This is a genomic window from Bacillus sp. A015, from assembly GCF_053851875.1.
Genome location: NZ_JBSPZB010000002.1, coordinates 1 through 57,671, shown reverse-complemented (window position 1 = coordinate 57,671; position 57,671 = coordinate 1). Strand labels below are relative to the sequence as shown.

Genomic DNA, 57,671 nt, shown 5'->3' with positions numbered 1-57,671 from the left:
GACAAAGACCGCTGGACGAAAAAAGAAGGGAAGTAGAGACGATGACGAACCAAACCATCAAAGTAGTAATCGCTGGAGCAAGAGGAAGAATGGGGATAGAGGCTGTCAAGCTGGCAGAAGAAACAAGCCATTTTGAGCTAGTGGCAGCACTTGATCACGCGCACGAAGGAAAAAAGTTATCTGACGTGATTCATACGGCATCTGATGCGCCAATTTATACAGATATTGATGTGTGTCTTTCAGAGACAGCACCTGATGTATTAATTGATCTGACGACACCAGAAATCGGGAAAGTACATACAAAAAAAGCACTTGAACATGGCGTGCGTCCAGTCGTAGGCACAACTGGTTTTTCAGAAGCTGACCTGAAAGAGCTTCAGCAATTAACAGAAGAAAAGGGCATAGGCTGTATTATTGCGCCCAACTTTGCTGTCGGTGCCGTTTTAATGATGAAGTTTGCCAAAATGGCAGCGAATTACTTTCCTGACGTTGAAATCATTGAGCTTCATCATGATAAAAAATTGGATGCCCCGAGCGGTACTGGGTTAAAAACGGCTGAAATGATTGCAGAAGTAAGAGAAAGCAAAAAGCAGGGACATCCAGAAGAAAAAGAATTAATTGAAGGCGCACGAGGAGCAGATTATGATGGCATCCGTCTGCACAGTGTAAGGCTTCCAGGTATGATTGCACATCAAGAAGTGCTGTTTGGGATGGACGGACAGACTTTGACCATTCGTCACGATTCTTATAACCGTGCATCATTTATGTCAGGTGTGAAGCTTTCAGTAGAACAGGTCATGCACATTGATCAACTTGTCTATGGCTTAGAAAATATCATCGACTAATAAGGAGTGAATTCCTGATGAACATTGCTTTAATCGCTCACGATAAGAAAAAAAGTGACATGATTCAGTTCGTCATTGCGTACTGTGATATTTTGGAAGATCATACACTTTATGCAACAGGGACAACAGGTTTGAGAGTGAAAGAAGCGACGGGGCTTCCCATTCATCGTTTCCAATCAGGACCACTTGGAGGAGATCAGCAGATTGGTGCCTTGATTGCTGATAATGCAATGGATCTTGTGCTCTTTTTTAGAGACCCGCTAACTGCGCAGCCGCATGAACCGGATGTATCTGCACTTATACGGCTTTGCGATGTGTATGCCATTCCATTAGCCACCAATATGGGTACAGCGGAAATTTTAGTCAGGAATTTAAATAAAGGTACGTTTGACTTTCGAGATGTAGCAAAAAACGGAGGAACAAATGAAACGACTTGATATCCTTGCATTCGGTGCCCATAGCGATGATGTTGAAATCGGAATGGGCGGAACGATTGCAAAATACGTAAAAAAAGGGGCGCGTGTCGGAATTTGCGACTTGACCCAGGCTGAATTATCATCGAATGGAACGGTAGAGAGCCGCAAAGAAGAGGCAAAAGCAGCCGCCGCCATTTTAGGCGTGGCGACTCGAATTCAGCTCACGCTGCCAGATAGAGGGCTCTACCTGAATGACGAAGCGATGAAGGAAATTGCGGGCGTCATTCGAACATACAAACCAACACTTATTTTTGCTCCGCACTACCAAGATCGACATCCTGATCATGGTCATGCGGGTTTACTTGTAGAAGAGGCGGCTTTTTCTGCAGGTATACATAAATTTGAAGATTCATACAAGCAGCCAGCACATAAAATAAGCCAGATGTATTATTACATGATTAACGGCCATCATCGTCCAGATTTTGTGATCGATATTTCTAGTGAGATGCACCAAAAAATCGATAGCTTACATGCGTATCAAAGCCAATTTGTCAAATCGCCAAATTCAGTGGAGACACCTCTTGTGAATGGTTATATTGATTTTGTCAAAATGAGAGAGTCTATGTATGGAAGGGAAGTCAATAAAGCTTATGCAGAAGGGTTTTTGACAAAGAAACCACTTTTGATGGATGATGACTTACTTGGGGGGTAATTATGAAAAAACTGAAGATCGGAATCACTTGTTACCCAAGTGTTGGCGGTTCGGGCATTATTGCCACAGAGCTTGGAAAACGTTTAGCTGAAAAAGGGCACGATGTTCATTTCATTACCTCAAGCATTCCGTTTAGACTCAATAAAGTGTATCCGAATATTTATTTTCATGAGGTGGATGTCAATCAATATGCTGTTTTTCAATATCCACCTTATGACCTTGCACTAGCAAGTAAATTGGCGGAAGTCGCAAAACGAGAGAAGCTCGATATTATTCACGCGCATTATGCGGTCCCGCACGCCGTCTGTGCGTTCTTAGCCCAGCAAATGACGGGACACACAGTGAAAGTCGTTACCACGCTTCACGGGACAGATATTACGGTTTTAGGCTATGATCCATCATTAAAGGAAGTGATTCGGTTTGCCATCGAATCATCGGATCGCGTAACAGCTGTGTCGCATTCATTAGCTGCACAGACGTATGATCTGATTAAACCGGATAAAAAAATCGATACGATCCATAATTTCGTCGATGAGCGTGTGTATTTGCGTGAAGATCACGAAGTGCTGAAGAAACATTATGGTCTCATGCAGGACGAAAAGGTCATCATCCATGTATCGAACTTCCGAAAGGTAAAGCGTGTGCATGATGTGATTCATGTCTTTAAAAAGATTTCTGACCAGGTGGATGCAAAGCTGCTGCTTATTGGCGATGGTCCTGAAAAGTCGGTCGTATGCGAACTCGTGAAAAAGCTGGGACTAACTGACCGCGTGTTGTTTTTAGGAAAGCAAGAGAAGGTAGAGGAGCTTTATTCAATTAGTGATTTGAAGCTGCTGCTTTCTGAGAAGGAGAGCTTTGGGCTTGTCCTTCTTGAAGCAATGGCCTGCGGTGTCCCTTGTATAGCCACAGATGTTGGCGGAATTCCAGAGGTCATTGCACATGGAGAGACAGGATTTCTTGTCCCGCTCGGCGATATAGACGGAGCAGCAAATCATGCGGTGTCGTTACTCAAAGACAAAGCGCTCCATGAGCAAGTGTCAATGGCAGCCCAGTCTAGTGTTCAGACCAATTTCTCTTCTGAAAAAATTGTGAGAGAATATGAAGCGCTTTACCTAGAATTGATCGAAGGTGATGATGAAGATGAATGAACCATTCACACATGCGATCCCTATTTTACATACACTGCACGAACATGGTTATCAGGCTTACTTTGTCGGCGGAGCGGTGAGAGATGTTCTTTTAGGTCGAGAAATCGGGGATATCGATATTGCGACAGATGCAACGCCTGATACGGTGGAGTCTTTATTTGAAAAAACAGTTGATGTTGGCAAGGAGCACGGCACAGTTATTGTTTTACATGATGGGGTCAGCTATGAGGTCACTACGTTTCGAACTGAATCAGAATATGAAGATTTTCGCAGACCTAAAGAAGTGGAGTTTATCACATCATTGAAGGAAGATCTTTTAAGAAGAGATTTAACGATCAACGCGATGGCCATGGATATAAATGGCGAGATCATTGACCATGTAGGGGGTAAACAGGATATTGAGCGGAAACGAATTCAAACCGTTGGCGATCCGGCTTGCCGCTTTGAAGAAGATGCGCTACGCATGATGAGAGCCGTCCGTTTTTTAAGCCAGCTCGGTTTTGAGCTCGCTGCTGAGACGGCTGATGCGATGAAAAAAGATAAGCATCTGCTTGCTAACATATCTGTTGAGCGCAAAAAGATTGAAATGGAGAAACTTTTAAAAGGGCGCTATTGTGAGCAGGCCATCAAGGCTCTCATTTCAACCAAATTGTATGAAGAATTGCCAGGCCTCCAAAAGGATAGGCTCAATGAATCTTTCCAAGCATTCCCGTATTATTTACTGGATGGACTAGAAGAGGTATGGGGCGCTTTCATTCATTTGCTTCGTCTAGATGAGACGGAGGCTGTGTCCCTCTTAAAAGAATGGAAGCTGTCAACGAAGCTTTTGAAAGAGTCGATTGCCATTAGCAAATATGTCGATTGTGACTGGGATGCGGAGAAGATGTTTGAAGCTGGTGAACATGTGCTATTATCTAGTTTGAAAATCACGCAGTTAAAACATGAGCGCCGCATTTTCTTTGACGAGCTGGAGGCGGCGAAGCATTCATACGATGCGCTGCCTATTAAAAAGCTCCAAGACCTTGCTGTTTCAGGAAAAGATTTAATGGCCTTTCGGCAGAAGGCATCAGGTAAATGGATTGCGGAAGAGCTTCATGTCGTGAAAAAAGCGGTTCTGCAAAACCGTTTGGAAAACCGAAAAGAAGCCATAGAGGAGTGGCTCATAGCATGCGATCAGCAATTAGAAAACGATTAATTGAACTATTTACAACATCTGATCAAGATTTTGTCTCGAGTCAGCAAATATGTGATGAGCTTGGCTGCTCCCGAACGGCTGTATGGAAGCATATAGAGGATTTGCGAAAAGAGGGCTATGAGGTAGAAGCCGTCAGGAGAAAAGGATACCGCCTGCTTCGTAAACCGGACAAAATTAGTGAGGATGAAATTCTTTTTGGTCTGGAAACAGAGGGTTTTGGCAGGCACATTTACTTTCAAGAAGAAGTCGCTTCAACTCAGCTGATTGCCCATGACCTTGTAAATGAAGGAGCGCCCCACGGCACGCTTGTTGTCAGTGATCATCAGACAAGCGGAAAAGGGCGCCTTCAAAGAATGTGGCATTCACCAAATGGGACAGGCATTTGGATGAGTTTGATCATCCGGCCTGAAATTCCGCTGCACAAAACGCCGCAAATGACGCTTTTAGCATCTGTAGCCATCACAGAAGCAATCGCACATCAAACAGGACTCAGTCCATCAATTAAATGGCCAAATGATATTCTGTTAAACGGAAAAAAAGTTGTTGGCATTCTAACTGAATTAAAAGCAGAAGCTGACCAGGTTCACGCGGTGATTATTGGTCCAGGCATTAATGTGAACCAAACAGCTGATGACTTTCCTGATGAATTAAAGGATATCGCCACAAGTTTGCGAATGGAACTGAATGAAAAAGTAGATCGAGCTGCACTGATTCAAAACATCATGTCCACCTTTGAAAAAAGGTATGACGATTATATGAAGCATGGATTTGCCCCGATCAAACAATTATGGGAATCGTTTGCGATGACCATCGGTAAACGTATTGTCGCACGCACCGTCAATGGGCAATATAATGGAACGGCACTCGGAATCAATGATGAAGGTGTCTTATTACTGGAAACGACGGACGGTATCCAAAAAATCTATTCCGCAGACATAGAGATGTAGTCAACTTAAGTGGAACACCCGGTACATTTTTGATATACTTCGTGTGGGCAGTATCTGTAAAAGAACTGTACCTGTTAGGAAGAAAAATTTGATCAATTTCTGCCTTGATCCTAAGGGACTTGGACAGAGGGATGATTCGCCGCGCATGAGAGAAAAGAACATGTGATGCGAGGCAAGCCATCTCCTCTCCAGAATGAGGAGGAACAAATGAAGACAAAACTAGATTTTTTCAAAATGAAAGAACAAAACGAACCTATTGTGATGCTGACAGCATACGACTATCCAGCTGCAAAACAAGCGGAAAAAGCGGAAGTCGACATGATCTTAGTTGGTGACTCACTTGGGATGGTTGTACTTGGTCTTGATTCCACAGTACAAGTCACGATGGATGATATGATCCATCACACAAAAGCAGTCAAAAGAGGCGCAAAAGACACATTTATTGTGACCGATATGCCATTTATGTCTTATCATTATTCATTAGAAGAAACGATGAAGAATGCAGCACGGATGATGCAAGAAAGCGGTACTGATGCCTTAAAGCTAGAAGGCGGAGATGGTGTGTTTGAATCCATTCAGGCTTTAACAAGAGGCGGAATTCCTGTTGTCAGTCATTTAGGCCTCACACCTCAATCAGTTGGTGTGCTTGGCGGGTATAAAGTACAGGGGAAAGACCACGAGAGTGCTCAAAAATTGATTGAAGATAGCCTGAAATGTGAGGAAGCAGGTGCAATTGCACTTGTGCTAGAATGCGTACCTGGTGAATTGACAAAACGCATTAGCGACATGCTGAAGATCCCTGTCATTGGAATTGGTGCAGGAGCTGAGGCAGACGGACAAGTTCTCGTTTACCATGATGTGGTAGGATACGGGGTGTCTAGAACACCTAAATTTGTGAAACAATACGCGCAAATTGATGCTGTACTAGAAGAAGCGCTCATTCAATATACGAAAGAAGTAAAAGCACGTACATTTCCAGAGGACACGCACACATTTCATATCAAAGAAGAAGTCCTTGATGGTTTATATGGGGGAATCAAAAAATGAACGTTGTCACCCATATTCATGAGCTAAAAGAACTGATCAAGCAGCATCAAGAAAAGCAGTATTCCATTGGCTTTGTACCAACGATGGGCTTCCTTCATGAAGGGCATCTGACTTTGGCAAAAGAGGCAAGAGTTCAAAATGACATCGTGGTGATGAGCATTTTTGTCAATCCTTTGCAATTTGGACCGAACGAAGACTTTGAATCGTATCCAAGGGATATCAAAAGAGATCAGCGCCTTGCAGAAGAAGCAGGAGTGGATATTTTATTTACACCTGATGTGAAGGAAATGTATCAAAATGAACCATCAATTACGATGACGGTTCAAAAACGGACAGATGTCTTATGCGGGAAGAAACGCCCAGGGCATTTTGACGGCGTTGTCACTGTGCTCACAAAGCTATTTCATCTTGTTTCACCAACAAATGTATACTTTGGTCTAAAGGATGCACAGCAAGTCGCTGTGATCGATGCGATGATCAAGGATTTCTTCTTCGATCTTCACCTTGTGTCTGTTCCAACGGTTCGAGAAGAAGACGGTTTAGCAAAAAGCTCAAGGAATGTCTATTTGTCTGAAACAGAAAGACAAGAAGCACCCGCTCTATACCGGGCATTAAAAAAAGGACAGGCAGCTGTTGAAAAAGGTGAACGTGATTTACATCGTATGTATCAGATGGTTGAAGAGATGCTTCTTCAAACAAGTGGAGAAATTGATTATATTGAGATCTACTCATATCCAGAACTAGAACCACTTGAACAACTAGCAGGTAAGGTCATTATTGCGATTGCAGTGAAATTCTCACGCGCAAGACTGATTGATAATGTGATTTTCCATGTTCCTGAAAGCGGTGAAAAACATGTATAGAACCTTTATGACCTCTAAACTCCATAAAGCGACTGTGACAGAAGCAAACTTACATTATGTAGGCAGTATTACAATCGATGAAGATTTACTTGATGCGGCAGGCATGATGGCAAATGAGAAAGTGCAAATTGTCAATAATCACAATGGAGCGAGACTTGAAACATATATTATTCCTGGTGAAAGAAAAAGCGGTGTCATCTGTCTAAATGGTGCGGCAGCGAGATTGGTTCAGCCAGGGGATGAAGTCATCATTATCGCTTATGGGATGTTGTCAGATGAAGAAGCAAAGACACATACACCCAAAGTGGTCGTGTTAAATAAACAAAATCAAATTGAACAAATGATTGGGCAAGAGCCTGCGAGAACGATTTTATAACGCACGCTACACGGAAACAGGACAGTTTCATGAAAAGAAGCTGTTCTGTTTCAGTGATATTGCCCAGAGCGTGTTTCACTTCGAGTGGAACGAGGAATTGAGGTGTCCATTTTATGACCGATCAAAGGTTTGTTGTCGTTGATATTGAAACCACCGGGAATTCACCAAAGAAGGGTGATAAAATCATTCAAATGGCTGCGGTGGTCATTGAAAATGGACAAATTGTCGAACGGTATTCAAAATATGTGAACCCAGGGAAGGCGATCCCCGGATTTATTGAACAGCTGACAGGCATTCAGCAGCACATGGTTGACGATGCGGTGTTTTTTGAGGATATTGCCCAAGAGGTGTATGACCTCATACATGGCGCTTATTTTGTTGCGCACAATGTTCATTTTGACTTGAACTTTTTAAATGATGAACTAAAAGCATGCGGAAAAAATGAGCTGGATGTGCTAGCGATTGATACGGTTGAGATTTCTAGAATTCTTTATCCTGAGCTTGAAGGTTACAAGTTAACTGAATTAAGTGAAGAGCTCATGCTTCCACATGACCACCCGCACCGAGCGGATAGTGATGCGGAAGTTACTGCCATGTTATTTTTAACCTTGTTACACCAATTAAAACATACACCGCCAAATGTGTTAAAGCAGCTGCGCAGATTATCCTCATATCTTTTAAGTGATATTGGACTTTTAATTAAGCAGCTTGAAACGAGTCATTCTAGTCAGGAAGATTCTTTGGTGGAAGTCGGTTCTTTTGCTGTAAAAGATGTGACCAATCGCACAAATGATACGACACATTCAGTAGGCGCAGACGACGAAAAGCTGTTTGAGGAGATAAAAGAGAAGCTTCCGCAAACGTTAGAAGGCTATGAAGTAAGAGAAGGCCAGCTCACGATGATGAATAAAGTCAGAGACGTGTTTTATGAAAGGGCCTACGCTTTAATTGAAGCGGCACCAGGAATCGGGAAAACACTAGCTTACCTCATTCCAGCTGCTTTAGAGGCAAAGAAATCAGGAAAACCTGTCATTATTAGTACATATTCCATTCTTTTGCAGCAGCAAATGCTTCAGCGTGATGTGCCGCTTTTAAATCAATTGCTCCCATTTGAGCCAGCTGCCTGTGTATTCAAAGGACGAGCACATTATATTTGTTTAGATAAGTTTGAGCATGTACTCCATGAGGAAGATGATAACTATGATGTTGTTTTAACAAAAGCGCAAATATTAATGTGGCTCCTTGTAACAGAGACGGGTGATTTATCTGAACTGAATTTACCGTCAGGTGCTGCAAACATAAAAGATCGAATTTCCTGTGTGCACATGCCGTTTACATCGAAAAAGCGTCGCTTTAAAGAATATTGCTTTTATGAACGCGCCAAAAGAAGAGCAAAAACAGCTGATTTAATTTTAACGAATCACCGCCTGCTCTTATCACAAACCGAGGCATCGTCTATCTTTCAGCATGCAGACGTCTATGTGATTGACGAAGCCCATCAATTTGAGAAAACAGCCAATGAAACACTAGGGGACAATGCGTCTTATATCCAGCTTCATGCGAAATTAACGCAGCTTGGCTCCTTACAAGGCGGACTGTTAAAGAAACTGAAAAAGAGATTTCACGGTGCAGGTTTATCAACAGATACCTTTATCGAAATGGATGAATATCTCAATCAGCTTCAAATGGAAAGTGACGCTTTCTTTAGCACAGTGCATTCTTTTGTCAAAAGGACAAAACCAAAAGCAGACATCAATCGTCTCATTTATAGAGTACGTCATCATTCAAAGCATGCTCAGTGGAAACGGATTAAAGAGACAGCGAGTAAGCTTTGTTCCTTGTTAATTGCTTGTGAGAAGCTGTATGAGCAGCAAAAAAACGAGCTTCTTCAAAAAAGTGATCAGCTGACAGAACACTTTGCCTTTGAAGCAGAGGAATACGATCAAGTCATGTCGTTTATGCATACATTTTGCAGTACGCTGTACCGGTTTATTTTTGAACCGAAAAACGATGAAACGGTTTGGATTGAGATTGATGCAAAGGGTGCCAAAAATGCTGTCTTTATGCATGCACAGCCGCTAGATACAGGGGAGCTTTTGGCTGATCGATTTTTTATGAACAAAAAAAGTGTGGTCCTCACATCAGGAACACTCACAGTCAACCATCGCTTTGATTATTGCTTAGAGCGATTTGGCCTGCAAGATTTTTACCCGCACCTTGTCCAAATTGATTCACCTTTTGAACTTGAAAAACAGCTCAAGGTTGTTGTACCGGCTGACATGCCGCCAATTACAAACCGTGATGAACGAGACTATGTGAAGCAGGCGGCAGGATATATTAAAATCATGGAAAAGCAGCATGAAGCGAAAATATTGGTCTTATTTAATTCACATGAAATGTTAAAAGCAGTGTATGAAGAGCTGAAAACAGGAGGCATGCAATCTGCCCTGTTTGCTCAAGGTCTGACAGGTGGAAGCCCTGTGAAATTGACGAAAATGTTCAAATTAGCAAAGCAAGCGGTTTTACTTGGTACGGGTAGTTTTTGGGAAGGAGTCGATTTTCCAGGTTCTGAGCTGACGACTGTCATTATGGCACGTCTTCCTTTCCGGCCGCCTGATTCACCGCTCATTGAAGCAAAATGCGATGCCGCTAAAAAACAAGGGAAGAATCCGTTTAAAGCCGTTGCTCTCCCAGAAGCTGTCTTAACCTTCAAGCAAGGCGCAGGACGCTTGCTTCGCTCTGAAAAGGACATAGGTACATTGCTGATCTTAGACCGCCGAGTGAAAACCGCTTCATATGGAAAACTCTTTTTAGAATCACTTCCTCATGCGCCTGTCCATGAGATGTCAAAGGAATCACTTGCGGCGTATATAGAGAAGCTAAACAACGAAAAGCCGCTGTCATAAGCGGCCCAGCGTGTAGACAAACCCTCGCATTCTTTGTCAGTCCTGCGTTCCGGTGCTCACGAATGTCAAATTCGCTCCGCGCCAGTACTCGTCCTTCCTAGACTGCAAAGGTTTTCAATCACGCTGAAAAGAAGACAAAGGGCTAAAATAAAGTTCATTTTAGCCCTTTGTCAACAATCTGAGCCGCTGTCATAAGCGGCCTTTAGCTGGTGTGGGTTTGGAGTAAATTTATCGTAACGGCTTTTTGTGTTCCGTTGTAAAAATAGTATCGGTTCCCGCGCAGAAAAGTATGACTAACAATATTTACGTACCGAGGAGGAATTAGAAGTGGAAAGTAAAATAGAGGTACTTTCAACTGTTCACATTAAGCATTCAGAAGACCTATATAAAATCGTTGATTTGTTGAACAGAACGCTGAAAAGAGAAGATCTGATGTTTGGGTTAGCATTAGATCAAGAAGATCAAAATCAAGCGATATTTACAATATATCGCACATAGGGGAAGCTTGACATGAAAAGAATAGTCTGGATTATTTCGTCCGCTGCGGCTCTCGTTTTACTTATTGGCATCATCAGTTTTGCATGGATTTATCAGATTGCCATGGGGCAAAAAGAACAAGGTCATGAGGCAGCGATTGAACGAGCAAAAGAACAAGCAAAAATAGTACAAGTCGAGCAAGTGGAAACCTTTGTAGGGAAAGAAAAACAATTTATTGTTGAAGGGAAAAACAAACAAAATGAAACGACCTATGTTTGGGTACCTGCCAGCAAAAAAGAAAAAGTGATCGAAAAAAAAGCAAAAGAAGGCATTACCTCAAACCAAGCAGTACAGGCCGTTCAAAAGGAGAACACCGTTTCTAAGGTAAAGGACGTCAAATTAGCAAGAGAAGGTGACGTACTCCTTTGGGAAGTGACGTACTTAAATGAGAACAACCAATATAGCTTCAGCTATGTCGATTTTACAACAGGACGAGTGGAAAAAAATTTAACGCCGTAGTTTCTCCTGTCTTGCGTTGACCATGCTGATTTAGAACGGTTATAATAAAATGTATGAAAAAAGAATCACACCTATTAAAAAGGTGAGTTTCTTTCTGGCTTTGGAGGGAAATATGTTGAAAACAACTATTAATCAAGTGTTCAAACATGTCGATGAAGAAGTAACAATCGGCGCATGGATTGCCAATAAACGTTCAAGCGGAAAAATTGCATTCTTGCAGCTGCGTGACGGGACAGGCTTTATTCAAGGAGTCGTTGTAAAAGCAGAAGTGGAAGAGGATGTCTTTAAGCTTGCGAAATCAGTTACACAAGAAACATCTGTCTATGTGACAGGACAAGTGACAAAAGACGAGCGTTCACCACTTGGTTTTGAATTACAAGTCAAATCCATTGAAGTGATTCACGAAGCAACTGATTACCCAATTACACCAAAAGAGCATGGGACAGAATTCTTAATGGATCACCGTCATTTATGGCTTCGTTCAAAAAAACAGCATGCCATTATGAAAATCCGTAACGAAATTATTCGTGCTACATATGAGTTTTTCCATCAAGAAGGCTTCGTGAAAGTGGATCCGCCCATTTTAACAGGAAGTGCACCTGAAGGAACAACTGAGCTGTTTGCTACTCAATATTTTGATGAAGATGCGTACCTTTCTCAAAGTGGACAGCTTTACATGGAAGCTGCTGCGATGGCACTCGGAAAAGTCTTCTCATTTGGCCCAACATTTAGAGCTGAAAAATCTAAAACAAAACGCCATTTAATCGAGTTTTGGATGATCGAGCCTGAGATGGCTTTTGTAGAATTTAATGAAAACCTTGAGTATCAAGAAAATTATGTGTCTCACGTTGTTCAAAGTGTACTCGAAAACTGTAAAGTGGAGCTGCACACACTTGGCCGTGATACAGCTAAATTAGAAAATATCAAAGCACCGTTCCCGCGCATCACTTATGATGAAGCGGTCAAATTCTTACAGGATAAAGGATTTGATGATATTGAATGGGGAGATGACTTCGGAGCGCCTCATGAAACAGCAATCGCCGAAAGCTATGATAAACCAGTGTTTATCACTCATTACCCAACTTCATTAAAACCGTTTTATATGCAGCCAGCACCAGACCGTGATGATGTAGTCCTTTGTGCAGACTTAATTGCACCAGAAGGCTACGGAGAGATTATCGGCGGCTCTGAGCGTGTTCATGATCTTGAGCTGCTTGAAGCAAGACTAAAAGAACACGGGTTAGATCAAGGAACTTACAAATGGTACACAGAATTAAGACAATACGGTTCTGTCCCGCATTCAGGTTTTGGTCTTGGACTTGAACGAACAGTTGCTTGGATTAGCGGAGCGCCGCATGTGCGTGAAACCATTCCATTCCCAAGATTATTAAACCGTTTATATCCTTAAGACGTAAAGCCTCCAACATATGGAGGCTTCAGCGTGTAGACAAACCCTCGCATTCTTTGTCAGTCCTGCGTGCCGGTGCTCACGAATGTCAAATTCGCTCCGCTCCAGTACTCGTCCTTCCTAGACTGCAAAGGTTTTCTATCACGCTGAAAAGAAGACAAAGAGCTAAAATAAAGATCATTTTAGCCCTTTGTCAACAATCTAAAGCCTCCAACATATGGAGGCTTTTTCAAACGTCTTTTCCGAGGGCACGTGATTAAAACGTGATATACTTAAAGTGAAGAGGTGTATCCGATGAATAGGCAGCAATTTATTAATATGCAGCAAATGGGTTCGACAAGTTTGCCTAATTTGCTGATTGCTCATTATGAGCAGTTAGGACTGAATGAATCACAAATGATGGTGATGCTAAAGATTAAAATGAATGAAGAACAAGGCGTTTTCTTTCAAACATTTGAAGAGCTTTCTCAGGGCATGACCATTTCTGCTGAAGAGTGTGCGTATATGGTGCAGCATTTAATCCAAAAGGGGTTTATTTCGATTCAGCCGTTTGAAGACAGGTCAGGTATTCAGCATGACCGGTACTCAGTAGAGCCTTTATGGGGCGTGCTGTATGACTTTTTAGAAGCAAAACAGGCGAAAGAAGCACAAAAGAATCATGTGCAGGCTGAAAAGTCTTTATATGCACTATTTGAAGATGAATTCGGCAGACCGCTGTCTCCTCTTGAAGGAGAAACACTCTCTATCTGGATGGATCAAGACCATCATGATGCGGCGATGATTCGTTTAGCACTTAGAGAAGCGGTTTTATCAGGGAAATTAAATTTCCGTTATATCGATCGAATTTTATTTGAGTGGAAAAAGAAAGGGCTGAAAACAGCGGAAGAAGCGAAAGAGCATAGCCAGCATTTCCGTTCACAGCAAAAAGCCACACCTTCAAAAGAAGAGACTTCATCTTATAAACGACAAGTTCCTTTTTATAATTGGCTGGAACAATAACCAATAAAGGAGAAGGCATGTTATCAAAAAAACAAATTAATGAGTGTTTAGATATTATAGGAGATATGTTTCCAGAGGCTGAGTGTGAGCTTGTTCATTCAAATCCGTTTGAACTTGTGATCGCTGTCGCACTCTCCGCTCAATGTACAGACGTACTTGTGAACAAAGTGACCAAAAATTTATTTCAAAAATATAAAACACCAGAAGACTATTTAAGTGTACCGCTTGAAGAATTGCAGCAAGATATTCGCTCAATTGGCCTTTATCGGAATAAGGCGAAAAATATTCAAAAGTTGAGCAAAATGCTGATTGAAGAATATGACGGTGAAGTGCCAAAGGACCGGGACGAGCTTGTCAAGCTTCCTGGGGTCGGCCGAAAAACAGCAAATGTCGTCGTATCTGTCGCTTTTGGAGTGCCGGCCATTGCTGTAGACACACATGTAGAACGAGTCAGCAAGCGCTTAGGAATCTGCCGCTGGAAGGATTCTGTTCTTGAAGTAGAGCAAACCTTAATGAAAAAGGTGCCAAAAGAAGATTGGTCTGTGACGCATCACCGCCTGATCTTTTTTGGCAGGTATCATTGCAAGGCGCAGCGGCCGCAGTGCGAGTCCTGTCCGCTTCTTGATATGTGTAGAGAAGGGCAGAAAAGGCTGAAAAAAGGACTGGTGAAGCTGGCATGAGCGGATCAGCTGTATTCACCTCATATGTCGAAAAGCTAAAAGAGAAAAAGATAGAGATAAAAGGGGAAAGAATGGATATACTTAGAGCCAATCCACTCGCATTTGACCTCTCTTTAGAGCCTTTAACAGGCGAGCTTCCGTGGCAGAAAACAGAAGAATTTGTTCCTGTGATGTTCGAACTGTGGAATGAATTAAAAGAAAAAATGCTTCCTCGTTTTCAAACAAGAAAATCCCGCTGTGAAGAGGATGATATGCTGCAAGGAATCGTCAGTATGGTTGCGATGTTTTACTGGATCAAAGGGGAGAGGCTTCAAACGCTCGAATGGGAAGACATCAAACAAGAGACATTTCCTGTTGCTCCTATTAATTGGACGGAACGATTAGAGTTCATTTTGTTGAAGCCTACTCAATATCACTGCTTTATTCAACTAGATGAGCTGTATACAGAACTAAAAAAACAGTATGGAAAATACGAAGCACTCAAAAAGTTAAGACAACAACGTTAAAGAAGCACTTGCCTCATATGGCAAGTGCTTTTTCGTTATTCGTCTTCTTTTCTAGAAGTAGAATTTGACTGGGTATTTGAGCTTTGAGAATGGGTTTTCTCGTCATCTTTCTTTTTATCTTTATTGGCATCATTCTGTGAGCTGCTGTTCCCATTTGTACTGTCTGAGCCATCATTGGAACCGTTATTGCCGTTTTCCGTATTTCCGCCTTGATCTTGATCTTTTTTATCATCTGGCTTCTGCTCATCAGTGCCTGGGTTTTGATTTTTGTTATCGTCAGTCTGATCTGTCTGTTCATCACCAGGCTGCTGCGGCTCTTCTTCTTTGTTCTCATCATCCGCTTTTTCTTCCTCATCTTCGTCATCTTTAATGGTGAGGAAGGTAGAAGCCGCTTTACTTGTGACATCCTCTACAGTCGCTGTCACTTGGAACTTATATGTGGAGCCAGGCTTCACACCAGAGATGACCGCTTCTTTAGCAGAACTGTTTTGAATTTCTTTATAGCCGCCGTCATCGACAGCCTGCTTCACATTAAATGTGGCATCTGCGTCGTCATCATAGCCCCAAGTCAGTGTGATGGATTTTTTCTCCTCATCATACACCGCTTTTAAGTCAGATGGTTTATCGGCTTCTTTTTTCTCATATGTGTCAGACACTTTTGTTGGAACAGTTCCTTTCACGAAGTATTCTGTTGTCTTCTTGTCACTTGGTGTATTTGGTCCGGCTAATTTTGCTGGATCTGATCCTTTTTCAATGGTCGCTTCAACAACGCTGTCTGGTTTTTCAAATGAGCCGCTTCCATCATCAATTTGAGAAATTAATCGCTGGAAGACGATTTTGGCAACGCGCTGCTCATAATTTGTGAGCCACATTTTGCCGTCCGCATCTTTTGAGTTACCGATTCCGGTCCAAACAGCTGCTGTGTATTGCGGCGTATAACCGACAAACCACGAATCTTTCGCACCGCCAGAAGGGATATTGTATTTATTCATATCATCTTGTGTAAAGTTGGTTGTACCTGTTTTACCAGCTACTTGAACGTTCGGTACTTGTGCAAGTGTACCTGTTCCAGATTGTACAGCTGTTTTCAGCATATCAGTGATCATAAATGCTGTGTAATCACTCATTGCCGCTTTAGAATCTGGCGTAAGGTCAAGCTTTGTTCCGTCATTAAATTCAACAGACGTGACAGCGTGCGGTTCATTATAGTACCCGTTATTACCGAATGCACTAAATGCACCAGCCATCTTTAGGGAAGAGACACCTTCGTCAAATCCACCGATTGAGTAGGACTCTGGAATATCAGACGGTAAGTCCATGCCTAAATGATTGGCGAATTGAACAGCATTATCTGTGCCTGCTTCTTGGAATGCTTTTAGGGCAGGGATGTTTCGTGATTGTGCCAAAGCACTTCTCATCGACATTTTCCCTAAATGTTTTTTGTCAAAGTTATTAATCGGTGTACCGTTTGAGTACGTATACGGTGCATCATCAATTTGCTGATACGTTGACCATTTTTTGTTTTCAATGACTGGACCGTAATCTAAAATCGGTTTGATTGTTGAACCTGGCTGGCGTTTTGCATCAGTCGCATAGTTAAAGCCGCCGGCTGGTACATCACGTCCACCGCCAATGGCGCGAATTTCACCATTTTTCGTATCAAGCAGGGTGACACCCGCCTGCATGCCTTTCGTAAATCCAGCAGCATCTCCATTGATGATATCATCTAGGTGATCCTGTGCTTTTCGATCAAGTGATGTATAGATTTTTAATCCATCTGTTGATACATCAACTTTGGCTTTTTTCTGTACTTCTTCCATGACTTCTTCAATGTAAGCAGAGTACTTACTTGAGTTTTGGCTCTTATATTTATCAGCTGAGACGACGGTCTTGCTGACAGGGGTTGCTTTTGCATCCTCATAGTCTTTCTCTGAAATGTAGCCTTGTTTTTTCATGAGGCCTAAAACGATATTACGGCGTTTTTCCGCTGCCTCAGGATTTTTCACTGGGTTATAGGCAGAAGGACTCTGCGGCATACCTGCAAGTGTGGCAGCCTGTGCAACGGTTAGTTTATTTAAATCTGTGACACCGAAAAATTGTTCAGCCGCTTTTCCAACGCCATAAGCCTGAGGCGTGAAGAAAATACGGTTTAAATACATTTCTAAAATTTCATCTTTAGAATATTTTTGCTCAAGCTGAATCGAGAGCCATACTTCTTGTACTTTCCGTTTTAACGTCTTCTGATTGTTAAGAAGGGTGTTTTTCACAACCTGCTGTGTAATCGTACTTCCACCCTCAGCTCCAAAGCCGTCCTCGACGTTTGCGACAAGGGCACCGCCAATACGGATTGGATCAATCCCGTGGTGTTTATAAAAACGTGCATCTTCAGTCGCAATAAACGCTTCTTTTACCACATCGGGTATATCTTTAATCGAGACATACGTTCTTTTTTCCGCACCAACTTCTGCAAACACTTTTTTGTCTTTATCATAAAGTTTTGAAGAATACGGTGTTTTGAGCTTACTATCATCAATAGAAGGAGCGCTTGATGCAAAAACGGCAAAAGTTGTGATTACGGCAACTAAACAAAGAAGACCGATCACGAGTAAAGATAAAAATATTTTTTTAAATAGACCTGCTTTCTTTTTGCCTTTTTTGTTCTTTTGCTTCTTATTGTTTTCTTGACTTGCTTTACGTCGCTGTTCACGACTTGTAAATTGATCAGACATCACATCTCAACCTTTCGTGTTAAACCTTTTTCGAACGTAAATATTGCTCACTTTCATCCGAAAAATGAAGTGTCTCCACTACTTTAATATAATCAATTCTTGGCGAATATCCAAGTGTCATTAAGTGGCCAGCTTCCATTAATTCCTCTTTGCTAATGGATTTACGGCCATTTTGCTTCTGGCGTTCCCAAAAGAAGAAGAGGTCAGAAGCGGACAAATAATAAACGGAGCCAAATGCGGATATAATAACAAAACAAATACCGCCTTGCTTTTCAACCTGTTTCATATGCTCAATTTGATGCTCGTGGAAATTTTTGAGCGGAAACGAGGTTGCGCTTTTGGTTTCTTTTGCTTCAAAGTCGATATAGCGCCCTTTATACACCCCGTTATAGTCTGTTGTGGATGATTGTTTAAAGTAGGCTTCTTTGATGACAGCAGCGCTTCTTTTCGGATAATCCACATTTACAATTTGAACTGGGGTAGGCTTTTTATGAATGACTGCGATCCCGTTGACCAAATAGTACTGGTTGGTTTCATTTAAGTCAGCTTCAAGCGTCATCCCGCGATTACTATAAGAGGATTCGCCGCTAATTCTTTTTTTTGTCCCAATTTGTTGAATGGGCTGATACGATTTTCCGTTTGGATACCGAATCATCAAGTTTCAGCCTCCTTTTAATGCATTTTGTATTGGAGAGATCACCATGTTGTCACAAGAAGAGCACATCATTACTCAGCATATTTTACGAGAAACGAAAGCGAAAAATAAGGACAACCTGACGAGGACAAATGCTTACAAGCGCTTTTATGACCGCCATCCAGAAATGAAATGGTCACTGCTTGCTTCCTTTGTATCGAGAAATGCTGGTTGGTCCATGACGGATTTAAAGGGCGAGCTCTTTCATCCAGGTTTAACTGATCAGCAGGGACACCTTTTTTTCACAGCATATGAAAGAGCGAATTGGCTGATCTTTTCAGATGCTTACCCGCAGCTTCTCTTGTATGAATGGTCAAAGCGTTGCAGCAAACCTTTATTTCATCTGTTGCCATATTTTTGCGTGTCTCGTTTTATGAGCGCTGAGTGGGAACGTTTTTGGCTAAAGCGTGACACAGAGCGCCTGCTTTATGCACTCATCATAAATGAACAATATACTATACAATCTCCTATTATACAAAATCCTCTTCTGAAAAAGAATGTTTTTCACTCGATTCAATATCTTTTCAGCGAGTGGGGACATTTTCAAACCGTCGTTTTTCCAACGGTGGACGGGCATTTGTACGGGTTAACCATACGAAAGTTTTCCCATGTAAAGGAGCGCATTACATTAGGAAAAAAACTAGCGAAACTATTATTTCGAGCCGATTTATTTTCGGATTTTTATCATTTTTTGCATACCGTTCCTCATACGGGGTCCCGGTTTGATTTTGAACCGTTTTTAGGGATCGCTAGAAGGTCAACACCTTTTCTTCGAACGGTTTATCCGGTGATGACACATTCATTAGACGATCAACGGGAAGATTGGTTTCAAAGGAAATTGAATCCAGCCTTATTCGATGCAGAACCGTTACCAAAACAAATCGAGCTGACCGACTGGTATTTCCATAAAAAAAGGCAGCTTCGTTTTCTTTTCTCATTAGAGCACTATTTTCTGCATAAATAAAAAGCAGGGGGTACCTGCTTTTTTACGTGGATGGACGATTAGGGCCGCCGAGCTTTTTATCAAGCTGATCTGTACTGTTTTCTTTCCCTTTCGGCTTTTGCTCTTTTGGTGCTGGCTGCTTTTTCATGAAATCTACCTCCTTTGTCCTTAGAATTTACAGAATGGGACGCAATCATACAAAGAAGGACAAGCACATGTCGAAAATGAAGAAATAGCGCTCATCTTCACTTAGATTGGCGATTTGCTTCTAGTTTTGTCATGTGTGAAGGAGGGTGTGAAAGAAAAGAGAATGTAACGAGAGACGATAAAGGAGGAATCTGATGATGAGCGAATTTGTATCAAAAGAATCCATTATGCAGTTGTTAGAGGAAATCGAGCGAAAGATTGATGCAGTGGAAGCTGAGCTGTCTCATGCTGTCCAGCAAACAACATATGCAGTCAAAGAGGAGCAAGAACAAATTATTGACCGGCTTGAATCAGAAGTGAAGGATTGTGAATGTAAGATTCATGAAGCAGAGTATAAACTGACGGCAAGACCGGTATATCACGCTGGATAGCTTTCATATTTGAGCAATAAGGAAACGTTTGATAGGATGTTCATAGAGGTGAACACTTTGGATAATCAAACATTACTTGAACATACACAAGAACTGAGAATATGGATCGAAGAAGCATATGAGCAGTACCAAAAGGGAAAGGCTGAAGAGGAATATCCATCATATGACTTTTACAAGGACATTCAGCCGGCCGTTGTCAAATTTGACAAGCAAATGGAAGAGTGGCTCACCGCTGCCATCTCGTTTATTCATCAGGCCAAACCTAGATACTTACATCAAGAACAGCTTGAAGCCGTAAAAGAAAATGGAAAAGAGGTTGTCCTGCAATCTTATTTTGGCAAACAGCACGCACCCCGTGTGAAAAATTTAGTTGAGTCAGTAATTTACACACTGAACCTTTTAATAGAAGAAATCAAAAAGCGCAGCTGAAACATCTGCGTTTTTCTTATGGCTGCTTTAGGCACACCTTCTGTTTTTGATCATACTATATGAGTGACATCAATATGTTTTGAGAGCGAGAGGAGCGAGATATATGTTCCCTTATTCAAACCAGCAGCCATATGAATTCAATCAATTCCAGCAAGGTCCTTTACCGTATTCAGACATGCAGCAGCCTCCGCAGCCTCCAGAATATTTCATGCCTCCATATCAAACTGGAATGAGCCAGGCGTCATCTGCTGCCAATCAACCGCCTTTTGGATACCAAGAGAATTTTCCGCCTTTTCAGCAGCCAGAAGCAATCAATCAGCCGCAGATGCAGCAGTCAGGCATGATGCCCATGCAGCAGCCTGTGAATCCTTATCCTTTGCCAAAACCGCAAAAACAGCAATCATCTCAATTTAAAAGTGTGCTGTCACAGTTCAAAAAGACGAATGGGGAATATGACTTTAACAAATTGTTTGATACAGCTGGGCAAATGATGAGTACGATGAATCAAATGGGGTCATTGGCGAAAGGATTTACAAGCATTTTTAAAGCATAGCAAAACCCAATAGAAGCATCTATTGGGTTGTTTGCTTTGGTGCGGTCACGCGAAGTGATTGATCTTTCCACACACTCTTCATGTTTGTTTCATCTATTTTTGCAGGCATTAAAATGGTTTTGGTAAAGCTAGAAAAGGAGGAAGTCGTGTCCGTTTTGATTTTCTCCTGTACCGATAAGTGTAAATATTGGGCTTTGACTTCTAGCGCAATGTCACCTTCGACAAAATGGTCTGGAAATTGGATCTCAATATACACAAATTGATCATCTTCTGTCACATCTGTAGTAATCGATGCAAGTGAATGGGATGTGGTCATGAGCGCCTCCGCACTATTTAAAATTTCGTGAAACGGGGAGGATGCAAAAAATTGTTCAATTGCTTCATACAGAATATCCTCGTTTGCCAACAATTCATGTTTTTTTTCGTCTTCTTGTTTCATTTAAATCACCTCTCATCTACAGCCTATGCAAAAAGGGCTCAGGCGGTTATCAATTGATGAGAGGAAAAAATTATGATTAAATAGTGTTGAATGAAGCAAGGTGTATGAGCGTAAAGTTTCATACGCTGAATAGATCTAGGAGCAAAGCTTGAAGGGAGCAAATTGACATTGCTGAAAAAATTATTCGGTTTCGGGAAAAACCAAAATGATGTAAAGGAAGAAGTCATTTATTCTCCAGCTGATGGAGAGTTAATGGATATGACTGATGTACCAGATCCCGTCTTTTCTCAAAAGATGATGGGAGACGGCGTAGCAGTCAAACCAAAAAGTGGCACCATTGTGTCACCAGTAGAGGGTGAAATCATTCAGCTCTTCCATACAAAACATGCAATTGGAATTCGAACACTCTCAGGGCTTGAGCTTCTGATTCATATCGGACTTGAAACAGTTGGGTTAAATGGTGAAGGTTTTGAAGCACACATTAAAGAAGGGGATAAAGTGAAGACCGGTGATCCTCTCATTACATGTGATTTAGAACTCATTGAAGAGAAAGCAGCAAGCACAGTGACACCCATTGTGATCATGAATGGTGATCTGATCGAACGACTTGATAAAGAACCAAAGGGATCTGTGGAAAAACAGACCTCTAGGCTCTTTACGGTTAAAGTGAAATAATCATGCAACACAAAAAAACTACCCTCACATGATAGGGTAGTCAGGCTGTCGAGAAAATCTCGACAGTTTTTTTGAAGGTCTAGATACACCGTATATTGAATGTAACGAAAGCGAAAAACACCATATATCGTTTCGTGAACAGTTAAAAAGACAAAAATGAGGGCTTTGTTGACACCTTGTCTTGAAAACCCCCACTTTCTCTTTAATCTGACTACCCTCACATGATAGGGTAGTTTTTTTGATGAAATTAATCCTCCATCGGAACCCAGCCTTGACTCGCTTCCATGACAGACCACAATCCCTCTGGAATCAGGTACTTGTCTTTTTGGCTGCGTTTAATGACGGTTTCAATCTCGCTTTCTCGGCCTTCTTTCATCTTCTTTGCCCAATCAGGATCAACGATTAGCTCTCGTGCGACAGCGATCAGCGGAATCCCTTGATTGTAGGCACTCAATGCATCGTCGGCTGTAATGACGCTGCCAACACCGATTAGTGGAAGGGTATCACCGCAGCGCTCTTTTAATAGCTCCATACGTGTCTTGTTAGAATCTGCGCCTCGTCTTGCTTTAGAGTCAATCTCCATTAAAGAGATATGCAAATAATCGAGTTTTTTTGTTTTGAGAACATCAACTAACGTAAATGTCTCTGTCATTGTTAAACCAGGTGTTTCTGGTTCTTCAGGGGATAGTCGATATCCAAAGATAAATGGTTTTGTCACGTGCTCCTTGATCGCCTCTTTGACTGCATCCACAACGGCGATAGGGAATGCTAGACGTTTTTCTTCACTTCCTCCCCATTGATCTGTACGCTGATTGCTATGCGGGGAGTAGAATTGCTGTAATAAATACCCGTTTGCTCCGTGGATTTCCACGCCGTCGAACCCTGCTTGAATCGCTCGTCTTGTTGCTTCTTTAAATGAGTCGATAATATGAGTCATTTCCTCTTCTTTTAAAGCGCGTGCAATTTGTTTTCCATCTTTGAACACATCACTAGGCGCAACGACGTCACCATTTGGAACTAGATGAGGGAGGGCCTGTGAGCCGCCGTGATGAATTTGAATGATGGCTTTTGTTCCTTTTGCCTGGATCGCAGAAGCTAGTTTTTTCAGACCAGGTATATCTTCATCTCTTGCGATAGAAGGCTGTCCTTCAAAGGCCTTTCCATCTGGAGTAACGTTCGCACATGCTGTGATGACCATGCCCATTTCATTTGATCTAGCTGTAATGAAATCAATTTCTTCCTTTGAGATGGTGCCATCCTCGTGAGAACCGAAGTGTGTCATTGGAGCAACGACCAACCGGCCGTCAATAGAGGCACCTCCTGGGAATGTAAATGGTTCAAATAAAGGCTTAAATTCGTTTTTCAATCTCATCCTCTTCTTCCTTGATAAAATCATTTCACTATAGAAGTGTAATAGATACTGTTACAACACATCAAAATATCTGCTCACGAGCGGTGTATCAAAAAATTGCCGCCTAGTCATGCAAACAAATATTCGGTACACTATGAATGAGAGGTGATGCGATATGAAAAAGAAAACAATGAACGAACTCATAGAAGAATTAAAGAAAGACGAACAGGTAGAACATTGGCATGAAATTGAAGCGAAGCCTGCACAGACCTCTCCGGTTCCTGAAAGAGTGAACGACAGGCTGAAAAAGGCGCTTGAGAAACGAGGCGTGAACGAACTATACATTCATCAAAAGGAAGCCTTTGAACGTGTGATGGACGCGGAGCATGTGGTCACTGTCACACCAACAGCTTCAGGTAAAACGCTTTGCTACAATCTGCCTGTCCTTCAGTCGATCGCAGAAGACCAGACCAATCGCTCTCTTTATTTATTCCCAACAAAAGCGCTCGCGCAGGATCAAAAAAGTGAATTAAACGAAATCATCCACGAGATGGATATTCCGATTCATAGTGAAACATATGACGGGGACACCTCCCCAGCTATTCGCCAGCGCGTCAGGCAGGCAGGACATATTGTCATCACAAATCCGGATATGCTGCATTCAGCCATTTTGCCTCACCATACGAAATGGGTCAGTTTGTTTGAGAATTTGAAGTATATTGTGATTGATGAGCTTCATACATATCGAGGCGTGTTTGGCAGTCATGTCGCCAATGTGATTCGCAGGTTGAAGCGAATTTGTGCATTTTACGGAAGTGATCCGATCTTTATTTGTACATCCGCAACGATTGCGAATCCGAAAGAGCTTGCAGAGCAGCTGACCGGGAGCAAAGTGCACCTCATTGAACAAAACGGAGCGCCTAGCGGTAAAAAGAATTTTGTGTTTTACAACCCGCCAGTCGTCAATAAACCATTAAACATTAGACAAAGTGCGGCCACTGTTGTCAATCAACTGGCTAAAACATTTTTAAAAGAAAAAATCCAAACGATCGTCTTTGCTAGAAGCAGAGTGAGAGTGGAAGTGATTTTAAGTCATATTCAAGAGCTAGTGAAAAAAGAGATTGGTCCGAAATCAATTCGTGGTTATCGCGGGGGCTATTTGCCAAAAGAGCGGCGTGTGATTGAAAAGGGGTTAAGAGATGGAGATATACTAGGCGTCGTCAGCACGAACGCACTAGAATTAGGGGTTGATATTGGCCAGTTAAAGGTATGTATCATGACGGGGTATCCTGGTAGTGTAGCAAGTACGTGGCAGCAGGCAGGCCGTGCTGGAAGGCGTCACGAGGAAGCACTCATTATCATGGTGGCTAGCTCATCACCCCTTGACCAATATATCGTCAGACACCCTGAATATTTCTTTAACAGACCGCCTGAAGCAGCCAGAATTAATCCTGAAAACCTCATTATTTTAGTCGACCATCTCAAATGTGCTTCCTACGAGCTCCCGTTTCGAGAGGATGAACAGTTTGGCGACATGGATGTAGAAGAAATCTTGCAATACTTACATGAGGAAGGGGTTCTTCATTTTAGCGGGAACCGGTATTATTGGTCAGATCAATCGTTCCCAGCGCATGGCATCAGCCTGCGGTCTGCAAGCCAGGAAAATGTGGTCATTGTGGATCAATCAGATGTAGCGAATGTTCGGATTATTGGTGAGATGGATCGATTCAGTGCGATGACGTTACTTCATGATGAAGCGATTTATTTACATGAAGGCGTTCAGTATCAAGTGGAAAAGCTAGATTACGAGCATCTGAAGGCTTATGTGAAACAGGTAGATACAGAATACTATACAGATGCGAATTTAGCTGTTCAATTGAAGGTGCTTGAAATCGATCAGACGACTGAGAAGGAAGCCGTATCTGTTCACTACGGTGATGTGACCGTAAACGCAATGCCGACGATTTTCAAAAAAATCCGGTTATCGACTGGTGAAAATATCGGCTCCGGCCCGATTCACTTGCCGGAAGAAGAAATTCATACGAGTGCCGCTTGGTTTGAATTACATGAAGCAGAACGTCGATTTGAAGAGAAAACACTTGAGCAGCTGCTGCTTGGCATCGCAAATGTTCTTCAGCATATTGTACCCGCTTTTGTGATGTGTGACCGCTCAGATATTCATGTCGTTTCTCAAATTAAAGCAGCTCATACCGGAAAGCCGACTGTCTTTTTATATGACCATTATCCTGGCGGAATCGGCTTAAGCAAGGAAGTTCAAGCTCGTTTCGATGAAATTGCCCGTGCGGCCATTCAGCTGATTGAGCGCTGCCGCTGTGAGAATGGCTGTCCATCCTGTATTGGCATGGAAATGAAAGAGATCAATGGAAAAAGCAGCATCGTTGAATTGATGTCGGTATTTTAAGGAAAAGGAGGGAGACACCTTCTCATGTCTTTAAAAGGGAAATTAAACAGAATGAAAAAGCACCTTTCGCACAATCAGACAGATGAAAAGCGGCAGGAAACAAAAGAAGAACAAACTCAACCTGTGACAGCAGAAAATATCCCATTTTTAAAAGAGTGGGAGCAATTGGGTGCAGCTCCTTACTACTTTGAGGACTCTTTCTGTCTGATTCGAGAAGTCACCTATCAATTAGGTGATCAGCATGGACTGTATTCGTTTGCAGAACTGCCGAAGATCGTCGATGCTTGGAACGAAAGTGAGATCCAGCATTCTCTTTCTGCAAAAGGGTACAAGCCGCACGAGCTGTTTTTCTTTGATACAGAAACAACAGGATTATCTGGCGGGACGGGAAATATGATCTTTTTGCTAGGACATGCGCGGGTTTTTACAGACAAAGTGGTGGTGAAACAGCATCTGCTCACCAATCCAGGAAATGAAGCAGCGCTGTACAAAAGCTTTCTTAATGAAGTGGACGTAGAATCCCTTGTTACATATAATGGAAAATCATTCGATTGGCCGCAAGTGAAAACGAGACATACGTTATTACGCGATCAAATACCTGCACTTCCGGAATTTGGCCATTTTGATCTTCTGCACGGATCTAGACGATTGTGGAAGCACAAATATGAACGGATGGCTCTTTCTGTTGTAGAAAAGGAAGAACTGCACGTCCACCGAGAGGGTGACACGCCAGGGTTCTTGGCACCGATGATCTATTTTCATTTTCTAAAGGAACAAAACCCGAAGCTGATTGAAGGGATCTTGACTCATAATGAACTAGACGTCTTATCGTTAATCAGCCTATACATTCATCTATCCAAAAAAATATTATCTGTGGATGCGGTGAAGGAAAACGATGAGAAATACGCACTTGCTAAATGGCATCTTGCTCATCGTGATGTACAGGAAGCAACGAAGCATTTGCGAGAATTAACGGATGCTGAGTTTGAGCATGCGAATCAAGCGGCTTATGATCTCTCCTTACAATACAAACGATTAAACCAGTGGGATGAAGCTATCCGTATATGGAAAGATCTATTTGAATCAAACGATGTCCATTTAGCATTAAAAGCGGGCATAGAGCTTGCGAAGTATGAAGAGCATCGTCAAAAAAATGCGACGTCAGCTCTTTCGATCACTCAATCATTATTATCTCTCCCGTCTTTAAGTGAACGCGACATGGAAGCACTTGAAAAGCGCAAAAAGCGGCTCTTAAGGAAAGCTGGGCAATGAAAATTATTGCCTGGGAAAGCGCAAGAAATGACAACGTTCGGCTCTCGGTCGAAAATAAAAATTGTTTAGCACTTTTATTGTAGTAAAGTCACGAATCCTGTAAAATAACGTTAGATATTGAATGAGGAGCGTAGAGCATGTATAAGGGTCTTTTTTACTTGTTTTTTCTTGTTGTCATTTTGGTCGCTTTTGTGTTTTCGAATTATAAAGATGTTTTTCTTGCAAACTTTTAAAATAGGTTAATGCATTAGTACATGTACACCTCTTCATTCATACATTGTTAATGTAAGAAATCCAAGGAGAGGGGAATGCTACATGTACCATCATCATCATTGCAAGCCGAATGTTACACAGCCAATTGTTCATCCGACGAATCATTGCTGTACACACAGCGAGTCAACAACAATTGTCCCGCACATCCATCCGCAGCATGTGACGAATGTTCACCATCAAAACTTCCAACATGTTCACTACTTCCCGCATACGTTTTCTCAGGTGGACCCGGCAACACATCAACACTTTAACTGCGGTGGACCTTGCTGTAACAGATAACGTGAAATGGGACTTTTATAAGTCCCTTTTTTTAAAAGCAGGTGAAAAAATGAAAATTATTGCTGTCACAGGGTACAAGCCATTCGAACTTGGGATATTCAAACAAGACGAGCCTGCACTTCAATACATAAAAGCGGAGCTTCAAAAAAGGCTGACAGCCCTTATCGAAGAGGGGCTGGAATGGGTTCTCATATCGGGTCAGCTAGGTGCTGAAATCTGGACAGCCGAAGTGGTGTTAGAGCTTCAAGAGGAGTATCCAGCTTTAAAACTTGCTGTCATTACGCCATTTTATGAACAAGAAGAGCGCTGGAATGAACAAAATAAAGAGTTGTATGAAGGGATTCTAGCACAAGCAGATTTTGTAGAAAGTGTCACGCATAGACCGTATGAAAGTCCGGCACAATTTAAACAAAAGAACCGCTTTTTTATTGAAAAAACAGATGGTCTTCTCGTCCTATATGATCCCGAGCATGAGGGCTCTCCAAAGTATATGATCAGAGAAGCTGAAACCTATACCGATTACCCAATTATGTATATCACAATGGATGATCTAAGAGCACAGGTTGAGGCGGAAGATCCGTTTTTTGACTAAAAGCAAGAGAAAATTTGACAACGTCACGTATTTCTGAAAAAATATACTATGAATTCACGATATGAGGTGAAAAAGATGCTTGCTGATAAAGTAAAGCTTTCTGCGAAAGAAATTTTAGAAAAAGAATTTAAAACAGGTGTCAGAGGGTATAAACAAGAAGAAGTCGATAAATTTTTAGATATGGTCATTAAAGACTATGAGACATTCAACCAAGAAATCGAAAAGCTTCAACAAGAAAACCTCCACTTGTCAAAACAGCTTGAAGAAGCAGTTGAACAAGGAAAAAGACAGCCTGCACAGTCCAATACAACGAACTTTGATATTTTAAAAAGACTATCTAATCTTGAGAAACACGTTTTTGGCAGTAAACTTTATGATTGAGTCATGCCGAAAAAGCTTGTGTCAGATGACATTGTCGTTTATAATAACACTTATTGATTAACGTTCGGGTAATCGCTGTAATGCTTTTAGGCATTGCAGAGGAAAGTCCATGCTCGCACGGTGCTGAGATGCCCGTAGTGTTCGTGCCTGGCGAAAAAATAAGCCAGGGCAGCCTGGGAAAGGCTGACGGCAGGAAAAATGCCTACGTCCTTTTAGGATATGGCAAAGTATCCTTGAAAGTGCCACAGTGACGAAGTCTCACTAGAAATGGTGAGAGTGGAACGCGGTAAACCCCTCGAGCGAGAAACCCAAACTTGGTAGGGGAACTTTCTCAAAGGAACCAAACGGAGAGAAGGACAGAGAATTCTGTAGATAGATGATTACCACCTGAGTACGAGGCATTTGCCGTTTGCAGTACGATGGAACAAAACATGGCTTACAGAACGTTATATCCGTTATTTTAAACATGATGAAAACAAAGCTCTCCTATTTCTACATATGGAGAGCTTTTATCTTGAATAAATAAAAGGACGAGAAAACAGGTGATACACAAATGAAAACTTATACACTCATCGCGACAGCTCCAATGGGGATTGAAGCGGTTGTTGCAAAAGAAGTAAGAGACCTTGGCTATGAGTGCACTGTAGATAACGGGAAAGTCATTTTCCAAGGGGATGCCCTTGCGATTTGCCGTGCAAACCTTTGGCTGCGTACAGCAGACCGGATAAAGGTACAAGTTGCTGAATTTTCAGCAAAAACATTTGATGAGCTTTTTGAACAGACAAAAGCGATTGACTGGGCCGCTTTTTTGCCGAAAAATAGTACGTTCCCTGTCATCGGTAAATCAGTCAAATCACAGCTTGCAAGTGTGCCCGATTGTCAGCGCATCGTCAAAAAGGCCATCGCGCAAAAGCTTAGATCATCTTACAACATTCAGTCTGAATGGCTTGAAGAGACGGGTCCTGAATATAAAATCGAGATTGCGCTTTTAAAAGATAAAGCAGTGCTGACCCTTGATACATCTGGTGTCGGCCTTCATAAACGGGGGTACCGTGTGGATCAAGGCGGGGCACCTATTAAAGAAACTCTTGCTGCCGCGCTCGTGTTATTAACGAACTGGACACCTGACCGCCCGTTTGCTGATCCTTTTTGCGGATCAGGCACAATTGCTATTGAAGCAGCTATGATAGGACAAAACATCGCCCCAGGATTTAACCGGGAATTTGCATCTGAATCATGGGAATGGATCGGTGAGGACGTATGGAACAAAGCGCGCCTAGAAGTGGAAGAAAAAGCGAACTATGATCAGCCGCTTCACATTATTGCGAGCGATATCGATCATCGCATGGTAGACATTGCAAAAATGAATGCAGAAGAAGCTGGACTAAGTGAACTGATTCAATTTAAGCAAATGCAGGTAAAAGACTTCCAAACAAAAGAAGAGTATGGTGTGATTGTCGGAAATCCGCCCTACGGAGAACGACTCAGTGATAAACCAGCTGTTGAAAAAATGTATCAAGGGATGGGTGAAGCATTCAAGAACCTAGACACTTGGTCCATTTACATCTTAACGTCACATGAAAAGTTCGAAGAGTGCTTCGGAAGAAAAGCAACGAAAAAGAGAAAGCTGTTTAATGGATTTATTAAAACAGACTATTATCAATATTGGGGGAAACGCCCTCCTAGAAAGCAGACAACTGAATCATAAAAAATGGTCACGCCTAAAGAAGGTGTGACTTTTTTATTGCGGAAAGGTATAAAGCTTCACGAGACGGAATAAACTGAACTTGATTTTAAAAAAAGAGGTGTCTCCATGATTCATTATGATCAATTTCAGTTAATCCAAAAAGCACTCGCTTCGACTGCTCAAGAAATAGAAGGGCATGAAACTGGACAATCTGCTCAGCTTGCGGCAGCCATCCAAGATTTAGCGCTTGCTCAGGCCTACATAGAACGTTCAGAGCATGCATTTTTAATGAAGGAAAGCTATCAACATCGCTTGCGTTCATAAAAAAGATTGTCATTCCCCAGCATAAATGTTACTATTGAATGTCTGAATGATTCAAAAGTTGGGGGTTGAAGCAGGTGACAGCATCTCGTTTGCCTTTTTCATTATCAAAAGAACACAATTTTTACGAAGAACTGGGCAACTGGATTGGTGATGTGTTTTATGACATTTTGCCAGAAAAGGGCTTTGATCTTCGAGATGAACAAATATTTATGGCTTTTCAGTTAGAAAGAGCTTTTAAAGAAAAAAGTGTGATGTTTGCCGAAGCTGGGGTAGGCACAGGCAAAACAATCGTCTATCTATTATTTGCCGTCACATATGCAAGATATACAGGGAAACCTGCGATTATTGCATGTGCAGACGAAACGTTAATTGAACAGCTGATCAAACAAGAAGGTGATATCTATAAAATTGCCAATCACCTTGATATACAAATAGATGCGAGATTAAGTAAATCGCATGATCAATATTTATGCTTGAAAAAACTAGAGAAAACCATGCAGCGTGAAGATGATGAGAAGTGGCTCGATATTTATGAATCGCTTCCTTCATTTGTTCATGAATCACATGGCATGCAGACCTTTTATCCGTACGGCGATCGTAAAGAGTATCCAGAACTTTCAAATGATGAATGGTCACGCATTGGCTATGACTCTTTTCAGGACTGCTTGACGTGCGACATGCGTCATCGCTGCGGCTTGAATTTATCAAGAGATCATTACCGGAAAGCGGCAGACCTGATCATCTGCTCACACGACTTTTACATGGAGCATGTGTGGACAAAGGAATCTCGCAAACGTGAGGGCCAGCTTCCGCTGCTTCCTGAACATAGCTCCGTTGTATTTGATGAAGGTCATCTTCTTGAGTTTGCCGCACAAAAAGCTTTGACGTACCGAGTGAAGCAATCAACACTTGAGACATTTTTGGAGCGTCTTTTGCAAAACGACATTCGTGAAGAATTTGCAGAACTTGTTGAAGATGCATTAGCAACAAACGATGAGTTCTTCTATCTTTTAAAAACAAATGCCAAAGAAGTCAAAGGCTCGCATCGACTTGAATTTGGGCGCGTGGATGAGGTGAAGCGTTCAGCAAGTGAATTGTGTGATTTACTTGAAAAAATCGGAGAAGCGCTCGTGTTTGAATCCGAGATGTATACAATTGATCAATACGAATTGTCTGTTGTGGAAGAGTACATTGAACAAATGGCGTATTCTCTGTCACTTTATCAAAAAAATGCCATTAGCTGGCTTGAAAAACAGGAATTAGATACGACATTTGTCGTGATGCCAAAGACGGTCGCAGAGGTGCTTGGCGAAAAAGTATTCTCGCAAAAAAGACCATATATTTTCTCTTCAGCGACATTGTCTGAAAACCAATCATTTGATTATTTAGCTGAGAGTCTTGGGATAAAAGACTACTTATCAATGAGTGTGGCTTCTCCGTATGATTACGATGAGCAAATGCAGATTTATTTCCACGGGATTCAGCAGCCGGTCCTAGAGCCAGAGGCAAAAGGACAGCAAGTGATCACTCACCTGAAAGAAAATGGAGGCCGATCTCTGATTCTATTCCCTTCATTTGATGAACTCCATGTATTTAGAAAGTACCTTGAGGCATCAAATGAATCACTGCCTTTCCAAGTGTATTTTGAGGGAGACGAGGAAATCAGCACCATCGTTCAAAAGTTCCAAGCAGATGAGACATCAGTGTTATGCTCCGTTCATCTGTGGGAAGGGCTGGATATTCCAGGTCAATCCCTAACGAATGTGGTCATTTGGGGACTCCCTTATCCGCCGCATGATCCAGTATTTGAGGCAAAACGGAATGAAGCAAAGGATGCATATGCTGAAGTGGACCTTCCATATATGCTGCTTCGCTTACGACAAGGCATTGGGAGACTGATTCGGACAAGCCAAGATGCAGGAAGCATTCATATATACTTTGATCGCAAGGAAGATAAAGAGCTTCAAAGTAAAATTGAATCCGTCCTGCCAGTGAAGCCAGTCATCACTTCATCATAGGGACGAACGACGAAAAGAGGAGGATACCAATTGTGTATCCTCCTTTTTCATTGACAAACGAACATTCATTGAAGTAGCCTTGAAACGTACATACATATTTTATTGATTGGGGGAACGAACGCATGAATCTTGAATCAAAAGAGAAAGCGTTTTATCAATTATTAGGAAAAATCGCCCATTATACAGAGGCGCTCCATTTACTTTATTGGGACTCTAGAACACAGGCGCCTAAAAAAAGCGCTGATTTTAGAGCTGAAACCATCGGTCAATTATCAAGTGATATTTTTAATATGAAAACTTCTGATGAAATGAGAGATCTTCTTGACGCATTAAATAAAAATCGAGAGGAGCTGTCAATAGATACACAGAAGGCGCTCGAATTATCGCAAAAAGAGTATGATGAAAACAGCAAAATTCCAAAAGAAGAATTTAAAGAATATTCCATTTTACAATCCAAAGCAGAGCATGTCTGGGTAGAGGCAAGGGAGAAATCAGATTTTTCACTCTTTGCACCTTACTTAAAACAGCTCATTGACTTTAACAAGCGTTTTATTCAGTATTGGGGCGTGAAAAAAACGCCATATGATGTGCTGCTCAATAACTATGAACCAGATATGACCGTTGAACAGCTCGATCAAAAATTTGGCGCACTTCGTGACGCCATCGTTCCTCTCGTGAAAAAAATTGAAGCCTCTCCAAATAAACCGGATACTTCATTTTTATCGAAAAGCTTCCCGATCGACAAGCAAAAAGAGCTAAGCCTCTTTTTCTTAAAAGAGTTAGGGTATGACTTTGATGCAGGGCGTCTTGATACAACGGTTCATCCGTTTGCTGTGACATTAAGCAGAGGGGATGTTCGTGTGACGACCCGCTATGATGAGCATGATTTTCGGATGGCGATCTTTGGCACCATTCATGAGTGTGGTCATGCCATCTACGAGCAAAACATTGATGAAGCGCTGAGCGGAACGCTATTATGTGATGGCACGTCAATGGGTATCCATGAATCACAATCACTGTTCTTTGAGAATTTTATCGGCAGACATGAAGATTTCTGGAAAACATATTATCAAAAGCTGCAAGAAGCTTCTCCTGAACAATTTAAAAATGTATCTTTAGAAGACTTTGTGCATGCAGTGAATGAGTCTAAGCCGACTTACATTCGAATTGAAGCAGATGAACTCACGTATCCGCTTCACATTATTATCCGGTATGAAATTGAGAAAGCTATTTTCAATGAAGAAGTCGCCGTTGAAGACCTGCCTGCGCTTTGGAATGAAAAATATAAAGCGTATCTTGGCATAACACCGCCTAATGATGCACTCGGCATCTTGCAGGATGTTCACTGGTCAGATGGAAGCTTTGGTTATTTCCCTTCATATGCCCTTGGTTATATGTATGCAGCGCAATTAAAGCATCAAATGATCAAAGATTTACCAAATTTTGATAAACTGATTCAAAATGGGTCATTTGCACCGATAAAAGAATGGCTAACTGAACATGTCCACAAGCATGGAAAAAGGAAAAAGCCATCTGAAATCATTCAAGATGCGACTGGAGAAGAATTAAATGTTCAATATTTAATCGACTACTTAACGGATAAGTATACGAAATTGTATTTATCATAAATGAAAGGCACCCTTTCGTCAGAAGGGTGTTTTTTTGCTGCGAGAATATTCTAAAAACGAACGTTTTGATCTGATCTATTATTTAAGTTCGGTATTTTTCTAGAAAAGTGCTTTCCAAGCGTCTGAAATCTTGTTATAATTTGAACACGATAACACTCATATAATCGCGTGATGATGGCACGCAAGTTTCTACCGGACACCGATACCGTCCGACTATGAGTGAGCAAAATGAAACAGCTCTTGTTTGAGCTGAAGATCCGTGGATCGTTTTCGCATTGCTTGCTCCTAATGGACAGCAATGCTTTTTTTATGCAAAAAATAGGATGTTTGCCAATATGCTGGGGGGAAGAATGATGGAATTGTTACGTCAAAAAATTGAGAACGAAGGAATCGTTCTGTCGAATCAAGTGTTAAAGGTAGATGCCTTTTTAAATCATCAAATTGATCCTGTGTTCATGCATGAGATCGGTCAAGAGTTTGCTAAATTATTTAAGCATGATGGCATTACAAAAATCATCACGATCGAATCTTCTGGCATCGCGCCTGCTGTGATGGCTGGACTTGCCCTTCATGTGCCCGTCGTCTTTGCTCGTAAACGACAATCACTCACATTAACGGATAACCTCTTAACAGCAAGTGTGTACTCTTTTACGAAAAATGTAGAAAGTACCATCGCTGTCTCGAACACGCACCTTAGTGAAAATGATTGTGTGTTAATCATCGATGACTTTTTAGCGAACGGTGAAGCCGCTAAAGGACTAGCCGCTATTGCAAAGCAGGCGAAGGCAGCAGTAGCAGGATTTGGAATTGTCATTGAGAAGTCATTCCAGCCTGGAAGAAAAGAGCTTGTGCAAATGGGCTACCGAGTCGAGTCACTCGCACGTATTGCATCACTCGAGGAAGGAAAAGTCACGTTTGTACGCGAGGTACAATCATGAGTGCCGCTAAAAAAGCCAAAACGCTCTCTCTAGGAATTCAGCATGTGCTGGCGATGTATGCAGGTGCGGTTCTTGTACCCCTCATTGTTGGAGATGCGCTTGGGCTCTCGCCTGCACAGCTCACTTACTTAATCTCTGCGGATATTTTCATGTGTGGTGCTGCCACACTGCTGCAAGTATGGAAAAACCGCTTCTTTGGCATCGGCTTGCCTGTTGTACTAGGCTGTACATTTACTGCAGTTTCTCCCATGATTGCCATTGGCTCTAAATATGGGATTTCGTCTATATATGGAAGTATTATCGCCTCAGGTTGTATTGTCATTGCCCTTTCCTTTTTCTTTGGGAAGCTTGTGAAATTTTTTCCGCCTGTTGTAACAGGTTCCGTCGTCACCATTATTGGAATTACCCTCATTCCGGTAGCGATGAACAATATGGCAGGCGGAGAAGGAAGTGCAGATTATGGTTCTTTTGAAAATCTAGGGCTCGCTTTCCTTGTGCTGTTTATCATTGTTTTGCTCTATCGATTCACGAAGGGATTTATGAAAGCTACCGCTATTTTAATCGGCATTCTGCTAGGGACAGCAGTCGCAGCCCTGCTAGGAAAAGTAGAAACGGCCGAAGTAGCGAATGCACAAGTTTTCCGCATGATTGAACCTTTTTATTTTGGCATGCCTACCTTCGAATTTGCGCCAATCATGACCATGACTTTAGTTGCCGTCGTGTCTTTAGTTGAATCAACAGGTGTTTATTTTGCGCTAGGAGATTTAACGAATCGCTCATTAAAGGAGAAGGATTTAGCAAAGGGCTACCGTGCAGAAGGGATTGCTGTGTTATTAGGCGGTATCTTCAATGCCTTTCCGTACACAGCCTACTCGCAAAACGTTGGGTTGATTCAGTTAACAGGTGTCAAGAAAAACCAGGTCATTGTTGTGACAGGGGCATTGCTGATGATATTTGGTCTTTTTCCTAAAATCGCTGCATTTACAACGATTATCCCAAAATCGGTTCTTGGCGGCGCAATGGTCGCGATGTTTGGCATGGTCATTGCGTACGGTATTAAAATGCTCACGCGTGTTGATTTTGAAAAACAGGAAAACTTGCTCATCGTCGCTTGCTCAGTTGGAATCGGTTTAGGTGTAACCGTCGTACCGCAAATGTTTGAGCATCTGCCAGAATCCATCAAATTATTAACAAGTAACGGAATAGTGGCTGGGAGCTTTACCGCTATTTTACTTCATATCATTTATCACATGATTCCATTTAAAAAAGAAGCAGAGCACGATCATGTGGAAGAACCTAAACAATCTGTTATGTAAACACCTCTCATTTAGAGGTGTTTTTTGCATAAAAAAAGCAGGTTCGTTTGGCTTTGAACGAACCTGTGAAGGAGGAAAACTACATCATGTTTCCACCTATATTATCCAATATTTATCAATTGTCGTCAAGACAAAAAGTTAGACGAAGGAAAATATTTTGACTGAATTGTGACGCTTTGGCATGTATATCCTATTTTTGATAGGGGATATTAACCGAAAAAAGAGGTGAAGCAGGTGGCTTACATTCTTTCAGTTGGAACGAGTCTGCCAAAGAATCATGTGAATCAGCAAACAGCTGCTGAATTTGCAAGATCTCAATTTAAACGATCGTTTAAAGATATTGACCGGCTGCTGAGAGCTTTTAATAATGGAGAAATTCAGAGCAGACAGTTTGTGCAGCCTATTGAATGGTATCAGAAGTACCACTCTTTTGAAGAGAAAAATAATATCTATTTGGAAAAGGCACTGGCTCATGCGAAAGAAGCAATCATTCACTGTCTTCATGAGACGACGTTCCTTAAAAAGCCTATTCCGTTTGAAGAGATCGATGCTTTGTTTTTCATCTCAAGCACCGGATTGTCGACACCAAGTCTTGATGCAAAGCTGATGAACGTTCTCCCTTTTTCGCCTTATACGAAACGAGTGCCGATTTGGGGGCTAGGGTGCGGGGGCGGAGCGGCAGGATTGTCTCGAGCTTATGAATATATAAGGGCATACCCAGAAGCGAAGGTTCTAGTTGTCGCATGTGAGCTTTGCAGTCTAACCTTTCAGCCGCAAGATCAATCAAAAAGCAATTTAATCGGCACCTCATTGTTCGGGGACGGGACTGCGGCAGTGCTGTTAACTGGAGAAAAAGGTGCATCTGACTATACGCAGTTAAAAACAGTGCCTAAAGTGATGGGTACACAGTCAGTAACGATGAAAGATTCTGAGGATGTGATGGGCTGGGAATTTACAAGTGACGGCTTTCAGGTCATTTTCTCACGTGACATTCCGTCCATTATTTCAGGCTGGTTAAAAGAGCAGGTGGATCAATTTCTACATCAGCTCGGGTTTTCAACAGATGACCTAACTGTTTTTCTTGCCCACCCTGGAGGTAAAAAAGTAATTGATGCCTATCTTGAAAGTCTATCTTTACAAGAGGATCAGCTTTTTTCTTCAAAAGAAGTACTCAAACACCACGGGAATATGTCCTCTGCTACAGTTATGTATGTCATGAAGCATTTTCTTGAACATCAATCAGCTGATCCGGGCGATGTGGGGCTTTGCGGGGCGCTTGGTCCGGGCTTTTCCTCTGAATTATTATTCATGAAATGGGAGGAGATCTCGTCATGATCTTTTGGCTGGTCATTGGTTTCTTCATTTGTCAGCGCCTGCTTGAAATGCTTGTTGCCAAAAGAAATGAGAAGAAAGTGAAAGCGATAGGCGCCATCGAATTCGGCGCTAACCATTATCCTTATATGGTCGGAATGCATGCTGCTTTTTTCTTCTCACTCATTGGAGAGACATGGCTGTTAAACCGGGAACCGTCCCGTTTTTTTCTTTTGCTGCTCGTTTTTCTGCTGGCTACACAGGTGGTTCGATACTGGGCATTATGTTCCCTTGGGACGTACTGGAATACAAAGATTTTAGTGGTGCCAAATGCGGTGATTGTAAAAAAGGGACCGTATCGCTGGTTAAAGCATCCTAACTATGTGGTGGTGGCGATTGAGCTTATCTTGATCCCGCTATTGTTTGAAGCGTACATTACCGCCATTTTGTTTACGTGTTTAAATGCATGGATGATGATGGTGAGAATTCAAACAGAAGAGAAAGCACTAATTCAGTATTTACTAAATTAATATTGAAAATCATTATCAATTGTGATACACTTTCATTAATGATAAGCATTCTCAATCACGAAGGATGGACGGTGATCACATGACAATGATTTTCTTACTCGGTACGGTCTGTGTATACAGCCTATTAATTGGCTTCGTATTAAAAGGTGTTTCAAAAAAATCTGCTTCCTGATCGCAGTCAATTACGACTGATCGGGCAGTAGATTTTTTTTATTTCCTCAGATCGGAAGAAAAATCTCTTTATTTTGTGTAAAATGGTATCACATACATAACTGACTTTTCTAAAAACAAAGGGGTTTATCGTCATGAAAGACTTGTCTATTCGAGATTCGCTCGTTCAAACTACAGGTGCTTTATATCAAAGCCTTCTCAAAAGGGATGATCATGAGCGCGCAGCCAAACTTGCATCGATTATTAAAAAGGAAGCAGAAGAAGAAGTGTATATCGCATTTACCGGCCACTATTCTGCTGGTAAGTCATCACTTGTGAATCATTTGCTTCATGAGCACATCCTGCCAACGAGCCCAATCCCAACAAGTGCAAACTTAGTCGTTGTGAGAAAAGGGAGAAATGAAGTACAGCTTCACACCTCTGATGGCCGTTTTGCAAAAATGAGCGGTTCTTATGACAAAGAAGCGGTGCAGCGTTTTTGTAAGGATGGAGAACAGATTGAAATGGTCGAAATGAGCGGTGATTATAGGGGACTTGAAGAAAAGGTGGCACTGATCGATACGCCAGGAATTGATTCAACGGATCATGCTCACTTTTTATCGGCTGCGTCAATTCTACATCAAGCAGATGCTCTTTTTTATGTCGTTCACTATAACCATGTTCATTCTGAAGAAAATATTCGTTTTATTCGCTCCATCAAAGACCAAGTGCCAAACCTTTATTTCATTGTGAATCAAGTCGATCGACATGATGAACATGAGACAGCTTTTGAAGACTACAAAAAACAAGTGGTTGACATGCTCCTCAAAGAAGGCATTGAGGAAGATCATCTGTATTTTACATCTGTAACCGATGAAGCGCACCCAAGAAACGAAATGCTTCGTTTAATTGAGAAACTACAAGAATTACAAACATTGCCTAAAGCATCACTTCGAGCCTATACAGAGCAGAAAATAGAGCATGTCCTAAAAGAACATATCGAATCGTTAAAAGAAGAGCTGCAGGAAGAGGATCTTGATACGCAGCTTCAAGATAAAAGAAATGAAGTCAAAGAACTTGAAGCGAAAAACCGATTCATCGAAAATGGCGCAAAACAGTTAGAAGACGAAATATCTTCTGAAATGGAGAACATTTTAAAAAATGCGAACCTAACTCCATTTAAGATGAGAGAGCTCGCAAGTGACTATATCGAATCGAAAGCACCTGGCTTTAAAGTAGGGTTGCTCTTTTCTAAAAATAAAACCGAGCAGGAAAAAGAAAAACGGGCAAGCGATTTCGTAGCAGATGTAAAGACGAGAATGAAAGCAGAAGTGGACTGGCATATTGCAGAGCTTCTCAAAAAGGAAGTCAAGCGGCATCAGCTTGGAGAAGAGCTGTTAGATCAAGTGATGGCATTTGAAACACCTGTCCAAGAATCCCTGCTTGAAAAAGTCATTCATCCCGGTGCGACTTTTTCTAATGAATATGTTCTTCAATATGCGAAAGATGCTGGTGAAGCCCTGAAAAGACAGGCTAAACAGAAAGCGATGCCATTGATTGAACAAATGGCTGAGACCCTGAAAGACCAGCTCACGAAGGAAAAGGGGAAGCAGCAAGAAAAATGGACGCAGGCGAAACAAGAGCTTCAAATGCTTGAGCAGTGCATCGAAAAAAATGAACAAATCAAACGAGACATCCAGCATGTATGGGATATATGGCAAAACGGAACGGATGAGCTGATCCAAGAAGATTGGTTTTATGCGAAAAAACAATGGATGCAGCATGACCAGCTGAAGCAGTACCACGCGCCATTTCATGCTGAAGAGAGCGGGCAAGAAAACGAGCAGACAGATCGTGATCAAATACGTCAGTCTCAGCATTTAACGACGGCACAGTCGATTGAGCAGTTTGAACAGCTTTCTCGTATTTTATTGCCATTAGACGTTCTTCAATCTCAAAGAAAGTCCTTTGAAAAACGAACAAAGCGGCTGCAGGCGAAAGAATTCACACTCGCCTTATTCGGGGCTTTTAGTTCGGGGAAATCTTCCTTTGCCAATGCCCTTGTTGGGCGACAGGTGCTGCCATCGTCCCCTACACCGACAACGGCAACGATCAATAAGCTAACGCGGCCGACGGAAGGTCACCCGCATGAAAGTGTCAAAGTGGTGTTCAAATCAGAGCAGGATATTTTAGAAGAGCTCGATCAGATTCTCGGATTTTCTATCACAGGAGAAAAGGGAGATACGTTTAGAGCGAAACTCGAACGAGTACTGAAAAAAAGACAGCTTGAACAAGATCACCGCATCATTGTTGAACATTTTCTAGAAGCGCATGCCCGGTTTCATGAATACATTGACAAGCAAACCCCATTAAATGTCACACTTCAAGAATTAAAGCCGTATGTGGCAGAAGAAGCTGTTTCTTGTGTGGTCAAGGAAGTAACGGTGTATTTAAGTACACCTTTGACAGATAAAGGGCTGACGATTGTTGATACACCAGGTGCCAGCAGTATGAATAAGCGTCACACAGAGATGGCCTTTCAATATATGAAGGACGCAGACGCCCTTCTTTATTTAACTTACTATCAGCATTCTTTCTCCAAGGCCGATCGGTCATTTTTACGTAAGCTTGGGCTCGTAAAAGATTCTTTTAGCATGGATAAAATGTTCTTTATTATCAATGCAGCTGATTTGGCAAAGGATCAAGCAGAGCTTGAAACCGTCTTTGACTATGTGCGAAAAGAGCTCACAAAAGAAGGCATCCGAAACCCAAATCTTCATCATGTGTCCAGTAAGGAAGAGATCGAAGGAAAAGGGTCAACACCTTATAATCAATATGAACAGCTTAGAAAACAACTCGACTATTTTATTGAGGAAGAATTAACGAAAGATGCCATCGAGCTTTTGCATTTTGAAGCTAGTACATTATGTGGAACGGTCGACAAGCTGCATGCCACCTTGCATCAGTCAGAGGATGAGAAACAATCCGAAAAGAAAAACATAGAATCATCATATGAAGCAATCCTTGAAAAAATGAGCCATGTCAAACGGTCTAAGCTAGTGACAGAAAGCGTGAAAAAGGACTTGCACGAACAGCTTTACCACATTGTTCAGCGTCTATCACTATTTGCGAATGATATGTTAAAGACCGCCTTTTATCCTGGACTATCCCAAGGAAACTTCGGACAGCAGTTGAAAAAGGCGCTTGAACAGGCGCTGAAGGATTATGAATTTGAATTTGTACAGGAGCTCAAGGCGCTCGATATCCGAATGGAATCGTTTATCAACCAGTATTTCCAAGAGGAGTGGGAGAAGGGCATGCAGGCTGCATGTGCTGAGGATCCTTACTTTTCTCTCAGACTGTCACCGCCAGAAGAGAAAAACGCTGAGCTAAAACAAATTGAAGTCGAAGCAGAGCTTAGCCAATTTGAGCCGCTCTTAAAAAAGCAAAAATCAGCGAAAGCTTTCTTTGAACAAAATGGGAAGGCTGCGTTTATTGAAGCGATTCGAGATATTCTTCTTCAATTAACCACTGAATGGGCTGATAAAGAAAAAGAAGAATTATTGAGTAGATACGAAAAGATGGTGGAGACCTTTACTGTCAGATATGAAACAGAAGCGCTCCAGCAGCTGAGTGAACAAAAACAAACATTTATCACAAGCTTGACGACAGATGACAAAGAGCAGGCCATCATTGAACAAGTATATGAACAAACAAATGAATGGAAAAGCCAGTTGAAAACCATTTGATTCATGGTAGACTAGATAAAAAAAGAAAGCAGTTGATACACAATGACGAGCGTACACGAAGACATTTCTGCACATTCACAAAAGCAGCATGCCCATATCCAGTCCTTTCTCGAGCTTGAACAGAAAAGAGAACAGGCGATAGAGGCTGCTGTGGCAAAGTGTGAGCAAAAAGAGCCATTTACAACAGACGAGATCAATGCCATTACTTCAAAAATGAATGAGCTTGCAAGAGGCGGAATTGTGCCGCTGCGTAAGCATGTCACGATCGATATGGTCAGGGAGTATGTCGAGCGTAAGAAGTAAAGAGTAACTTTCTCTTTTTTGGTCATCTTAACAAATGAACCGAGAAAGGGGAATGATCATGGAAAAAAAGAAAAACGTAAAGCAGCAGGAAGAGCGTGTGCCTAAACAAAAAGACATGCCGTCCTATGCAGAAGCAGAAACAGAAAAAATGCAATATGGTAAAAAGTAAAAGGGCTGCCTCTTCTTTTCAAAAAGAAGAAGGCGCCTTTTTTATGTCCATTTTGGTGTTCTGTGATAGAATAGGAGTATTGTTTTGAAAAAGGGAGTTTATAAAATGAATAAACACGTACTGCTTGTAGATGGAATGGCACTTCTTTTCAGGTCGTTTTATGCGACGGCTGTCCATCGCAATTTTATGATAAATGATAACGGTGTGCCGACAAATGGAGTCAATGGGTATTTGAAGCATTTATTAACGGCTGTACAGACATTTGAGCCAACTCATATTGTTTGCTGCTGGGATATGGGGAGCCAAACGTACCGAAATGAATTGTTTCAAGATTATAAAGCGAATCGAGGGGAGCCGCCTGTCGAGCTTATCCCGCAGTTCGATTTGGCAAAAGAGGCTACAGAAGAACTAGGAATTGTGAATGTTGGTTTAAAAGGCTTTGAAGCAGATGATTGTATCGGTACGCTTGCTGCACTCTATCAAAAAGAGGCGCGTGTAACCGTCTTAACTGGAGACAAAGATTTGCTGCAGATTTTGAATGAACAAGTGACAGTGGCCCTGATGCAAAAAGGAATCGGGAATTATAAGCAATATACAAAAGCCTTATTTGAAGAGGAAATGGGAATCTCTCCAAAGGCGCTGATTGATATGAAAGCATTGATGGGTGATTCAAGTGATAATTATCCCGGTGTAAAAGGAATCGGAGAAAAAACTGCGTTGAAATTTATCCAAACGTATCAAACGATTGACCGGCTATTAGAAAATGTCCATGAATTAACGGCTGCGCAGCAAAAAAAAATGCAAGCAGGTGTAGAAGATTTGAAGCTTTCACGTATATTGGCAGAGATCAAATGTGATGTACCACTCTGCTGTCCAATTGATGAGACGAAAATGCAAATCAATCAAGAGCGGGCAGCGGCTATGCTACGCTTACATCAAATCAAAGGAATTGAACCAATGGTGAACCGCTTAAGTGAAATAGAGATCAGCTAAAGCTGATCTCCATGGTTTATCTTTTCGTATTGCTTTTTTTCGCCCGATTTTCTAGCTGAGATAGAGGCTGTTTATCTTTTGTTTGCGCATCACCTTGAGGGGTTGTCCCATTTGTGACACGACCTTTATTCTCTTTATCCAATCAGTATCACCTCATACATTAGCATAACCCAAAAAAAGCGATTCATCCTTTAGAAAGGTGAATCGCTTTTCTAGCGAGCAGATCAGCTGCTTGATTTTCCTTGCTTGGAATCCACTTAATGAAAAATAAATCAAACTGGCTTTGAAGCTGGATCATCTCTTTAATAAAGTGCTGAAAGGCTGGATTTTTAGCAAACCTTGCATTGGCAGCACGGTCAACTACCTGTGAATCTGTTCGAAACGAAACGGTACGCAATCCTTTTTCCACACAAATTTTCATCCCTTCGATGAGAGCGGAAAATTCTGCTTCATGATTGCTCATTGTTCCAAGAGGAATGGAGAAAGATTCAGCCTTTCCATCATATTTAATGAAAATACCGATGCCAGAGGGACCTGGATTACCTGCACTAGCACCATCAATATATATTTCAGCTGGCAATTTATTTCCCCCTTTCATCAAGTGGAACCATTTTTTTCGCCGCATACGCGTATGGTGTCGAAATCGCGGCTACGATAAATTTAATGACATATGTCGTGACGAAGATTTCAATCCATACATGAAATGGATAGGTGCCAAGAAAGGCAATGGTCGTGAAAATGAGTGTATCAAGCAACTGGCTAATCATCGTACTTCCAGCGTTGCGCACCCAGAGCGCACCATCGGAAGGAAATATCCGGCGAATAAACGAATATACATAAACATCTAACATTTGACTGATGATATAAGCAGCAAGACTACCAAGTGCTACCCTCGGCATAAAGCCAAAAATGGTTTCTAACGATGTTTGTGAGATATCAGAGGGAGCGGGGTGGAAAAGCAAAGCCTCCTGCATGACAACAGTTAACGTTAAAAGGGTGGCAAAGCCAATCCAGACAGCCTTTCTGGCTTCATTTTGTCCATATTTTTCATTCAATACGTCCGTTGCAAAGAACACACTGCCATACAAAATATTTCCCAGTGTTGCAGTTAAGCCAAACAATTCAACGGTTTTGACAACTTGTAAATTTGCGGCAACAGTCGCAAAGCCAATCCAGACGAAAAGGCCCATCTTGCCAAATCCTTTATAAAATAGAAGAACAATGATAAAATTAATGATCGCAAATAAGATCCAAATACCTTCATTAAACAAGTGACATGAACTTCCTTTCTCATTGTAAAATGTAACTTTTTGATTATAGCATAACGAACGTTTACCTTAAAAGCACGGGAAGGCGATGTGGTCAATGAAATTAAGAGCACACTATACAATGAAAGTGAAATCAATTGGGTCTATTGCTTTTTTCCAAGAAGATTGGATGGAGCTAAAAGAGGCCTTGATTTTTGCAAAACATATCGACAAAAAAGAACCACAGTCACTCCTATCATTTGAAGATGAAAAAGGGGCCATGTGGTCGATAAAAGAACTTGAAAAGCTAAAGGAAGAACTAAAGCTTGAACCTGATCAGCTTCAGGTCTATTTTGATGCAAGTTTTCGCAAAGAAACGGGTGCATCAGGACTTGGAGTTGTCGTCTATTACAAGCTCGGAAAAGATGCTTATCGATTGAGAAAAAATCAGCCTTTCCAAGGGAACACCAATAATGAAGCAGAGTATGCCGCTTTATTTGAAGCAGTAAAAGCTTTAAAAGACCTGGGTGCCAGCAGAAATTCTGTCACGATTAGAGGAGATTCGCTTGTTGTCATGAATCAGCTAAAAGGAGAATGGCCTTGTTATGATGATGTACATAACAAATGGCTCGACCGGATTGAAGCGTCTTTAAAAGAGCTGAAGCTCACGCCAACATATGAAGTCATCGATCGTAAACAAAATGCAGAAGCGGATCAGCTTGCAAGGCAGATTCTTGTAGACGTCCCAATCGAAAGTAAGTTGAAATTAGATGCAGACGGAGCTGAATAATGTGGATAAAAAAACAGCAGTAAAAGAATTGACGGATCTTCAAGACACGTATTGTTCAGATTGTTTTATTAAAAAGCACTTTCGAAAAGAATTTGGCAAAAAATATGCCCATTCCTTTTGTATTCAGCAATGTACAGTAGGAGAAAAAATAAAAGAATACGGAAATGCACTGCTCAAAAAGTAAGAGGGCGCACCGGTTTTCCCTGATCACACATCGGCTCGTGAAAAAAAACGGATAGAATGTGTAAAAAAAGAACATATTCCGGAAAATGAGCCGATATAACTATAGAAAGTTTTGGTTGAGTTACTTTTTGACTAAGTGACGGATAATAGAGGAAAAGAGGAAGGCCGGTATGAATAATAAGGATTTCGAAACGGTATTACATCGAACATTTCAAGAGGTGTACAGCGATCTAGAGCAACTAGTAGATGTAGCAAAGAAGGGAAGACCTTTTCTCGAAAAAGATATCTCTGAAATTGAACAAAGACTAAAGCAAAATATTTTAGCGATTGAAATTCAGCTGAAAATCAAATAAGAGAGGCATAAGCCTCTCTTTATTTTGTCGTTTCATCATTCATTTAGTTGATTAGATTTTTGTTACGTTTGCAGCTTGAGGTCCACGATTACCTTCAACGATTTCAAAAGAAACTTCTTGTCCTTCTTCTAAAGACTTGTAACCGTCACCTTCGATAGCTGTGAAGTGAACGAATACATCGTCTCCACCTTCAACTTCAATGAAGCCGAAACCTTTTTCATTATTGAACCATTTTACTTTACCGTTTTGCATATTGCTTTTTCCTCCTAGTACTGTAGCATACCTTTTGGCATACTAAAAAAAATTTTTCATCATCTAACGCCTTAGAAGTTGTTAAATGATGGTTCCACTATACACCATCAAAAGTAAAGCGTCAAGGAGGCGAACCAAATTTTGAGCAAAATGTTTGATTTTTTTGGTGAATTGTCATTTATATATAATAATCTGATGTTCCGAAACCTAACGTGCATCTTGTCCGTATATAAAAAAAATATAGAAAGAGGTGCGCAGCATGAATCGTTATACGATTGAAGAATTTGTCCAAAAAACCCAGCAAGAAGATAAAGGAGAAGGGGTCTTCGAGCTTGAGACATCAAGACTTCTAGAAATTAATTTGACCGATACCATTTGGGCAAAAACAGGTTCCATGGTCTCATATCGAGGCAAAATCAAGTTTGAACGTGAGGGCGTTTTTGAACATGGCGTCTCAAAGATGTTCAAGAAAATGTTATCAGGAGAAGGCACCTCACTCATGAAAGCAACAGGTGATGGAAAATTATATGTCGCAGACCAAGGCAAAAAGATCTCGATTCTTCGTTTGGCTCAAGGTGAATCCATTTTCGTTAATGGAAATGATCTTCTTGCATTTGAACCGTCAGTCCGCTGGGATATCAAATTGATGAAAAAGGTTTCTGGCATGCTTGCAGGCGGATTATTTAATGTCAAACTTGAAGGGCCAGGCCTTATTGCGATCACGAGTCATTACGAACCGCTTACATTAATTGTTCAGCCAGGTGACTCTGTCTATACAGATCCAAATGCGACGGTCGCATGGTCAGGGGATTTAAAAACTGAATTTGTGACAGATGTTTCGTTCAAAACCTTTATTGGCAGGGGGAGCGGGGAGTCCATTCAAATGAAGTTTAGCGGAAGCGGCTTTGTTGTCGTTCAGCCGTTTGAAGAGGTGTACACAACAAATGGGAATCAAGGCTAAAAGAAAAAAGGTGTCCGTCTATGACGGGCACCTTTTTATGATAATGCACGAGCATACGTTTTGTTACTCGTGATGAGATCTGATTGTTCGACGATATCTTCCAAAATGGTTTGAGAAGATTGTTTTAAGTGCAGTTTTTTAATGTTTTGTTTCATTGCTTCTAATTTTTCTTCATCTTGCAGCAGGTTGGTCACAGATTCTAAAATGTCTTCATGTCTGTTGATGACGATGGCAGCACCATAATCTTCAAAGAAAAGAGCATTTTCTTTTTCTTGTCCAGGGACAGGTTTGTAAAGAATAACTGGAACACCGATTGCTGTTGCTTCTGTTAATGTAATACCGCCTGGTTTTGTAATCATACAATCTGTTACTCTGAACAATTCATCAATTTGTTCCACATATCCAAGCGCCTTCAATTGATCTGGGTGTGCTTGTTCAAGATCGCTGAGCGATTGTTTCAGCGCTGCGTTTTTTCCGCATACAACAACAATTTGTACTTTACAGTCAAGAAGTAATGCTTCACATAATTCCTTCACATTTTTTAGTACACCGTGAGCACCGGCCATAATGAGAAGGACCTTTTTGTCTGATGATAATCCATATTTTTTATAAATTATCGATTTTGGCACGTCTGCTTCAAATTGTGGTCTAATAGGAATGCCTGTCACCTTGACATCGCTTGGATGTGTGCCGATTTCCACTAATTTTTGTTTCACATAATCGGTTGCAACATAGTATCGGTCGATGTTTTCATGTACCCAAATCTTATGAAGACAGAAATCTGTCATGACATTAAATGTCGGAATCACTTTGCCCGTTTTGTTTCGGTATTCTGGCACAACAATCATCGGGAATGTAATAATAATGATGTCAGGGTTGTGTAACTGAATTAATTCGTCGAGACGCTTATTTCCCATCTTTAAGTAAATGTTAAATTTGCGTTTATTGTAAATTTTATCTACACCGTAATAAAACAAGCGATAAAATTGTTTCCCAATGGAAAAGCTCTTCAAGTATAAATATTGAGTCACTTCTGACACAATGGGATTGGATTCTTGATACAAATTAGAAACTATCACATGTTCAAACCCTTGGGATTTGCATTCATCATACAGTGTTTTTGCCACCTGCATATGTCCATTTCCATAATTTGCGGTCAAGATTAATATTTTTTTATTGGTATTCAAGAATATTCACCTCAAATGTAATCAACAACAACAAAACTTCGTACGAAAACTATGAATCTCATAGGTCTACATATACATAAAGATAACATATAAACAGTCAGAGCATATCATTCGTTACGAAAGAATTAAACTAATTTTAAAAAACAAACAGACTAAATTGATAATGGAAGACAGAGCCATTTGTATTTTAACACATTTTGAACATTTATCATCAGACCTCAGTCTATTTTATTCCCACACATATGGTGTTTCTTGATAAACATAATAATTAAGCCAATTCATAAACAGTAAGGTTGCATGGGCTTTCCAGCGATTTACTGGGACTAGTGTGTCACCATCTTCTATAAAATAGTGGACGGGTTTTTTGACTGTATCATGTTTCAACAAATCTCTTTCATATTCCTGCTTCAATGTGTCTGTATCGTATTCAGGATGTCCAGTTAAAAATACTTGTTTATCATCATCTGAAACAATTAAACAAACACCAGCTTCTTCAGACATACTCAAAACTTTTAGATTCGGTGTGTTTTTTAATTGTTCTGTATTAATATCTGTATGCCTAGAATGTGGGACATAGTATACTTCATCGAAACCTCTTACTAATCTTTCTTTTTTCTCTTTGACAAGATGCTCAAATACGCCAAACTTTTTCTCAGGAAGCTTGATTTTTTCAATGCCATAATGGTGATATAGACCTGCCTGTGCACCCCAGCAAATATGAAGAGTAGACGTCACATTGTTTTTACTCCACTCCAAGATGTCCTGCAGCTCTTTCCAATAGGAAACTTCTTCAAAAGGTAGATGCTCAATTGGTGCGCCGGTGATGATCATTCCATCAAATTTTTTATGGCGAATCGATTCAAAGGTTGTATAAAATTCATCTAGATGCTCTCTCGATGTATTCTTCGGTGTGTGCGTACTTGGAATCAAAAACGTAAAGTACACTTGCAAAGGAGAATTCCCGAGCATTCTCAGCAGCTGCGTTTCAGTTTGTATTTTTTTTGGCATTAAATTTAAGATCACGATATTCAAAGGACGGATATCTTGCTTGAATGCCCTTGTCTCATCCATGACGAAAATGTTTTCGCTCTCTAGTATTTGTTTTGCCGGCAGATGAACTGGTATATTAATAGGCAACTCGCCACCCCCTGAACCAAAGCTAATTTCACTTCATTATAGGAACTTTCTGGCGATATTTCAATGTTTCAATTATGTTACAATGAAAAATAGAGCAAAAATGAAAGCTGTTTCTGTAAAAAAGGAGGCCGTTTATTTATGATCACTAAGCATTTATCAGATATTGACATTGCCCAAAAGGCACAGCTGAGACCAATTCAAGACATCGCAGCAAAGTTACAAATACATGACGAAGAATTAGAATGCTATGGTTTCACAAAAGCGAAAATATCTTTGACCATTTTTGATCGTTTAAAGGAACAAAAAGAAGGAAACGTCATTCTTGTGACTTCGATTAATCCAACGCCAGCAGGTGAGGGGAAGTCCACCGTAACAGTTGGCCTCGGTCAAGCTTTCGAAAAAATCGGGAAAAAAGCGATCATTGCCATGCGAGAGCCTTCACTAGGTCCTACAATGGGTATTAAAGGCGGTGCAGCGGGGGGAGGCTATTCTCAGGTACTGCCAATGGAAGAAATCAATCTCCATTTCACAGGAGACTTTCATGCCATTACATCTGCTCATAATGCGTTATCTGCGTTTATTGATAACCATATCCATCACGGAAATGAACTTGGCATCGACTCGCGCCGGATTGTGTGGAAACGAATGCTTGATTTAAATGACCGTGCTTTAAGACAGGTTGTTGTAGGACTTGGCGGTCAATTAAATGGGTATCCTAGAGAAGATGGATTTGATATCACGGTTGCTTCCGAAATGATGGCGATCCTTTGTTTAGCAGAAGACTTAAACGATTTAAAAAAACGTCTTTCTTCTATTGTTGTTGCTTATAACCAAGAAGGTGAGCCGGTCAAAGTTGGAGCGCTTGGATATGAAGGCGTACTCACCTTACTTTTAAAAGATGCGCTCAAACCAAACCTTGTACAAACGATTGAAGGAACTCCAGCCCTTGTTCATGGCGGTCCTTTTGCCAATATTGCACATGGATGCAACAGTTTAATTGCAACAAAAATGGCGGCAAAACTAGCAGATTATGTAGTGACAGAAGCTGGCTTTGGCGCAGACTTAGGTGCGGAAAAATTCCTGCACATTAAAACAAGAGCCGGTGATTTCAAACCAGGTGCAGTTGTGATTGTTGCGACTGTCAGAGCATTGAAGATGCATGGCGGAATGCAGAAAACAGAGCTCAAAGAAGAGAATGCACGTGCCGTATTAGAAGGTATACATAATTTAGAAAAGCATATTGAAACAGTGCAAGCCTTCGGTCTTCCATACATCGTCGCAGTGAACCGCTTTATCACCGATACAAAAGAAGAGATTCAAGCAGTAGAAGATTGGTGCAAAACGCATGGGCATCCAGTCAAAACCGTGAATGTATGGGAAGAAGGCGGCGCTGGCGGGACAGCACTTGCCGAGGAACTCACGACACTTATTGAAAAGAATAAGAACCGCTTTTCCTATTTGTATGAGGAGAAAGATTCCATCGAAGAAAAGTTATCTAAAGTAGCCCAAGTGGTTTACGGGGCAGATGGCGTCACGCTCACATCAAAAGCAAGAAAGCAGCTGGCAGCGATCGAGAAGAACGGCTGGGCTCATTTGCCGGTTTGTATGGCAAAAACGCAATATTCTCTTTCAGACGACCCAGCTTTAATCGGCAGACCTAAAGGTTTTACCATTACGATTCGTGAGTTAAAACCATCTGTAGGGGCAGGATTTATTGTTGCTTTAACCGGAAGCATTCTTACCATGCCGGGTTTGCCTAAAAAACCTGCGGCGCTTGAGATGGATTTATTGGAAGACGGCAGTGTGACAGGACTCTTTTAGTAGGAAGCATAAAAAGCGATTTTCTAAAAGAAGCATGTTACGATAGGAAAAAGTGAATCCTAGGAGGCTATGAGATGTCAATTTATGATATTCAGGTTAAGACCATTAACGGTCAGGAAAAATCAATGGCAGATTACAAAGGGAAAGTGCTCATTATCGTGAACACAGCGAGCAAATGCGGACTTACCCCTCAATTTAAACAATTGCAAGAGCTATATGATCAATATCATGAAAAGGGCCTTGAAATTTTAGGATTTCCGTGTAACCAATTTATGAACCAAGAGCCGGAAGGGGAAGAAGCGATTCAAGAATTCTGTTCGTTGAATTATGGTGTGACCTTCCCAATGTTTGAAAAAGTAGATGTCAATGGTGACAATGCGCACCCGCTTTTCAAACACTTAACAAGTCATGCGAAAGGTGTGCTTGGGACGAAGACAGTGAAATGGAATTTCACAAAATTTATCGTCGATCAAAACGGAGAAGTCACTGAACGATTTTCCCCTAAGACACCACCAAAAGAATTAGAAAGCTCAATCATCGCCTTATTGGACAAATAAGATGCAGACGATCATGCAGCAAAAACAATTGAAGGCAGCTGCCTCCTTTGTTTCAAATAAGCTAAAGAATGAGCCAACTGGACACGATGCAGCTCATATCGATCGTGTCCGCCTGCTAGCGGTCCATATCGCAAAGCAGGAAGGCGGCTCTCTTTTTATCATCGAAATGGCGGCTATTGTGCATGATTTAATTGATGAAAAACTGTCAAATGAATGGAAGCTTTCACCACATCAACTGAAGCAACAGCTTCTATTGTGGGAAGTGGATACGCGAGATATTCGTTATATCATGGACATCATTACAACGATGTCTTTTCGTCACCGTCATATGCAGCATAAGCCCATGACATTAGAAGGGGCCATTGTTCAAGATGCGGATCGGCTGGATGCGATAGGAGCAAGCGGCATCGCAAGAGTGTTTACGTATGCAGGTGCAACAGGTGAGCCCCATTTTACAAAGGACACGCAGCAGGGCTCCGTGCTCAAGCATATGGAAGAAAAACTGCTCAAATTAAAAGACTTGATGAACACCTGTGCAGGAAAGCAGCTTGCTGATAAGCGGCATGAATTTATGAGTTTATTTATCAAAACGTGGAAAGAAGAATGCGGCCTTACAGATGAGTAGGGTCTTTATGTGTGTAAGGAGGATGTATAGATGAAAATAACAGCAATAGAACCGACGCCAAGTCCAAATACCATGAAGGTCATTTTGACAGAAGCACTTGCCGGCGGTAAAAGCAACAACTACAAAAAGGACCAAAAAGACGAAGCGCCAGAGATGATCAAGCGCATTTTAAATATTGAAGGTGTTAAAGGGGTTTATCATGTCGCAGATTTCTTAGCGGTCGAGCGTAATGCAAAGTTTGACTGGCAGGGCATTTTACAACAGGTCAGAGAGGCCTTTGGACAAGAAACAGAAGGTCTTCAGGAAGGGTCGCAGTCAGGCGATGACACATTTGGCGAAGTCAAAGTGTTCGTCCAAATGTTTAATGGGATTCCGATGCAGGTCAAGCTGACGGACGGTGAGAGAGAAGAGCGGTTTGGAATGCCTGAACGCTTCCAAGCAGGCATCTTAAAGCTCAGAAGCAGTTCAGACAATGTCGTGTTTGAACGTGTGTGGAAAGAACACGGCGTTCGTTTTGGGGAATTTGCTGATATCGGTCAAGAAGTCACAGAAGAGCTTCAAGCAGCTTATGATGACGAGCGTTTAGTCCGTTTAACAGAGGCAGTCAAGGAAGGACAAGAGGCTGTAGATAAACAGGTGAATCGCCAGGCATATGATGTCACAGAAGAGATGCTGCGCGAGGAAGATTGGAAAAAGCGTTTTGCCCATTTAGAGCAAATGCAGCCCAAGCAAAAGGATATACCCGTTTTAATGAAAGCAATGGAGGACCCAAAAACGTCTATTCGCAGACAAGCCGTTGTGAATGCTGGAATGATTGAAGATCCTGCCATCCTGCCTATTTTATATAAGGGGCTTGAAGACAAAACAGTCACGGTCCGCAGAACAGCTGGAGACTGTATTTCGGATCTTGGTGACCCTAGTGCTATAGAAGCGATGATCGCAGCATTAAAGGATCCAAGTAAGCTTGTCCGCTGGCGTGCGGCCATGTTCCTTTATGAAGAAGGTGACGAAACGGCACTTGAAGCATTGAAAGAAGCAGAACAAGACCCTGAATTTGAAGTCAGTCTACAAGTGAAAATGGCGATTGAGCGAATTGAGCTTGGAGAAGAAGCGAAAGGCTCAGTGTGGAAGCAAATGACAGAAAGTAGAAAAAATGCATCAGAATCATGAGAATGAAGAGCAAGCTGCCAATGAAAGGCAGCTTGTTTTCTAAATAACGCTTTTTTATAGACAGAAAAATTTTTTTAGAAAAATTATTTTGAATATTGTTGAAATATACGAAAAAACTCTATATAGTAGTACCAATATAGAATATTGGAGGTCAGATTTTATGACACGATCCTTGCTGAGCGCTTGCTTCAGCAGCCATATTGGTCATCAGTCATTCATAGGTGGCTGAATAAACAGAAAATTTGTAAAATAAAATCAACTCAAAATCATGCAGTCAACTTAGACTTGTAGTATAGGAGGCTTTTTAAACAGATGGCAGAACTACGCAGTAATATGATTAAGCAGGGAATTGACAGAGCACCTCACCGAAGCTTACTAAGAGCAGCGGGGGTAAAGGATGAGGATTTCGGTAAACCGTTTATTGCCGTATGTAATTCCTATATTGATATTGTCCCAGGACATGTCCACCTTCAGGAATTCGGTAAAATTGTGAAAGAAGCCATTCGTGAAGCTGGCGGGGTGCCATTTGAATTCAATACGATTGGTGTCGATGACGGAATTGCTATGGGGCATATTGGGATGAGATATTCATTACCAAGCCGTGAAATCATTGCTGACTCAGTAGAGACTGTTGTGTCTGCACACTGGTTCGATGGAATGGTTTGTATTCCTAACTGCGATAAAATCACACCAGGCATGATGATGGCAGCAATGCGTGTGAACATCCCAACTGTATTTGTCAGCGGCGGTCCGATGGAAGCGGGTAGAACAAGTGATGGCAGAAAAATTTCTCTTTCATCCGTATTTGAAGGCGTTGGTGCATACCAGTCTGGAAAAATTAATGAGGATGAATTAAATGAGTTAGAGCAGTTTGGCTGTCCAACATGTGGATCTTGTTCAGGTATGTTTACGGCAAATTCAATGAACTGTTTAGCAGAGGCGCTTGGCATCGCTCTTCCTGGAAATGGGACGATTTTGGCGACATCACCAGAACGAAGAGAATTTGCGAAGAAGTCAGCAAAACAACTGATGGAGCTCATCAAAAAAGATATTAAACCACGTGATATTGTCACTGAAAAAGCGATTGATAACGCATTTGCACTAGATATGGCACTAGGTGGCTCAACCAATACAGTTCTTCACACATTGGCGATCGCAAATGAAGCGGGCGTTGAATATTCACTCGAGCGTATCAATGAAGTAGCAGAGCGTGTGCCGCATTTATCAAAACTTGCACCAGCTTCGGATGTTTTTATTGAGGATTTACATGAAGCAGGCGGCGTGACAGCTGCGCTAAATGAATTGTCCAAAAAAGAAGGAGCTATTCATTTAGATACAATGACCGTCACAGCGAAAACGCTCGGTGAGAACATTGCGGGGCATGAAGTAAAAGATTATAACGTCATTTATCCAATTGACAAGCCATTTACTGAAAAAGGCGGCTTAGCCGTTTTATTTGGAAACCTTGCGCCAGATGGGGCTATTATTAAAACAGGCGGAGTACAAGATGGTATCACACGTCATGAAGGACCTGCGATCGTATTTGAATCCCAAGAAGAAGCTCTTGAGGGAATCATTAACCGGAAAGTAGAAGCGGGACATGTCGTTATTATTCGATATGAAGGGCCTAAAGGCGGACCTGGCATGCCAGAAATGCTTGCACCCACATCACAAATTGTCGGAATGGGACTTGGTCCAAAGGTTGCTTTAATTACAGACGGCCGTTTTTCCGGCGCTTCTCGTGGATTGTCCATTGGGCACGTCTCACCAGAGGCAGCAGAGGGTGGTCCGCTTGCTTTTGTTGAAAATGGTGATCATGTCGTTGTAGATATTGAAAAGCGCATTTTAAGCGTAGATGTTCCAGAAGAAGAATGGGAAAGAAGAAAAGCGAATTGGAAAGGCTTTGAGCCAAAAGTGAAAACTGGTTATCTTGCCAGATACTCAAAACTTGTGACATCAGCCAATACAGGCGGAATCATGAAAATTTAATCTGAAATCGAACATTTGAAAATTGGCTCTCTCTATAGTATCCTTTATTCACAACATAAGGATTTTAGAGGGGGCTTTTTTATGTCAATGGCATATGAAGAATATATGCGTCAGCTCGTTGTACCAATGCGCCAAGAGCTTACAAGTGCGGGATTTCAAGAACTAACAACTGAAGAAGAGGTAGAACAAACGATGCAAGAAGCAGAAGGAACGACATTTGTTGTGGTCAATTCTGTATGCGGATGTGCTGCCGGCTTAGCACGCCCTGCTGCCATTCAAGCTGTGATGAAGGCGGAAAAAGCACCAGAGCGAATTGTGACGGTTTTTGCTGGTCAGGACAGGGAAGCAACTGCAAAAATGAGAGAATACTTCACAGGTGAGGAACCATCTTCTCCTTCTATGGCACTTATAAAAGGAAATGAACTTGTTCATTTTATCCCGCGTGAGGAAATTGAAGGCCATGAAATGGAAGACATCATGAAAAATGTCTTATCTGCATTCGAAAAACATTGCTAATACAAGTGTTGAAATGTCCTGTGATCAGATCAGGGCATTTTTTCTTGATCATGATGGAGGAACGCCATGCTCATTACAACAAGCTTTAGAGCAAATGAACAAACGATTGAAACAGCAAAGGCACTAGCAGAGGATTTGCATGGTGAGTATGTAGAGAGGCGCAAACAATCCGTCAAACAGCTTGCCATCGAACGGGGGGACGTACTCGTTGTCGGGAAAGAAAGATTCGAATGGTATCAGCCAAATGGTGAAAAGTTCTTCTTCCATCCAAGCTCAGCGATGTTTAGGGTGAAGCGGCTCCTCCGTGGCGAAAAGGATCCATTGATAGAAGCAGCACAGCTTAAGCCAGGCGATTCCTTTTTGGATTGTACGCTTGGCTTAGGGTCAGATGCCATTACCGCAAGCTGCGCTGCAGGTCCTAATGGAAAGGTAGTTGGTATTGAAAAGAACCCCATGACGGCATTACTAGTGCGAGAAGGTCTAAACACATGGGAGACAGGTGTAGGCGAGGCAGATGAAGCGATGAAACGGATATCTGTCATAAGCGGAGACAGTATCGAGCAGTTAAAGAAGCTCCCAAATCGTTCATTTGATATCGTCTATTTTGATCCAATGTTTGAGGAAACGATTCAAGAATCTACAAGTATAGCGCCGCTTCGTCATGCGGCAGAGCACCACTTTGACCACGAAATGGCCATGCAAGAAGCGATAAGAGTGGCGAGAAAAAGAGTGGTTTTAAAAGATCATTGGAAAAGCACTCGGTTTACAGCGGACTCCTATCAATTTCAGGTCATCAAACGAAAAACAGCCCAATTCCATTATGGGTATATCCAAATAGAAGAAGATAAAGAAAAAAGCCCTCATTAAGGGCTTCAGGCTGTCGAGAAAATCTCGACAGCTTTATTTTTCCCTTAAAATTTACATCTCCTCATTTTATAATAGAGAAAAGCCGACTAAAGGAAGGTGTTTTTCTCATGTTCCACACTAGAAATTCTTCTCAGTACGAAGCCGAATTTGTATTGCTAGATCAACTGGTCGAAGAGGATCACCTGCTTCGTAAAATTGATCAGTACATTGATTTTTCATTTATCATAGACAAAGTAAAACCATATT

General features: G+C 41.5%; 61 protein-coding genes, 1 other RNA gene, 1 pseudogene and 1 riboswitch (1 of these 64 running past the window's edge). Of the genes and pseudogenes, 52 read left to right on the top strand and 11 right to left on the bottom strand.

All coding sequences use genetic code 11. The annotated features are described in order from the left end of the window. The 17 genes from ACSLGF_RS01840 to ACSLGF_RS01760 form a co-directional block, all read left to right on the top strand. On the top strand, window positions 1-36 hold the end of the coding sequence (locus tag ACSLGF_RS01840) for a nucleotide pyrophosphohydrolase (RefSeq protein ID WP_008344575.1). 300 nt of this gene lie to the left of the window's left edge; the window shows 36 of its 336 coding nt (coding positions 301-336); its start codon lies beyond the left edge, outside the window; its stop codon occupies window positions 34-36. Window positions 37-41: 5 nt separating this feature from the next. After that, on the top strand, window positions 42-845 hold the full coding sequence (gene dapB, locus ACSLGF_RS01835; RefSeq protein WP_456001931.1) for a 4-hydroxy-tetrahydrodipicolinate reductase: 804 nt from the start codon (window positions 42-44) through the stop codon (window positions 843-845). Between the two features lie 17 nt (window positions 846-862). Continuing rightward, window positions 863-1,282 carry a methylglyoxal synthase gene (gene mgsA, locus ACSLGF_RS01830; RefSeq protein ID WP_456001928.1) on the top strand — a complete coding sequence of 140 codons (420 nt, stop codon included), beginning with the start codon at window positions 863-865 and terminating at the stop codon, window positions 1,280-1,282. Then, window positions 1,269-1,973, top strand: coding sequence for a bacillithiol biosynthesis deacetylase BshB1 (gene bshB1, locus ACSLGF_RS01825; RefSeq protein WP_456001925.1), 705 nt, complete (start codon window positions 1,269-1,271; stop codon window positions 1,971-1,973). The genes mgsA and bshB1 overlap by 14 nt, the downstream gene beginning before the upstream one ends. A 2-nt stretch (window positions 1,974-1,975) precedes the next feature. Further along, on the top strand, window positions 1,976-3,121 hold the full coding sequence (bshA, locus tag ACSLGF_RS01820) for an N-acetyl-alpha-D-glucosaminyl L-malate synthase BshA (RefSeq protein WP_456001922.1): 1,146 nt from the start codon (window positions 1,976-1,978) through the stop codon (window positions 3,119-3,121). Next, window positions 3,114-4,316: a CCA tRNA nucleotidyltransferase gene (locus ACSLGF_RS01815; protein WP_456001919.1), complete on the top strand. Its 1,203-nt coding sequence runs from the start codon at window positions 3,114-3,116 to the stop codon at window positions 4,314-4,316. Before bshA ends, ACSLGF_RS01815 begins: the two co-directional genes overlap by 8 nt. Beyond that, a complete protein-coding gene (locus ACSLGF_RS01810) occupies window positions 4,289-5,263 on the top strand; it encodes a biotin--[acetyl-CoA-carboxylase] ligase (RefSeq protein ID WP_456001916.1) in 975 nt (324 codons plus the stop codon). The genes ACSLGF_RS01815 and ACSLGF_RS01810 overlap by 28 nt, the downstream gene beginning before the upstream one ends. A 207-nt stretch (window positions 5,264-5,470) precedes the next feature. Continuing rightward, window positions 5,471-6,310 (top strand): 3-methyl-2-oxobutanoate hydroxymethyltransferase, encoded by an 840-nt coding sequence (gene panB / locus ACSLGF_RS01805; protein WP_230030320.1) that lies wholly within the window; start codon window positions 5,471-5,473, stop codon window positions 6,308-6,310. Continuing rightward, a complete protein-coding gene (gene panC / locus ACSLGF_RS01800) occupies window positions 6,307-7,173 on the top strand; it encodes a pantoate--beta-alanine ligase (protein WP_456001913.1) in 867 nt (288 codons plus the stop codon). The genes panB and panC overlap by 4 nt, the downstream gene beginning before the upstream one ends. After that, window positions 7,166-7,549, top strand: coding sequence for an aspartate 1-decarboxylase (gene panD / locus ACSLGF_RS01795; protein WP_034318975.1), 384 nt, complete (start codon window positions 7,166-7,168; stop codon window positions 7,547-7,549). Before panC ends, panD begins: the two co-directional genes overlap by 8 nt. Before the next feature lie 113 nt (window positions 7,550-7,662). After that, window positions 7,663-10,455, top strand: a complete 2,793-nt coding sequence (gene dinG / locus ACSLGF_RS01790; protein ID WP_456001910.1) for an ATP-dependent DNA helicase DinG — start codon at window positions 7,663-7,665, stop codon at window positions 10,453-10,455. A 327-nt stretch (window positions 10,456-10,782) separates the two neighbouring features. After that, on the top strand, window positions 10,783-10,953 hold the full coding sequence (locus tag ACSLGF_RS01785) for a YpmA family protein (RefSeq protein ID WP_003215469.1): 171 nt from the start codon (window positions 10,783-10,785) through the stop codon (window positions 10,951-10,953). Between the two features lie 12 nt (window positions 10,954-10,965). Next, window positions 10,966-11,451, top strand: a complete 486-nt coding sequence (gene tseB, locus ACSLGF_RS01780) for a cell wall elongation/penicillin-binding protein regulator TseB (protein ID WP_456001907.1) — start codon at window positions 10,966-10,968, stop codon at window positions 11,449-11,451. Window positions 11,452-11,566: 115 nt separating this feature from the next. Then, window positions 11,567-12,859, top strand: a complete 1,293-nt coding sequence (asnS, locus tag ACSLGF_RS01775; RefSeq protein ID WP_456001904.1) for an asparagine--tRNA ligase — start codon at window positions 11,567-11,569, stop codon at window positions 12,857-12,859. Between the two features lie 294 nt (window positions 12,860-13,153). Then, window positions 13,154-13,858 (top strand): DnaD domain-containing protein, encoded by a 705-nt coding sequence (locus ACSLGF_RS01770; RefSeq protein WP_456001901.1) that lies wholly within the window; start codon window positions 13,154-13,156, stop codon window positions 13,856-13,858. A gap of 17 nt (window positions 13,859-13,875) precedes the next feature. Beyond that, window positions 13,876-14,538 (top strand): endonuclease III, encoded by a 663-nt coding sequence (gene nth, locus ACSLGF_RS01765; RefSeq protein WP_456001898.1) that lies wholly within the window; start codon window positions 13,876-13,878, stop codon window positions 14,536-14,538. Continuing rightward, on the top strand, window positions 14,535-15,044 hold the full coding sequence (locus ACSLGF_RS01760) for a YpoC family protein (protein WP_456001895.1): 510 nt from the start codon (window positions 14,535-14,537) through the stop codon (window positions 15,042-15,044). The genes nth and ACSLGF_RS01760 overlap by 4 nt, the downstream gene beginning before the upstream one ends. Before the next feature lie 35 nt (window positions 15,045-15,079). On the opposite strand, the gene ACSLGF_RS01755 is transcribed toward ACSLGF_RS01760, so the two are convergent. Both ACSLGF_RS01755 and recU read right to left on the bottom strand, forming a co-directional pair. Next, the gene (locus tag ACSLGF_RS01755) at window positions 15,080-17,773 is read right to left on the bottom strand and encodes a PBP1A family penicillin-binding protein (protein ID WP_456001892.1); all 2,694 of its coding nucleotides are present in this window, start codon (window positions 17,771-17,773) and stop codon (window positions 15,080-15,082) included. Between the two features lie 19 nt (window positions 17,774-17,792). After that, complete coding sequence (recU, locus tag ACSLGF_RS01750; RefSeq protein ID WP_456002501.1) at window positions 17,793-18,428, bottom strand: Holliday junction resolvase RecU; 636 nt, start codon at window positions 18,426-18,428, stop codon at window positions 17,793-17,795. Between the two features lie 46 nt (window positions 18,429-18,474). On the opposite strand from recU, the gene ACSLGF_RS01745 reads away from it, so the two are divergent. Continuing rightward, the gene (locus ACSLGF_RS01745) at window positions 18,475-19,431 is read left to right on the top strand and encodes a DUF2515 domain-containing protein (RefSeq protein WP_456001889.1); all 957 of its coding nucleotides are present in this window, start codon (window positions 18,475-18,477) and stop codon (window positions 19,429-19,431) included. A gap of 22 nt (window positions 19,432-19,453) precedes the next feature. Here ACSLGF_RS01745 and sspM read toward each other — a convergent pair whose 3' ends face one another. After that, the gene (sspM, locus tag ACSLGF_RS01740; RefSeq protein ID WP_012010346.1) at window positions 19,454-19,558 is read right to left on the bottom strand and encodes an acid-soluble spore protein SspM; all 105 of its coding nucleotides are present in this window, start codon (window positions 19,556-19,558) and stop codon (window positions 19,454-19,456) included. A 196-nt stretch (window positions 19,559-19,754) separates the two neighbouring features. Between sspM and ACSLGF_RS01735 the strand changes: the two genes are divergently transcribed. The 3 genes from ACSLGF_RS01735 (at window position 19,755) to ACSLGF_RS01725 (ending at window position 20,970) form a co-directional block, all read left to right on the top strand. Continuing rightward, a complete protein-coding gene (locus ACSLGF_RS01735; protein WP_456001886.1) occupies window positions 19,755-19,988 on the top strand; it encodes a DUF5446 family protein in 234 nt (77 codons plus the stop codon). Window positions 19,989-20,036: 48 nt separating this feature from the next. After that, the gene (locus ACSLGF_RS01730; RefSeq protein ID WP_456001883.1) at window positions 20,037-20,417 is read left to right on the top strand and encodes a YppE family protein; all 381 of its coding nucleotides are present in this window, start codon (window positions 20,037-20,039) and stop codon (window positions 20,415-20,417) included. A gap of 103 nt (window positions 20,418-20,520) precedes the next feature. Continuing rightward, a complete protein-coding gene (locus ACSLGF_RS01725) occupies window positions 20,521-20,970 on the top strand; it encodes a YppG family protein (RefSeq protein ID WP_456001880.1) in 450 nt (149 codons plus the stop codon). A gap of 19 nt (window positions 20,971-20,989) precedes the next feature. Here ACSLGF_RS01725 and ACSLGF_RS01720 read toward each other — a convergent pair whose 3' ends face one another. Next, window positions 20,990-21,409 carry an Hsp20/alpha crystallin family protein gene (locus tag ACSLGF_RS01720; protein WP_456001877.1) on the bottom strand — a complete coding sequence of 140 codons (420 nt, stop codon included), beginning with the start codon at window positions 21,407-21,409 and terminating at the stop codon, window positions 20,990-20,992. A gap of 168 nt (window positions 21,410-21,577) precedes the next feature. Here ACSLGF_RS01720 and ACSLGF_RS01715 point away from each other — a divergent pair, with 168 nt between their 5' ends. Then, the gene (locus ACSLGF_RS01715) at window positions 21,578-22,084 is read left to right on the top strand and encodes a PTS sugar transporter subunit IIA (RefSeq protein ID WP_456001874.1); all 507 of its coding nucleotides are present in this window, start codon (window positions 21,578-21,580) and stop codon (window positions 22,082-22,084) included. A gap of 247 nt (window positions 22,085-22,331) precedes the next feature. On the opposite strand, the gene ACSLGF_RS01710 is transcribed toward ACSLGF_RS01715, so the two are convergent. Continuing rightward, a complete protein-coding gene (locus tag ACSLGF_RS01710) occupies window positions 22,332-23,450 on the bottom strand; it encodes an NADH-dependent flavin oxidoreductase (protein WP_456001871.1) in 1,119 nt (372 codons plus the stop codon). Between the two features lie 160 nt (window positions 23,451-23,610). On the opposite strand from ACSLGF_RS01710, the gene ACSLGF_RS01705 reads away from it, so the two are divergent. From ACSLGF_RS01705 to ACSLGF_RS01620, 18 genes are all read left to right on the top strand, one after another. Then, entirely contained in the window at window positions 23,611-25,857 is a 2,247-nt protein-coding gene (locus ACSLGF_RS01705) for a DEAD/DEAH box helicase (RefSeq protein WP_456001868.1), read from the top strand. Between the two features lie 24 nt (window positions 25,858-25,881). Then, window positions 25,882-27,129, top strand: a complete 1,248-nt coding sequence (locus ACSLGF_RS01700; RefSeq protein ID WP_456001865.1) for a ribonuclease H-like domain-containing protein — start codon at window positions 25,882-25,884, stop codon at window positions 27,127-27,129. Window positions 27,130-27,444: 315 nt separating this feature from the next. After that, window positions 27,445-27,681: a spore coat protein CotD gene (cotD, locus tag ACSLGF_RS01695; protein ID WP_008356833.1), complete on the top strand. Its 237-nt coding sequence runs from the start codon at window positions 27,445-27,447 to the stop codon at window positions 27,679-27,681. Between the two features lie 49 nt (window positions 27,682-27,730). After that, entirely contained in the window at window positions 27,731-28,273 is a 543-nt protein-coding gene (locus tag ACSLGF_RS01690) for a DUF1273 domain-containing protein (RefSeq protein WP_456001863.1), read from the top strand. A gap of 75 nt (window positions 28,274-28,348) precedes the next feature. Then, entirely contained in the window at window positions 28,349-28,654 is a 306-nt protein-coding gene (gpsB, locus tag ACSLGF_RS01685; RefSeq protein WP_012010336.1) for a cell division regulator GpsB, read from the top strand. A 60-nt stretch (window positions 28,655-28,714) separates the two neighbouring features. Continuing rightward, window positions 28,715-29,098, top strand: an RNA gene (gene rnpB / locus ACSLGF_RS01680) — RNase P RNA component class B. A gap of 109 nt (window positions 29,099-29,207) precedes the next feature. Then, a complete protein-coding gene (locus tag ACSLGF_RS01675) occupies window positions 29,208-30,362 on the top strand; it encodes a THUMP domain-containing class I SAM-dependent RNA methyltransferase (RefSeq protein WP_456001861.1) in 1,155 nt (384 codons plus the stop codon). Between the two features lie 105 nt (window positions 30,363-30,467). Beyond that, complete coding sequence (locus tag ACSLGF_RS01670) at window positions 30,468-30,665, top strand: hypothetical protein (RefSeq protein ID WP_105925561.1); 198 nt, start codon at window positions 30,468-30,470, stop codon at window positions 30,663-30,665. 74 nt (window positions 30,666-30,739) lie between these two features. Beyond that, the gene (locus ACSLGF_RS01665; RefSeq protein ID WP_456001859.1) at window positions 30,740-32,683 is read left to right on the top strand and encodes an ATP-dependent DNA helicase; all 1,944 of its coding nucleotides are present in this window, start codon (window positions 30,740-30,742) and stop codon (window positions 32,681-32,683) included. A gap of 122 nt (window positions 32,684-32,805) precedes the next feature. Next, window positions 32,806-34,311: a carboxypeptidase M32 gene (locus ACSLGF_RS01660; protein ID WP_456001857.1), complete on the top strand. Its 1,506-nt coding sequence runs from the start codon at window positions 32,806-32,808 to the stop codon at window positions 34,309-34,311. 136 nt (window positions 34,312-34,447) lie between these two features. After that, window positions 34,448-34,547, top strand: a riboswitch (purine riboswitch). Between the two features lie 117 nt (window positions 34,548-34,664). Further along, entirely contained in the window at window positions 34,665-35,249 is a 585-nt protein-coding gene (gene xpt / locus ACSLGF_RS01655) for a xanthine phosphoribosyltransferase (RefSeq protein ID WP_456001855.1), read from the top strand. After that, complete coding sequence (gene pbuX / locus ACSLGF_RS01650) at window positions 35,246-36,565, top strand: xanthine permease PbuX (RefSeq protein WP_456001852.1); 1,320 nt, start codon at window positions 35,246-35,248, stop codon at window positions 36,563-36,565. Before xpt ends, pbuX begins: the two co-directional genes overlap by 4 nt. A gap of 234 nt (window positions 36,566-36,799) precedes the next feature. Further along, on the top strand, window positions 36,800-37,900 hold the full coding sequence (locus ACSLGF_RS01645; RefSeq protein WP_456001850.1) for a type III polyketide synthase: 1,101 nt from the start codon (window positions 36,800-36,802) through the stop codon (window positions 37,898-37,900). Beyond that, a complete protein-coding gene (locus ACSLGF_RS01640; protein WP_456001846.1) occupies window positions 37,897-38,406 on the top strand; it encodes an isoprenylcysteine carboxyl methyltransferase family protein in 510 nt (169 codons plus the stop codon). Before ACSLGF_RS01645 ends, ACSLGF_RS01640 begins: the two co-directional genes overlap by 4 nt. Before the next feature lie 64 nt (window positions 38,407-38,470). Continuing rightward, complete coding sequence (gene fbpC / locus ACSLGF_RS01635; RefSeq protein ID WP_306172627.1) at window positions 38,471-38,578, top strand: Fur-regulated basic protein FbpC; 108 nt, start codon at window positions 38,471-38,473, stop codon at window positions 38,576-38,578. 133 nt (window positions 38,579-38,711) lie between these two features. Then, window positions 38,712-42,305 (top strand): dynamin family protein, encoded by a 3,594-nt coding sequence (locus tag ACSLGF_RS01630; RefSeq protein WP_456001843.1) that lies wholly within the window; start codon window positions 38,712-38,714, stop codon window positions 42,303-42,305. A gap of 42 nt (window positions 42,306-42,347) precedes the next feature. Continuing rightward, on the top strand, window positions 42,348-42,608 hold the full coding sequence (locus ACSLGF_RS01625) for a YpbS family protein (RefSeq protein WP_456001840.1): 261 nt from the start codon (window positions 42,348-42,350) through the stop codon (window positions 42,606-42,608). Between the two features lie 274 nt (window positions 42,609-42,882). Next, the gene (locus tag ACSLGF_RS01620; RefSeq protein WP_456001837.1) at window positions 42,883-43,770 is read left to right on the top strand and encodes a 5'-3' exonuclease; all 888 of its coding nucleotides are present in this window, start codon (window positions 42,883-42,885) and stop codon (window positions 43,768-43,770) included. A gap of 16 nt (window positions 43,771-43,786) precedes the next feature. Here ACSLGF_RS01620 and ACSLGF_RS01615 read toward each other — a convergent pair whose 3' ends face one another. From ACSLGF_RS01615 to ACSLGF_RS01605, 3 genes are read right to left on the bottom strand one after another with little or no spacing between them, the layout of a single operon-like run. Continuing rightward, window positions 43,787-43,912, bottom strand: a complete 126-nt coding sequence (locus ACSLGF_RS01615; RefSeq protein WP_003215584.1) for a hypothetical protein — start codon at window positions 43,910-43,912, stop codon at window positions 43,787-43,789. Window positions 43,913-43,954: 42 nt separating this feature from the next. Beyond that, window positions 43,955-44,350, bottom strand: a complete 396-nt coding sequence (locus ACSLGF_RS01610) for a reverse transcriptase-like protein (protein ID WP_456001834.1) — start codon at window positions 44,348-44,350, stop codon at window positions 43,955-43,957. A gap of 1 nt (window position 44,351) precedes the next feature. Continuing rightward, entirely contained in the window at window positions 44,352-45,041 is a 690-nt protein-coding gene (locus ACSLGF_RS01605) for a queuosine precursor transporter (RefSeq protein WP_456001831.1), read from the bottom strand. Window positions 45,042-45,135: 94 nt separating this feature from the next. Between ACSLGF_RS01605 and ACSLGF_RS01600 the strand changes: the two genes are divergently transcribed. The 3 genes from ACSLGF_RS01600 (at window position 45,136) to ACSLGF_RS01590 (ending at window position 46,343) form a co-directional block, all read left to right on the top strand. Next, the gene (locus ACSLGF_RS01600; protein WP_456001828.1) at window positions 45,136-45,807 is read left to right on the top strand and encodes a reverse transcriptase-like protein; all 672 of its coding nucleotides are present in this window, start codon (window positions 45,136-45,138) and stop codon (window positions 45,805-45,807) included. 1 nt (window position 45,808) lies between these two features. Further along, window positions 45,809-45,991 carry a zinc-finger domain-containing protein gene (locus ACSLGF_RS01595; RefSeq protein ID WP_099728475.1) on the top strand — a complete coding sequence of 61 codons (183 nt, stop codon included), beginning with the start codon at window positions 45,809-45,811 and terminating at the stop codon, window positions 45,989-45,991. 169 nt (window positions 45,992-46,160) lie between these two features. After that, window positions 46,161-46,343, top strand: coding sequence for a hypothetical protein (locus ACSLGF_RS01590; protein WP_039179402.1), 183 nt, complete (start codon window positions 46,161-46,163; stop codon window positions 46,341-46,343). A gap of 51 nt (window positions 46,344-46,394) precedes the next feature. Here the strand turns inward: ACSLGF_RS01590 and cspD are convergent, their stop codons facing one another. After that, window positions 46,395-46,595, bottom strand: coding sequence for a cold-shock protein CspD (cspD, locus tag ACSLGF_RS01585; RefSeq protein WP_003215784.1), 201 nt, complete (start codon window positions 46,593-46,595; stop codon window positions 46,395-46,397). A 259-nt stretch (window positions 46,596-46,854) separates the two neighbouring features. Between cspD and ACSLGF_RS01580 the strand changes: the two genes are divergently transcribed. Next, a complete protein-coding gene (locus tag ACSLGF_RS01580; RefSeq protein WP_099728476.1) occupies window positions 46,855-47,556 on the top strand; it encodes an AIM24 family protein in 702 nt (233 codons plus the stop codon). Between the two features lie 35 nt (window positions 47,557-47,591). Here ACSLGF_RS01580 and ACSLGF_RS01575 read toward each other — a convergent pair whose 3' ends face one another. Together ACSLGF_RS01575 and metA are read right to left on the bottom strand one after the other, a co-directional pair. Further along, window positions 47,592-48,743 carry a diglucosyl diacylglycerol synthase gene (locus ACSLGF_RS01575; protein WP_456001824.1) on the bottom strand — a complete coding sequence of 384 codons (1,152 nt, stop codon included), beginning with the start codon at window positions 48,741-48,743 and terminating at the stop codon, window positions 47,592-47,594. A gap of 228 nt (window positions 48,744-48,971) precedes the next feature. Beyond that, on the bottom strand, window positions 48,972-49,880 hold the full coding sequence (gene metA / locus ACSLGF_RS01570) for a homoserine O-acetyltransferase MetA (RefSeq protein ID WP_456001821.1): 909 nt from the start codon (window positions 49,878-49,880) through the stop codon (window positions 48,972-48,974). A 138-nt stretch (window positions 49,881-50,018) separates the two neighbouring features. On the opposite strand from metA, the gene ACSLGF_RS01565 reads away from it, so the two are divergent. The 8 genes and pseudogenes from ACSLGF_RS01565 to ACSLGF_RS01530 form a co-directional block, all read left to right on the top strand. Continuing rightward, window positions 50,019-51,701 carry a formate--tetrahydrofolate ligase gene (locus tag ACSLGF_RS01565; protein WP_456001818.1) on the top strand — a complete coding sequence of 561 codons (1,683 nt, stop codon included), beginning with the start codon at window positions 50,019-50,021 and terminating at the stop codon, window positions 51,699-51,701. Window positions 51,702-51,775: 74 nt separating this feature from the next. Further along, window positions 51,776-52,258 carry a glutathione peroxidase gene (locus tag ACSLGF_RS01560; protein WP_230030306.1) on the top strand — a complete coding sequence of 161 codons (483 nt, stop codon included), beginning with the start codon at window positions 51,776-51,778 and terminating at the stop codon, window positions 52,256-52,258. A 13-nt stretch (window positions 52,259-52,271) separates the two neighbouring features. After that, window positions 52,272-52,883 carry an HD domain-containing protein gene (locus ACSLGF_RS01555; RefSeq protein WP_456001815.1) on the top strand — a complete coding sequence of 204 codons (612 nt, stop codon included), beginning with the start codon at window positions 52,272-52,274 and terminating at the stop codon, window positions 52,881-52,883. 30 nt (window positions 52,884-52,913) lie between these two features. Then, entirely contained in the window at window positions 52,914-54,053 is a 1,140-nt protein-coding gene (locus ACSLGF_RS01550; protein ID WP_456001812.1) for a conserved virulence factor C family protein, read from the top strand. A 312-nt stretch (window positions 54,054-54,365) separates the two neighbouring features. Continuing rightward, on the top strand, window positions 54,366-56,042 hold the full coding sequence (gene ilvD, locus ACSLGF_RS01545; RefSeq protein WP_456001809.1) for a dihydroxy-acid dehydratase: 1,677 nt from the start codon (window positions 54,366-54,368) through the stop codon (window positions 56,040-56,042). Window positions 56,043-56,123: 81 nt separating this feature from the next. Beyond that, complete coding sequence (locus tag ACSLGF_RS01540) at window positions 56,124-56,558, top strand: BrxA/BrxB family bacilliredoxin (RefSeq protein WP_456001806.1); 435 nt, start codon at window positions 56,124-56,126, stop codon at window positions 56,556-56,558. A 66-nt stretch (window positions 56,559-56,624) separates the two neighbouring features. Beyond that, window positions 56,625-57,425 (top strand): class I SAM-dependent methyltransferase, encoded by an 801-nt coding sequence (locus ACSLGF_RS01535; RefSeq protein WP_456001803.1) that lies wholly within the window; start codon window positions 56,625-56,627, stop codon window positions 57,423-57,425. Window positions 57,426-57,532: 107 nt separating this feature from the next. Further along, a pseudogene (locus ACSLGF_RS01530) lies at window positions 57,533-57,671 on the top strand (IS5/IS1182 family transposase); the annotation flags it as partial.

Bases quoted from the DNA above. Each gene is read 5' to 3' on its own strand.
- dapB (WP_456001931.1), top strand. From the start codon at position 42: ATGACGAACCAAACCATCAAAGTAGTAATCGCTGGAGCAAGAGGAAGA.
- mgsA (WP_456001928.1), top strand. From the start codon at position 863: ATGAACATTGCTTTAATCGCTCACGATAAGAAAAAAAGTGACATGATT.
- bshB1 (WP_456001925.1), top strand. From the start codon at position 1,269: ATGAAACGACTTGATATCCTTGCATTCGGTGCCCATAGCGATGATGTT.
- bshA (WP_456001922.1), top strand. From the start codon at position 1,976: ATGAAAAAACTGAAGATCGGAATCACTTGTTACCCAAGTGTTGGCGGT.
- ACSLGF_RS01815 (WP_456001919.1), top strand. From the start codon at position 3,114: ATGAATGAACCATTCACACATGCGATCCCTATTTTACATACACTGCAC.
- ACSLGF_RS01810 (WP_456001916.1), top strand. From the start codon at position 4,289: ATGCGATCAGCAATTAGAAAACGATTAATTGAACTATTTACAACATCT.
- panB (WP_230030320.1), top strand. From the start codon at position 5,471: ATGAAGACAAAACTAGATTTTTTCAAAATGAAAGAACAAAACGAACCT.
- panC (WP_456001913.1), top strand. From the start codon at position 6,307: ATGAACGTTGTCACCCATATTCATGAGCTAAAAGAACTGATCAAGCAG.
- panD (WP_034318975.1), top strand. From the start codon at position 7,166: ATGTATAGAACCTTTATGACCTCTAAACTCCATAAAGCGACTGTGACA.
- dinG (WP_456001910.1), top strand. From the start codon at position 7,663: ATGACCGATCAAAGGTTTGTTGTCGTTGATATTGAAACCACCGGGAAT.
- tseB (WP_456001907.1), top strand. From the start codon at position 10,966: ATGAAAAGAATAGTCTGGATTATTTCGTCCGCTGCGGCTCTCGTTTTA.
- ACSLGF_RS01770 (WP_456001901.1), top strand. From the start codon at position 13,154: ATGAATAGGCAGCAATTTATTAATATGCAGCAAATGGGTTCGACAAGT.
- nth (WP_456001898.1), top strand. From the start codon at position 13,876: ATGTTATCAAAAAAACAAATTAATGAGTGTTTAGATATTATAGGAGAT.
- ACSLGF_RS01760 (WP_456001895.1), top strand. From the start codon at position 14,535: ATGAGCGGATCAGCTGTATTCACCTCATATGTCGAAAAGCTAAAAGAG.
- ACSLGF_RS01755 (WP_456001892.1), bottom strand. From the start codon at position 17,773: ATGTCTGATCAATTTACAAGTCGTGAACAGCGACGTAAAGCAAGTCAA.
- recU (WP_456002501.1), bottom strand. From the start codon at position 18,428: ATGATTCGGTATCCAAACGGAAAATCGTATCAGCCCATTCAACAAATT.
- ACSLGF_RS01745 (WP_456001889.1), top strand. From the start codon at position 18,475: ATGTTGTCACAAGAAGAGCACATCATTACTCAGCATATTTTACGAGAA.
- sspM (WP_012010346.1), bottom strand. From the start codon at position 19,558: ATGAAAAAGCAGCCAGCACCAAAAGAGCAAAAGCCGAAAGGGAAAGAA.
- ACSLGF_RS01735 (WP_456001886.1), top strand. From the start codon at position 19,755: ATGAGCGAATTTGTATCAAAAGAATCCATTATGCAGTTGTTAGAGGAA.
- ACSLGF_RS01725 (WP_456001880.1), top strand. From the start codon at position 20,521: ATGTTCCCTTATTCAAACCAGCAGCCATATGAATTCAATCAATTCCAG.
- ACSLGF_RS01720 (WP_456001877.1), bottom strand. From the start codon at position 21,409: ATGAAACAAGAAGACGAAAAAAAACATGAATTGTTGGCAAACGAGGAT.
- ACSLGF_RS01705 (WP_456001868.1), top strand. From the start codon at position 23,611: ATGAAAAAGAAAACAATGAACGAACTCATAGAAGAATTAAAGAAAGAC.
- ACSLGF_RS01700 (WP_456001865.1), top strand. From the start codon at position 25,882: ATGTCTTTAAAAGGGAAATTAAACAGAATGAAAAAGCACCTTTCGCAC.
- cotD (WP_008356833.1), top strand. From the start codon at position 27,445: ATGTACCATCATCATCATTGCAAGCCGAATGTTACACAGCCAATTGTT.
- ACSLGF_RS01690 (WP_456001863.1), top strand. From the start codon at position 27,731: ATGAAAATTATTGCTGTCACAGGGTACAAGCCATTCGAACTTGGGATA.
- gpsB (WP_012010336.1), top strand. From the start codon at position 28,349: ATGCTTGCTGATAAAGTAAAGCTTTCTGCGAAAGAAATTTTAGAAAAA.
- ACSLGF_RS01675 (WP_456001861.1), top strand. From the start codon at position 29,208: ATGAAAACTTATACACTCATCGCGACAGCTCCAATGGGGATTGAAGCG.
- ACSLGF_RS01670 (WP_105925561.1), top strand. From the start codon at position 30,468: ATGATTCATTATGATCAATTTCAGTTAATCCAAAAAGCACTCGCTTCG.
- ACSLGF_RS01660 (WP_456001857.1), top strand. From the start codon at position 32,806: ATGAATCTTGAATCAAAAGAGAAAGCGTTTTATCAATTATTAGGAAAA.
- xpt (WP_456001855.1), top strand. From the start codon at position 34,665: ATGGAATTGTTACGTCAAAAAATTGAGAACGAAGGAATCGTTCTGTCG.
- pbuX (WP_456001852.1), top strand. From the start codon at position 35,246: ATGAGTGCCGCTAAAAAAGCCAAAACGCTCTCTCTAGGAATTCAGCAT.
- ACSLGF_RS01640 (WP_456001846.1), top strand. From the start codon at position 37,897: ATGATCTTTTGGCTGGTCATTGGTTTCTTCATTTGTCAGCGCCTGCTT.
- fbpC (WP_306172627.1), top strand. From the start codon at position 38,471: ATGGACGGTGATCACATGACAATGATTTTCTTACTCGGTACGGTCTGT.
- ACSLGF_RS01630 (WP_456001843.1), top strand. From the start codon at position 38,712: ATGAAAGACTTGTCTATTCGAGATTCGCTCGTTCAAACTACAGGTGCT.
- ACSLGF_RS01625 (WP_456001840.1), top strand. From the start codon at position 42,348: ATGACGAGCGTACACGAAGACATTTCTGCACATTCACAAAAGCAGCAT.
- ACSLGF_RS01620 (WP_456001837.1), top strand. From the start codon at position 42,883: ATGAATAAACACGTACTGCTTGTAGATGGAATGGCACTTCTTTTCAGG.
- ACSLGF_RS01600 (WP_456001828.1), top strand. From the start codon at position 45,136: ATGAAATTAAGAGCACACTATACAATGAAAGTGAAATCAATTGGGTCT.
- ACSLGF_RS01590 (WP_039179402.1), top strand. From the start codon at position 46,161: ATGAATAATAAGGATTTCGAAACGGTATTACATCGAACATTTCAAGAG.
- cspD (WP_003215784.1), bottom strand. From the start codon at position 46,595: ATGCAAAACGGTAAAGTAAAATGGTTCAATAATGAAAAAGGTTTCGGC.
- ACSLGF_RS01580 (WP_099728476.1), top strand. From the start codon at position 46,855: ATGAATCGTTATACGATTGAAGAATTTGTCCAAAAAACCCAGCAAGAA.
- ACSLGF_RS01565 (WP_456001818.1), top strand. From the start codon at position 50,019: ATGATCACTAAGCATTTATCAGATATTGACATTGCCCAAAAGGCACAG.
- ACSLGF_RS01560 (WP_230030306.1), top strand. From the start codon at position 51,776: ATGTCAATTTATGATATTCAGGTTAAGACCATTAACGGTCAGGAAAAA.
- ACSLGF_RS01555 (WP_456001815.1), top strand. From the start codon at position 52,272: ATGCAGCAAAAACAATTGAAGGCAGCTGCCTCCTTTGTTTCAAATAAG.
- ACSLGF_RS01550 (WP_456001812.1), top strand. From the start codon at position 52,914: ATGAAAATAACAGCAATAGAACCGACGCCAAGTCCAAATACCATGAAG.
- ilvD (WP_456001809.1), top strand. From the start codon at position 54,366: ATGGCAGAACTACGCAGTAATATGATTAAGCAGGGAATTGACAGAGCA.
- ACSLGF_RS01540 (WP_456001806.1), top strand. From the start codon at position 56,124: ATGTCAATGGCATATGAAGAATATATGCGTCAGCTCGTTGTACCAATG.
- ACSLGF_RS01535 (WP_456001803.1), top strand. From the start codon at position 56,625: ATGCTCATTACAACAAGCTTTAGAGCAAATGAACAAACGATTGAAACA.